Origin of the sequence: Rubritalea tangerina, from assembly GCF_042683245.1 — a bacterium.
Lineage (GTDB): Bacteria > Verrucomicrobiota > Verrucomicrobiia > Verrucomicrobiales > Akkermansiaceae > Rubritalea > Rubritalea tangerina.
Genome location: NZ_JBHUJB010000028.1, coordinates 115,344 through 171,486 on the forward strand (window position 1 = coordinate 115,344; position 56,143 = coordinate 171,486).

The following is a 56,143-nucleotide window of genomic DNA, read 5'->3' on the forward strand; positions in this document are numbered from 1 at the left end:
ACTCCCCCAACTTGTTCCTGAGCTATTGCTCGCCGAGACGCTGAAATAATAATCAGTCCCCTCATCTAGCCCATCCACAGCCTCTGAATAACTACCAACAGACTTAGCCCCAAGCACCAGACTGTGGTCCCAGTTGGCTACTACCTGGCCACCATCTTGTTCCCCATAATACAAGGTCACTACCGGCACCTCACCACCATCGTCACTCACACTATAATGAAGGTCAGCTCCAGTCATACTCACCATGCTCGCACTCTGAGTCGACACCACTGGGTTCGCAATTTCTAACACATCTATAATTGTCACTTGAACAACCGCCGTGTCACTGAGTTCACCATCACTAACCTGTACAGTTAGTGTGTAACTTGCCAGTGATTCATAATCCAAACCTGAGGCAGTAGTGACTACCCCATTTTGATCAATGCTAAAGGCTCCTCCTGCATTGCCTGAGACAATGCTGAAACTCAAAACCGATCCAGCATCGACATCACTAGCAACCACAGTGGCAACCACCGTTCCCAGAGCGACATCTTCAGCCACACTTCCACTGACATCGCTCACTACAGGAGACTCATTCACATCCCCTACGTCCACGCTTACAATGGCGCTGTCACTCAGAGACCCATCACTAACCTCCACTGTAAGCTGATAACTCGTAAGTGTTTCGTAATCCAAATCACTCGTAGTCACGATCACGCCGCTACTATCAATCGAAAAGGCACCACCTGTGTTTCCGGATACAAGCGCGAAGCTTAAGACACTGTCAGCATCAACATCACTTGCACTCACACTAGCCACGGTGCTGCCAATACTGATATTCTCAGCCACACTTACATCAACTCCCGTAACTTCAGGAGCTTCATTCACATTACTCACCGATACCGTAACCGTAGCGGTGTCCGTGAGACCACCTGCATCACTCACCTGAATCCCAAGAACATGCTCAGATTGAGTTTCATAATCGAGCTCAGAAGCAAGGGTGATAACACCACTCGTTGGATGCACAGCAAAGCTTCCACCACTCATCAAACTATAGGTCAAGACCTCAGAGGCATCCTCATCGTCCGCCTGAACTTGCATGACGACCGCTCCAACTAATGCATCCTCTGCCAATCCAGACGCTCCGTCTGCTAGGCTGGGAGCTTCGTTAACATCGCTGACGGTCACCACAACCAAGGCACTATCACTCAGCTCTCCATCGCTCACTTCTACGGTGAGGTTGTAGCTGTCAATCGCCTCATAATCTAATGCCTGAGACGTCGTGATTGAACCATTGGCATCCACTGCAAAAACGTTGCCGTCATTGCCTGCGGTAATGCTGAAGCTTAAACTCGCCCCCGCATCCACATCACTCGCCTGAACAGTTACAACAGTTGAACCAATACTGAAGTCCTCCGACACTGCCACACTCGTATTCTCAGCCACTGGTGACTCATTGAGATCACCAACCATAACGGTAATATCAGCGCTGTCATTCATCCCTGATGCGTCTCCTAATTCAACCCTCAGAACATGCTCACTTGCTGACTCATAATCTAGGGCCACCGCTGTGCGAAGCTGACCATTTGCATCTAGGGTGAAGGCCCCTCCTGCATCATCAACTAACTCCCATTCTAACCCACCTGTGCTCTGCGCGGGAGTGAGCGCAGCTACCACTTCTCCCGCAGCCACATTCTCATTCATCACATAACTAGCATCCTCTAAGACGGGTGCTAATAGCGGCTCATCTCTAAGTGCCAAAGTCGATCCTACAACAGTGAATAGCGCTGGGAAACTTCCAGCATTGCTGCCGTCCACACGCAAACGACCCGCTGACCACAACCCTTCGTAATAACCACTATCAGATCCAGTTACAGTCAATTGAGACATGCCTCCTGACTCAAAGTCAATGTAGGGCCCCGCAACGTTGATCGCAATCGCGTTAGTCTGCACACTTCCAGATTGCCCCATGACTAAGAACGCATAATCCTGTGGATCAGAACTCACACTAAAGCTCCCAATCTCTACATCCCCACCGTCCACTACGATCTGCGCACGGCCGTCACCATCATTCTGGTACTCAATGTGGTCGTTGCTTGAATCAGTTTCTAACAAACTACCTTCTCCCACTCTAATCACAGTCGTTCCAGAAATTCTAAGCACGCGATTTCCCGTGCCGTCATTGCTCAAGCTGCCCCCCTGAAGATCGATATCACAATCCGTAAACTCCGGAATAAAATTCTGATTTCGAAGTAAGGTCCCACCAGTTACTAACAGCTGGTATCCATTGAGAATATTACCACCAGCTGATGTGCTTCCTGTCCCAGGATTGGCGAAATCTTCACCTTTCCACCAAGTCGCATCACCAGTGATCAACCCCACTCCCGATGTCGGAAGCCCACCACTCCAGTTGGCCGGGTCAGCAATATTCCCAAGAGTAGCTCCCGCATCCGTGAACACGTTGGGATCCGATCCATCTGAAGGGTCAAAACCATAGGTTTGCTCCAACGCATTACTCACACCATCACCATCTGCATCGCCACCCGCATTCTGACTGCTCGTACCTCCAAAGTACGCAAGCTCCCATGCGTCATCAAGGCCATCGCCATCGGAGTCATCCATCGGCACATCAGTCACATTGACCCTCACCGTTGCTTCTGAACTCTTCGCTGAATCCGCGTCATCGCTCACTCGTACCACAAAACTATACTCAGAACTCTCCTCGAAATCCAAGCTACCACTCACAACAACATCTCCAGCTGCGTCCACTGCAAATACTGCAGCTCCACCTAAAATGGCATAGCTTAAGCCATCCCCATCTGGATCAGTCGCCCCAAGATTGCCAACCACACTGCCAATCTCTGCATCCTCAGCCACAGCAAATGTCGCATCCGTTACCACCGGTGCCTCATTAACTTCTAACACTTCTATTGATAAAGTCGCTTGGCTCACACCTCCATTTCCGTCGTCAATTCTAACGACCCAGTTAGACACACCAACATCACTGGATGCTGGCACTCCTGACACCTCTCCTGAACTTGAAACCACAAGCCAGTCAGGGCCACTCACCTTGCTAAACGCTAATGCCTGCCCTTCCGCATCCGTCACCATCGAACCAATACTTCCAGAATAGGCTAGCCCCTCACTCGCCGCCTCTAAAGTAATGGGATCTACCAACCATGTTGGAGCCGTGTTCGCAATGCTCCCAGGTTGATAAACTAATGAAATTTCTGTGCTGCTAGTCTGCTCAACACTCCACGTCCCCGCAACCCCTCCTAACGTAGAGTTAGTATCAAACTCTACCCGAAAATTTGCAGAACTAAACCCAACAATACTATCAGCCTCAATGATCACAAAGCTCTGCGCTAGCGTTGCATCAAATCCCAAGCTGTAGAGATCAGCCCCTGAATCTGACACCAAAAGCGCAATGTCTACTACTTCGTCAGCGGGCTCACTCACGGGATTGCCATTCTTTAGCCACTTGTCGCTCGGAACCACACCAGCAAGGTCTAAACCACCACTGACCTTAATCACATCCCACCCAAGTGGTAGACCGTCACCATCCACACCTGCGCGACCATTGCCAAACTGCCATGCATAGTGAGCTAGGTTGTCCACAAACATCCCTCCTGTATAATCCTGCCTTCCCACTTCACCATACGCCCCAGGTGACACACTCGACTCAGAGCGCAACACAACTTGAGTCGCAATCTCTCCCGTACCACATAAGTGCCCATAAAACCCATTGAAATCAAATGACTCACTCATTCCCGTACGCGTCATGTGCGGGGGCCTAATATCTACCTGAAGAGGGCTCGTCCCATTGTATTCAAAGGTCGAATAGGGTCCAACATCTATCGTGTCTGCCTGTAAACTTCCTCCCTCGTGCACCGTCACATGCGTCCCGTACATCGATGAAAAAATACCATTCACATAGTCGGGGTCATCACTCTCTCCCTGCAGGTCGATCGACCCAAAAATATTCACAGCTCCTCCATGCTTACAAATGATACTCCCCCTACCTGCAATATCTCCGCGTAATTCATACGAACCTCCACGTCCTAAATCCATAAACCAATGCTCCCGATGCATATTCACATCGTCTTCATCATTCATGTCATAATGGGTAGATGGCTGATCCCCTGTGAGTATCATCACACTGTCTGACAATGACGTGTCTCCATTGATCGCAAACATGCCAGTCCCTAACTTGAAATAGCCATGGAATTGGTAACCAATACTACTATCTCCCATCCGATGTAAGGTCAGGTTCTCAATGCTCGCCTCTCCCGCGCCACTATCCGCCCAAAGGGCACTACACCCTTCCATCACAACATCTCCCATCGCAATCGCTGCATGCAACTTCAGCTCTGCCCCCCTCCGCACCATCGCAGAGGCATCCTCTCCAAATGCAGCACTCGAAGTCCCTACTAAGGTTCCCTGCTCGACTTCAACATGGCTCCCACCTATCGTGTTCGCCCCGCCCAAGGCAACCTCACCGTGCCCCGTCTTATTCAAACTACCCGCTGTCGTGAGAGCACTAGCAATCACACTCTCACTGTGCGGCAACGCATGCAACTGCCCCGCAGCCAAATCAATCCCTCCTCCAGTAATGTGGTAGTCGCCCTCAAATCGTGCGCCCTCCATTCCTAGACTACCTGTTAGTGTGAGCTGCGCCAGTGACTCGTTCGCTGAAAACACTCCCATCTTGCCGCCCAACCCAGAGGTGAAATTACCACTGCCTACTGCAGCGTCACCATCCACACTCAATGCCGCCATAGTACTGTAATCATTACTTCCTGAACCACTCGTGATAGACACTGTCCAACCCACTACCTGACTCAAATCCTCAAAACGATGACGCACCAAATCTAAATTTGCATCCCCTGTGAAAGCATAATCAATCGCACTGTCATACGCCTCAACTGTCACACGGTACTCGCCACTCGCTATGTTGAGCTGGCTCACATCAAGTTGCTCTTGGCCACGCTGGTCAACGATCTCACTTCCATTGATAAACCATCTAATCAATATCGTGTCAGTACTCGCTACTAACACTTCAACCGTAGCTGGGTCCACCAAGGTCTGGTCGTTTGGAGTATGGCTGTCAATAGGGTCAAAAGCCTTATAATAATCGTGAATGATGTTATCATTCCGGTTCTCCGTATGGTTCCCGTTGTCCTTATTGAGGTCCATATACGCCATCCGGTAATCTTTATCAATCGCCCCAGAGCGAGCTAAACCAATCACTCCTGCATAGGTTTCAGGCATCTCTCTCCCCTTCCCTGCATAACCATGCCATTCCCCCCACAAACCACCCGTCGGTCCAAAGGTGGCATTCCGAGTTAATCCCACTCCCTCCCCATCAATGTGTTTGGTCCCATTCAGCAACCTCGCCTTGTTGCCGTGACCAAGTTTGTGGTGCGCGTGCGTCCCCTCATGAACCCAGGCCCATGCTGTCCCGCTCGCAGCTACATATGGCGTACTGGTTATTTTAGAATTTGCCCACAAACCTCCAGCTCCAGCTCCCGCAACACCCCAATTGTGATCGCCAATACCCCAAACATCCGGCGTCCTCGCTTTCACTACAGAGTGCAAAGACTTGTGCTTACTGTGGTAATACACCGGCCAATCCACACGAATACTGTCGAGCTTCCACAACTTCATGAACGGCGCATAACGTGCATAAGTATGCTCAATCAACGGATTGTTCACCACCTGACCCTCAGCCTCCGATGAGCGGTCCACCCCACGCAGCATCATGTCTGCCGCCGCCTGAATCCGGTAATTGTAGTCCGCAACAAAATCCTCCATGTTCGTCGTCACCGTCGCCCCATTGCCTTCCTTGTAGTGTGAAATATAGAAGTGATCGAGTCTGTTAGTCGACGGCCCACTGCCTTCAACCAAAACGTAGTTCACTTCGGATGATCGACTGTCGTATAACGCCTGAGCATCACTGTCTTCTAAATAATCCCACACAATGGGAGTTTGAGCATAAGTCACGCTTCCGAGTGCCATACTCGTGACGATGGATAGGTTTGTTTTTTTCATTGGTATTTTTTCGGGTTGCAGATGCTCAGCACCTATTGCCTTCGGCGCACCCCATAGGTAACGCCTACTAGCACAAGCAATGATCCTGCAGCGAATAACCAGAGACCTGACTTGGGTTTTACGTCCTCTGGTGACACCGCTGCCACTCTCAATGCTGCGTTCACGCCAGCTTCGCTATCTAGCTCGCTAGCCATCTCTTCAGTGCCTCTATCAGCACTCCAAGAAAATACACTCGACTCAAGACTCAGCCTAAACCTCTCCCGCTCATCACCCGCCTCAAAAAATACATCAACCTGCCCTGATTGCCTCGGGATCAATCCCCACTTCACTTCAACATCTTTAACCTCACCATCGCAAGAATACAACATCACCACCTTGGCCACTCGTCTCTCCTCTTCATCTAGCGGGTGATCTAAATACCCCTGCCCCCACTCAGAACCAATCTCCATATACTCCGTGATCTTCGGTCTCTCCTCTTCACCATTAAGCTTCACAGGACAATTCATCTCAAATGAACGCTCAATCGCTGCGTAATCCTCTACTCCTACCTCACCACCAAACTTCCTCTTTAAGGCATACACCTGTGAAAAATGCACCTCAGCCTCACACAACAGCCCAGCGTCAATCACCGTGAATTGCACCTTCATCAAATCATCTGGAGGATGCCCACCAGCTGATTCCGTGAACCACGACAGCGCGCAAACTAACACCACAATCAACTGACGCCAGCGTGCCTTCTGTCCCCGCTCCTTATGGACTCTTGTCTTCATTGTGTACTACCGATCGCAAGCCGGTCCCCCGACTCGCTATGCACCACTCAAATAAGTTGTGCATGTTAACATATGTCATTCGCTTCAAGATCGTTAACAACTTCCTAAAAGAAAAAGTGAAACAATCGTTCGCTTCTCACGTCTCCCCCTACCACACCTCCCTAACTACAAAAAGGCACTTGGCAGTATTCTCAGCCAAGTGCCTTTTCTTTCTTTATAACGTGCCTTTCGCCCCCCTACTCAAACACGATATAAGAAACATTCTCCGCATACTTCCGACGCTCAGAATCTTTCATTTGATCCTCATCAGCAAGCATCGTGATTGTGTTAGCAGTCACTGCCGGGTCTCCTAACAACACGGCCCATGAACCATCATTGGCGCTCTGACCAGTTTGACACACCACTGCAGCGGAGGGATTACTCAGTCCACTGAAGGTGTAGCTGTAGCCATTACTACTATTGTCCGGACCCCGCACCGTGCGTGCACCCACGCCAGCCACGTAGTTAACCCCATTGAGTGAGCCCCCCCCTGACTCGATCACGATGTAACCAATTTGCTCATCCGCGCGCGTCTGAGAACTATCATCCCCTACACACTTGGTGATATGTAAACTACTCGCATCTGCAATAGCGGTAGCACTCGCTCCATAGCTCAAGAAAACACTCCAGCCACTATCGTTGTAGCTCATGACCTGCCCCAAGACCACCGGCGTGGTGTAGCTATTCTGATAAGCCCGACTTTCAGCCAACCAGTTAGAGGAAGCCGCAGTCACCGTCGACGTAAACTTCACAGCTTCCATCTGAATGCCATCACCTGCAAGTGTGTAGACTCCTTCTTCCACCGCGATGATAGATACATCGCAGGTCGTTTCAGTCGTCAAGTTGTCTGCTCTATCAAGCTTCAACTCAAAGCTATTACCACTCACATTGCGAATACGTGTCACTACCGGGCTCTGAGTAGAGTCCGCATAAATTGGCGTCGCTACTATCACTGCCGAGTTGTAGTTCTTTCCAAGATCTACTGTCGTCCATGTCGCGCTTGAAACATCACTCACTGTAGTGCGAACCATCTTGGGTGAGGTGTCAGCTTCAGTAGAGAAACTTCCTGTACTTCCCCAGGTCTTGCCGGCCGAGTTCGTCGCTGCTACAGTGAAGTAATAAGAGGTCCCCTCTTCGAGTCCACTGATGCTCTCTGTGTAGCTACCTACCGAGCGAATTCCTAACACAAGACTATGTTCCCAATTCGCCAAAGTCTGTCCCCCATCAGTTTCACCATAATAGAGTGTCACACTTGGAGCTTCATCACCTTCATCACTCACTGTGTAGGCTAAATCTGCTTCAGTCATCGTGAGGTTCGTTGCTGAACCTGTTGCGATCACCGGCTCAGTAACCTCAAGCACGTCTGTCACATTCACGAACACCTGCGCAGTGTCACTCAATGCACCGTCACTGACCTCAACCGTCAGGCCGTAACTTGCCGTAGTTTCGTAATCGAGCCCGCTCGCGGTCGTGATCTCGCCATTGCTCGCGATGCTAAATGCTCCACCCACATTTCCTGACACAATGCTATAACTGAGGCTTGTCCCGTCATCAACATCGGTGCCAACCACACTCGCCACTAGCGTGCCAACAGTCGCATCCTCTGCCACGCTGCCACTCGTATCATTCGCCACTGGTGCTTCATTCACATTGCTCACATTCACGAACACCTGCGCAGTGTCACTCAATACACCGTCGCTGACCTCAACCGTCAGATTGTAGCTTGCCGTGGTTTCGTAATCGAGCCCGCTCGCAGTCGTGATCTCGCCATTGCTTGCGATGCTAAAGGCTCCACCCACATTTCCTGACACAATGCTGTAACTGAGGCTTGTACCGGCATCAACATCGGTGCCAACCACACTCGCCACTAGCGTGCCAGTAGTCGCATCCTCTGCCACGCTGTCACTCGTATCGCTAGCCACTGGTGCTTCATTCACATTCGTAATAAACACAGTCACTGTTGCGCTACCACTCAAACTCGACGCATCAGAAACCTGAGCTACAAGGCTGTAGACAGACTGACTCTCATAATCAAATTCAGATGCACTCGTCACCCGACCATTCGCGTCAATGCTGAACTGACCACCTGCATCATCAAGCAACTCCCATACCAGGTCTCCAGTACTGTTGCTTGGTGATAAAATTCCTACCTCAGTGCCTGCTTCTGAATTTTCTAACATGTAAAATTCAGCCACATCTAACACAGGAGCGCTCAGTGGTGTTCCCCTCAGAGTCAAGGTCTCACCATTGACCTCGAAGTATGCTGCAAAAGCCACTTCATTGGTGCCATCTAACTTGAGCACTCCGCTGTCCCAGAGCGATTGATAGTACACAGCGTCAGCCCCCGCTACAGTGAGCGACCCTCCTGTCCCAGTCTCAAAATCGATGTAACCCTCATCAAGCTGAATGCCACTACCCAACAGGCTAACACTACCGTCTCCCTGACCAAAGGTGACTGCAGCACCTCCTGCATAGCCAGATGCATCTGTAATGTTACCTCCAACTAAACTACCCCCCTCCATGACAATTTGACCATTATCAAACATCTCAAAAGCTCTGTCATTCCAGAGCACCAAGCTCCCAGACTGTAGCGTTAACGACGAACTCCCCTTGAGGCGCAGCACTCGGTGCGTGTTCCCCGCTGCACTGCTGGCAGTGTAGTCAAGCACCCCACCCGCGATCACAATGTCTGTGTCACCAAGCCATTGATAGATCGCATTTTCATTACGCGTAATCGTTCCGCTCTCAATGAGAAGATCAAAATCTGTGAGGCTCGAGTTTAGCGTCCCGTCATTGCCAACTAACCCCGCCTCCTCAGCACTCGGCAGCACACCATTCGTCCAGTTCGCGGGGTCATTCAAACTCCCTGCGATAAACTCGTTGACTTCCAATACGTCCGTCACATTGACTGTAACTACCGCCGTATCACTCAGTCCACCCGCGTCCGTCACACTCACACCCAATACATGCTGGGTGCTAGTTTCATAGTCGAGTGCAGTCGTCGTCGTGATTTCACCTGTTGCCCCATCAATACTAAATCCACTGCCACTCACGATCGAATAAGTCATGCTATCGCCTGCATCGATGTCGCTACCTGAGAGCGTCACCACACTTGTCCCGACCAATGCGTCTTCTGCTAAGCTAACTGAGGCGTCAGCTAACACAGGGGCCTCATTCACATTAAGTATGTCAATCGTTACTGTCGCAGTAGCACTAAGTCCACCTTCGTCACTGACACGTACAGTAAGAACCTGCTGCGTTGTTGACTCGTAGTCAAACATCACACTTGAGCGTACCTCCCCACTGCCGCTGTCCACAATAAACCCGCTGCCACTCTCTAAAGTGTAGCTAAATGCGCTATCCACATCAGGATCATTCGCAACCAGCGTCAGCACCACAGCTCCTGCTCCTACATTTTCCTGAATCGAACCACTAACGTTAGCTAAAGTCGGTGCTTCGTTAACATTGCTGACATCCACTAACACTGTTGCTGAGTCACTAAGACCACCACTATCAGTCGCCACCACTGTGAGTGTGTACTGGCTCGCTCCCTCATAATCGAGTGCTTTAGTTGTCTGAACCGAACCATTAGAATCTACGCTAAATGCTCCCTCTTCATTGCCTGCCGTAATACTGAAACTATGCGAATCATTAGCGTCAGGGTCACTGACCAAGACTGTTGCCACTGCCTGATTCACGGCTCCATTCTCAGCAATCACACCACTCGCATCGCTCGCAACTGGTGCCTCGTTAACATCGGTGACATTGATAATCACTGCCGCAGTGTCACTCAGTGTCGAATCATCTGTTAGCGCCACGATAATCGTATGGCTCTCAGCGGTTTCATAATCCAATGCTCCTGTGTGCCTCACCTCTCCACTCGCAGAATCTATACTGAATAATCCACCAGCATCATCATTCAGCGCCCACTGCAAGCTACCTGTGCTGCTACTTGCAGCCATTGTTCCCAGAACTCCTCCCACTGCTGTATTCTCTGACACCACCAATGTCCTGTCATCTAACACAGGTGCAGGAATCACCTCTTTCAATGATAAACTCGATCCAATCACATCAAATTGATCACTGAAATTTCCTGAGTTCACACCATCAACTCGCAACTGCCCAGCATCCCATAATGCTTGGAATGTCGCACTACTCGCCCCATTCATCGTTAGCGTTCCCTCCGTGCCACTCACAAAGTTCACGTATGGCCCAACCACATTGATAGTAATAGTATCAATCAACGCACTCCCGCCTCCCTCTGCAAATTCCAAAAACGCATACGCTTCTGCTGCAGAACTCACCGACAATGTACCCACATCCAAGGTCCCCCCATCCAATACGATACGAGCCTTGCCCACACCATCATTCTGAAATTCGATCTTGTCTTGAGTCGAGTCCACCTCAAACAAACTACCCTCACCCACAGTGATGATAGTATCACCAGACATCCTGAACACGCGGTTACCTTCCCCGTCAGAACTCAAATTACCTCCGCGTAACTCAATGATACAATCCGTCCACTCAGGAATAAAATTAGCTTCACGTATCAATGTGCCATCCGTGATCACCAAATGATAATCATTCAGAATATTCCCTCCAGAAGATGTACTTCCTGTCCCCGGATTTGCCACATCCTCGCCTCTCCACCACTTAGTATCTACACTAATATAACCAACCCCAGCCACAGGCACCACTCCCGCCGACCAATTGGCTGGGTCACATATGTTGCCATCAGTCGCCCCTGCATTCACAAATCGGTTCGGGTAACTCGCATCCACTGGATCAGTTCCTAATTCCCATTCTTCAGCATTCGTAAACCCATCATTATCCACATCTGCCGCACCATCATAGAGCGCAGTCCCACCAAAGTTGGCTAACTCCCAACCGTCATCTAATCCATCAGTGTCTGAGTCGTCATCAGCTACGTCTGTGATATTGACCACCAATGTCGTCTCGTATCTCACTCCATCACCATCAAGCGCTAACACATTAGCCTGAATCACTGGAGCACTCTGCTCATAGTCATACCTAACCAATGCCGTTAGCTCCCCCGTCGCCTCATTGATAGATACACTCCCCACTGGAGTCACATCGCTTATCTCCCACACCAAATCACCAGACACTAGATCCGTCGTCAGCTGACCAAAAACCTCTCCCACTTCCGTATTTTCCGCCAAACTTATCACATATTCAGGTAACTCAACCACATCACTCACCTGAACAATCAGCGCAGCACTCGCTGCTAAACCACTCTGGTCACGAACTTCAAATGTCAAACGATGCTCAGCGAGTACATCATAATCCAGCGGCTTATCTAAGCTCACCACACCTGTGGCCGCATCCACAGAGAAATAGCCACCTAGATTCCCAATCTTGATCTCATATTCAAGCACATCCCCCTCATTCATATCCACTGCCAATAGCTGACCAACTTCACTGCCAACTGCCAGATTTTCTGCCACCTCTAACACTGTCTCCATCGCCATCGGACGCATGTTGCTTGTGTCAATATTAGCGTACTCACTAGCATTCCTAAACCAACTTGATCCACGCCCATACTCAGCCCCCTCAGGACCATAGAAAGCAACTTCCCTGAAATCTCCACTCTGCTCAAATACTATCCGGAATTGGTCAGATACCGTGGATACAATAGCCATTAAGTTTGTACCATCATCCTCCCTGATAACCTTCCACTCCCCGTCTACCAACGCCTCAATCCTCCTCCTCTTGCGATCACCCGCAATGAATACCTCTGAAATCTCTCTTGCTTGATCAAATGTGAATGTAAAAATGTCACCGCTGGATACAGCCAAAGCTACATCCACCGCTTCATCACCTAACACACTTAAATCACCAGGACCAGATACTCCTGTAATAGTCGCCTTCCTCGCTGAACTCTCAATCTCTTCCCAACTTTGCAGATTCGCTGCCCATTCATTCCCCAACGCAACACGAGCTCTGTAACGCCCACCTCTGACCATACATTGGTTGTTCTGGTGCCTGTAAAACTCAGTCCCCAAAATATAACCATTATCAAGCACAAGTCGGTTCGCATACGCCCACCCCGAGTAATCATGCAAAGTCCCACACTCAATCTCAAATGAATTCAGGATGTTGTTAGGGTAACGGTCGTCATATATCGGATACGTCACATCAATCTCATAAGCCACTGGTGTCGAACCTATCGTGTAGCTCACCTTAATAGTAAATGTGTGCCCGTCAGTAAATTCATATGCCGACATATCAAAGACCATCCCATACGGACCGTCCACACTCATAACCAACGGATCAGCCATAGCCACCCCACCGTCACTTACCTCCACTTCCAAATTCCCCACATCGAAACCTCCAATCAAAAATCTTGGCTCAAGCTCCAATGCCGTACCCTCAAATTTTGACCCAATACCAAACCCAAATAAGAGTTCCACTATCTGCCCCCTACTACCTCCCTCTGGGTCTCCAGGCATGCCTAGAATCTCTGCAGCAACTGCCTCCACCTTCCCCTCATGCCAATCCCTAATAGAATCTAAAAACTCCTCTCCTGGCACAGGCGTGATACCGCGCAACTCAGCAATCGCCGCCTCAAATCCTGATGGTGCCATCTCACCTAATACCTCGTCAGCTAACGACCATGACCTAAACACATGGTTGTAATACTCTCGTTCCTCCATTGTTAGATCCGCAGTCTCCCGCGTAGGCGAATACGTCTCAGCCATGCCTGTCATCGCCAAGTTGTGTTTGTGCGCATTCAACATCAATAAATACGATGCCGTCGTCCAAAACGGATAACCCACAGCTCCATCTCCTCCGTGAAACTCAGTAGCGTAGTTGTTCTTACCTACCAAACCAAGATGATCTGGCATAATCGTGAAACGCCAACGATAGTAATTCATCATATCAATGAAATTCTGATCATCCGCAATCGCCACTCCCAAGGCCCCAAACATGAAATGCATGGTCTGTGTCGCATGCCCATCTTGCTCAGAGCCAAACTTCGGATAGGCAAACCTCGCATCACACGCATCCACATAGGCCTTATTCCCGCCTCGAACCTTCGCAGCAACGTAGTGCGGCACCGCCATACACCCATGGCCATGGTCCTTCGCGTCGTCAAAATACTTCGGCTTACTACGCCCATAGCCAGGCGTACCCGTCCGTGCTAACTCACGCACTCGTGCCATCATCTGGTCCAAGATATCCTGCCCCTCAGCACTCAAAACTCCCGCCTCATCCATAACTGCCATCCCCATCGAAATAACAGCTCCGCCTCCAACCCAGCCAGAACCACCATAACCAGGACGCTCTTTGTGACCAGCTGTGTAATCAGCCTGGATATACCTCCGGCAACGACGATATTGACGCTGCAATCCAGGTAACACTTCCGGATCCCTCGTCCTCAAATAATACTCAGCAAGAAAACTCAACTGGATCCCATTAGTATAACTCCAGTTCTCCCTACCCTGGCCAGTTGGTGCAGCCACATACATCGCAGCTTTCTTAATATGCTCAGCGTATTGAGGGTCATTCTCAGCCATCAATGCCAAACCACAAATCGAGGTGTGAAACGCAGGCAGCGAATAGCCAACTACCCAATGCCATGATCCATCGTCTTCCTGATGGCTGGCCAATCGGTGCGCCATCATCTTACGCATGTTCTCAGCCTTCTCACCATTCGGATCGTAATTCTCACCAAAAGATCCCACCGCGTCCAATGGCACATCGACCTCCTGATAATACGCCTGAAGTGACGCTGGTAGCTGCGCCTTACTTAAAAACTCCACGGCAAACTCCGCACTCCCCGAGGCCGTCACCCCACCACTTAACTTCCAATTGCCAGCATAGGGAACCTCCGCAATATAGCCAAAATAATCATACCACTTCCCAATCATCACCTCGTATTCCATCAAATCAACCACGTCCCCATTGTCCAAGTTCGTCAAAATCATCGGGGTCCCCGAGCTCTTCAAACTCGAACCACTTAACTTCTTGATCCGAAATCCACCAGCACCACTCACATCATAATCAATCAACACCTCTTCATTCGCTGCACTTATCGTGTGCCTCCCTTGCTCACTCAGTTGACGCACTCCACTCAATGGCTGCTCAACATAACCCTCAGGTAAACGCAACAAACCAACTTTCACCGTGCCATTCGATTGCGCATCATCAATCAAATTGCCCACATGCGGCTGAAATTGCCATGTCCCAGTCCGTTCATACTCACCATTCGCAAAACTTAATGGCCCCGCCTCAAAGAACTCCCCATCCAAGCTAACAATATAATCATTCGCCTCTATCAATCCTGCACTCGGGCTGTCCGTGTGAATGTTGCGCACCTCAATCACGTTGAACAATAAGCCAAATTCATCCCTTAAAAACTCCGGCTGATGAGCCTCAAACCCCGTCCACCCCTGATTGCCTGTTCTGTCGTGAAACCACGATGTGAACCCTAAAGGACCCACTGTCACAAACCATCCCTCGGCACACTCCAAGCTCTCTTCTTTATGATAAGAATTCCACGGCGCCGGGTTGTCACTCTTCCAACTCGATAAATCGCGCTCCTGACCACGTACCGACAACTTCCAAGATTCAAGATCAAAGCTCGATTGCGCGGACACTGAAATCCACGGGCTCATTGTTACTGCCACTGCAGCTAACAGACTCTTTGTTTGCATAGTTTTTAGGGTTTTGGTTTTTTGGGATTTTTGAAAAAATTAGCGTGGAATCTAGCATTTCAACACGCGCCAGGAGAAAGAGAATGAGAGCCCAATGACCTTAACCATTAGGCTCTCACCCTTTACCGTGATGCACACCCTCCCCCGATGATTGCGCATCACTGTGATTCTAAAAATCTGGCTAGTACTTACTAAAACTCGAAGCAGGTCTAAAGAAACTGCCACACCAAACCACCCACCATCCAATCTCAACCCTCTTAGAGAGCGCTCGCCCGCCATCACTGGATCAGTGTGACTCCACGCCAAGCCCAGAGCACCCACTTCGTGAATCCCTGAACCCAGCACCATATGGGTATTTGTCTGCATTGTGTACTACCGATTGTCGATGGATAATCCATCAACCACGTTGGCGTATATCGTAAATAAACCAACGCATGTTAATGTATGAAATAAGCTCCAAATTCATTAACAATATCCACAAATTTTATTACAAATTTGCCCAAAATCACGGAATGATAAATCACAAAAACAGCAACACCCACTAACAATAAACTAACAGAAGGCAACTCGAAACCCACAAAGAATAGAACCTGAGAAATATCACACTCGAAATAAAATTGCTGATTTTTGAATAAAATAAGCAAAATAAAAAATCAACCCCTCCATGAAATTTTTCTCAAACTAAATGGAAATCACACCACCCGACAGACACCCGCTCGCCTCATGTCAGCAAAATAGCGGACATAATACCATTGATCAAACGGAATGGACGAATGGTCGGAATGAGCTTGCAGAATATCAAGGCGGAGTGAAGGCGTCCCGTACGCGCGGGATAACTGAATGACAACGATGGCATGATGCAAGATAATCCGACTTACTCTAAAATTGCGAAGCGCAAACTTCACAAGACTAAACCAAACTCCATTCGTCTATTCCGAGTCGAGAGATGGTAGAATTGCGAAACGACATTTTCTTGACCAAGAAAGCTAAAAGCAGTCCTGAATAAACATTCCGGACTCCCTGTAAACAAAGTGGATCAATAAATAACCCGAGCCTCCTAAAAGAAGCCACTTCCTCAAGCTAATTCCAAACAACGATCTTCAGCTCTGAGCCCATTCCACACGGGGTAGTCATGTTCAAAACATAGAACGCCTTAGCATAACCTTGAAATAATCTGCCCCGCATAGCCATAAACTTTATTCAGTTTGCTTGAGGCAAGTATTTCGTAAATGGTTAGTTACTTTTTTTGTGGGTAATGTGCGAGAGCTCTCTGGCATACCTTTTACCAAATTCGATAAAGGATTCTCTATCGAAGTGCACATTATGTTTGTCTATTGATTTTAGGCCACTTGAGCTGACGAAGCCAGTATGAGGAACATTGCTGGGCAAATCTTCTAGGATTGATTTGATTTTCTTGATCCCATTGAGATGTGACTCATTTCGGCCAATTCCATAAAACTCTGCGAGGTTACCAACAATGAATGGAAGTTGAGGGGCATTTAAGTCTGAGCGTAAATCGCTAATTAATTGGTGAAGCTTTCCCTCGTAGCTGGAAGCGAGTGTGTCGTTGACTGAGTCGGATTCCCCCTGGTGCCAGAGAACCGCTTTGAGAGTGCCAAATTTTTTGGCGAAGGCAATTTTTTCCATGGCATCGTTATAGACGGCGGTTCCTTTATTGAGCTTTTGGATTTTTGCCCCTCCCCAAGCGAGAGGAATGAGTGCCACCTTTACGTCTGGATTGGTTTTCAGATACTCGATGGCAAAGGGGATTTGTAAACCGAAGCGGTGAGACTTCAGACGGTTATTGATCGGGTGTTTTGCAGGTAAAAATCGTAAATCACCTTTATATTTGGTCGGGAGATAAACAATGTTAGGGACAGGTTTTTTATCTTCTTCCTTAATGTGCCCAAAGCCAGTCATGTTCGATTGCCCCATGGTGATGATGATGTGAAGTTTTTCTTTGTTGCTAGGGATTTGCCAATGAGAACTTTGCTGGCTCTGCACTAGATTTTTATGCGTGTTCTCACTCATAGGCTGAATGGACTCAGCGACAGTTTGTGCGATGATTTTTGCGCCTTGGGCATTGGGGTGCAAACTATCTGGGAAGAGTTCTTTCTTTCCTCTGAGAGCGGAGAACACATCGATGAGTTGCAAGTCGTGTTTACTAGCAATTTCTTTGATAGTGGGGTTCACGTTGTCCGTAATGATTTCTTCACGATTACCAGGGTCATTAAAGCTGGGAGCTACAGTGCAGAGGTAAATTTTTGGTTTTGATTGCAGCTGAGAACAAGAATCGATGAATGTTTCATAATCTTTTTGAAAGGCATCTTGGCCTTGCCAATTATGATTGCTTTGGTTGGCGTCGTTTGTCCCTAGTTTGATGATTATGATATCAGGCGCCCATTCTTTTACTTGGGAAAACTGCTTTAGTTTGGGGTAAGATAACTTGGGTTTCAGTTGAATGGTGGAGCCACTGCGCCCAAAATTCCTTACAGAAAATCCATTACCTAAAATTTTTTGTAATTGTGCTGGGTAGGAATTATTTTTTCGTTCCTGAACTTTGGCGCCAAAGGTAATGCTATCGCCAATACAAGCGACTTTGACTTTTGTTAGATTTTGGTTTTCTTTGGCTCCAAGTGAGAGAGGAAGTATGAGAAGGAGGATAAGACTGAGTTTGTTCATGTGGATGGAGGTGTGCTTCAATTAGTTGTTTAGGTGTGTACCTCCCCTTGGATTTCGACCGGAGAAGGTCATGATTGTTGGCTAGCTTAGTTGCTCGCGGGATGCCTGACTGGAGTATTGCGTGCCTCGGCCACAGAGGAAGGTGATTTCCCTAGCGTCTAACACCCAGTCGCATAAGCCTTTCTCTGCACTTCTGATTACCATTTCAGCAGGCATTTCTGAGCCAGTTTGGTGCCAATGACAGCACCTACGATTTTGTTCAAACTACGACTAGATAAAGCCAACTTTCTTTGCTTCAGATCCAAGTATTACTAGAAACTAAAGCCCATTACATAGATCGGTGATTTCTCATCTCAATTTCTTTCTGTGCGCACTGTGAAGCAATCTTGCCCACATCACCTCCCGCTCTATGAACCACTCGCTCTATAGTCCACTAAAGCCCTTGTTCGCATCTTCGAGCGCTTCGCCTCATCAACCCCCGGATACAAAAACATCATCATCCTCTTGTTAGGGCGGTGCATGATCATGGACGAATACACGACCTTCGTCTCCGTCGCCTCCTTTCTCGCTACCCGACACGGGTATGCCTTCTTCTTATTTGCAAAAGAATCAATCACCTTAGCACTCTGCGCCCTGAGCATCACCGGCTTGCCTGTAAATTTCACCATCATGTCTTCCTTCGATAAATTCACAAATTGATAGGACCCAAAGGGAAACTTCCTCGATGAAGTATCAAAGACGCGATACTTCAATTTCCCCTCTCCACTGACGAAAAAAAAGATCAAGGGCTCATGCACCCCACTCGGCACCTTCACCTCCTCAATCATACGATAGGGTACCTTCACCCCGCGTTGGTAAAACCGAATCGGAACACCCGCTTTATAAGGGTAATAGCCAGAATATGCCATCTCCATCAAATCCACCGGCACCATCGACTCCTCACTTAACCTCTTAGCCTGAGAGAAAAATACGGCCTCACCCTTCCAGTCACTCCAGCACGCTACGCGAAACCTCTTCCCCCCCTTCGTCTCCTCCCCATACACACCCACACAACACGCCATCCACATCACAACCACTATACTTAATATCACTTTCATCACTTTATTCTCTATTTGTTACTACTCACACCTCATCAGCAGCCAACCACCGGAAACTTACCACCTTCAACTTCCTACCATACTTCCGATTCGTCGCTGTCACATTCGGGTTATCCACCCACTTCTGAACTATCGTATCAGAACTCAAATTAGGATAATCGGGGTCAATCACCTTAAACTTCTCTTCACTCGCCTCACACCACGCTGGCACTCGCTGAACAGTCGCCTCACACCAGGCCTTTGCCATCACCTTGCCGCGTGAGTCAAAAGCCTCACCATAGGCTCGCACCACAAACGTGTCCGAACGTGTTCTCATAATACTCCCCAAGGACGCTAATACATCAGACTGCATCAAATAGGCAGATGCCCCCACCCCAGCACTCAAGCGACGAGTACTCCCAGCAACCTGAATCTCCTTATTCTCGACAAAATCCACACTGACATCATCTCCAAAATCCTCATTCAAGTTAGCCGCCTCTATCGCCATCTGTATCGCCCCTAACTTCCCAACATCATTGCCGTCTTTCGTCTCATTACTAAGCCTCCTGTTCACAAAATCTGCCATCCCCATAAATGGCCCACGCGCCTTGATCTGATCCACCATAGCTTCCGCTAAATCGCTGATCTCATCATCACTCAAGTCACGAAATGCTGTCCAGCGCTCCTTCTCACTGTTCGCAGTCGCTATATCCCCCCCCGCTGGCAACTGAAAACGAGTCATCGCATTGTTGCTCTCAAGCTCGCGCAGATTGCCACCATCTACCCCGCTATGCGCATGCTCCTTCAAACTCCCTAACACAGCCTTCCAGGCCTCCACTGAAGTCGAGTTCACATTAAATCCACCCTCCACTGCTAAATGCCGCGCAATCTTTGCATGATCTTTCGCCTCCTCAATCACCTCCACTTCCAACATCCCACTCGGAAGGTACACCATCCGCGGATTCACGAGTGCCGGAATATCTGCACCATCGACCATCGCCCGCAATGCCTCCTCCTGACTGCCATAAGGCTGCACTGCGCCACTCTCATAGGCCAACTTCGCCTCCCCCCAGTTGATACTTGAAAAGAAATATTGATCCCATAGCGCCTCGTTAGATGCCCAACTAAAATCCGTCATCACTTGACTATCTGGTGCCTTGTAGTCACGCACCAAACTTCTCTTTCCACTGATCAAGCGCGTGTCCTTTATCCCCGGATGCGTAAAGGCATTACCAATCGGCGCCGCTCCATCCGCAGGCAATACTGTCGTGTCCGCATGCGAAAGCTGCGCCAAGGAAGTCAACGGCGCGCGCGGTAATTCGTTCAACACCACAAACTCAGATCCAGAACTCGCATCCTTCCCAGCACCCCAAAAACCTCGCTCATTCGCACTCACCAATTCTAACTCAGATGTGTCATTGATCCCTAACAAATCAACCTTCCAACTGGGCTCAGAGCGTGTCGAACCATCATAATTACGTAAATCGTGCAGCTGTGACCTCGGACTAAATTGGTGGTACACTGGTACACCTTCCCCAGCATGTGCCATCCTCACATCTAATGCAGCTATCGCACGCCCCTCCCCATTCACATCTGGCACATCAGTTCCATTAAATTCCTGCTCAACATACAAGTCGTGATCCTCAGCATCAGTCTTGGAAACATTCTGATAAGTGGAATACAGTACCGTGCTCATAAATGCATCATCCATGTAGTCCCTGTTAATCTCAGGACTCCCAGGTATATTGAGCTCATTGATGTCACGCGCCCCTCCATCATGATCCTTATTACTCAATAGATGGAACATATAGAAGTCCCCAACATTTTTCCCCACATTGTTATTTGTTCGCCCAAATAACTTGACTGATATCCTGCGTGTCCAATCAGGAATTATCGGACTATCTCCCCCCAACGGCGGATTCGGGTAAACATAAATACCTGAATCTTCTCCATATTCGAAATCCCCTAAAACCACATTGTTCTGATTAAAATAAAATTCGTTACTTCCATCCCCAGTCCCCTTCGGACTAATCACTCTTATCTCCCCAGCTGCCATCCGGTAATTCCCACCCGACTCCGGCAATAACCGGTAACTCAACGCCCCTCGATTGTTTGAATTCTGAGTGAACCCTCTGGGTCTACTCTCACTCATCGTATCCTGAAGCTCCCCATTCTCATCATAATACGTGAGAGCAATCCCCAATGGATTAAACTTGTTAGTAAACATCGATAAGGACTCAAACTCAATCTCCCTGTTATACGGGTTGTGCAAAGTCACATAAGGATCTATCGAAAATGCTAATCGATATTTTACTGGATCTGTCCCCTCCACAAGCTTCTTACGTATCCCAAACACCATCGTAACCCGAATCACTTGCGGCATCACCCGCTGTGCTGTTGCGCGCCTCGTTCCTACCGTAGGATCTATCACCCCCTCAACCACCCTCTCAGCATAATCCTTAAATAACAACTCGCCTCCATAGGACTTATTCTTAACATTTCTCCCGTAGATAGCCCCAGGACTCGTCCGCACACCATACTGTGCACCATTCACATCACCCTCATTTTGGTAGCTGCTCGCATAACTGAGCGGCAATGCCCCCCTCGCCACGATAGAATCCTCAGCCACACCTGATAACTGACGCGGCCATGAAACTTCCTCCCATTCCTTCTTATAAATACGGTAATAATTACGCAACAAATCCCAAGTTGGCCCCCTAACTGATCGATCACTCCCCACTGGAACCTCAAACACATACCCCAGTGGATGCTCGCTCGGATAAAATGCCTCATCCGAGTATCCCGCCCATAAGTTGCGGTAATTAGAAGTATCGTTGCGCTCCTTGGAATGGTGAAACTCTTCTAACGCTGCAAAGTCCTCCAATTCGAATGCTGTCGATAAATCCGACTTCATCCCTCCATCACGCGTGTTCGTCATTAAAGAAAGACTCTGATGCCCCATGTCATGAAAATACTGCCTCGAAACCTCCTGCCTCCCCACAGCATGAATCAAATCAATGCTCTTTTGACTCGCCACATTCTCACTCTGCTCAGCAGGGTAACTCTCAAAAGCCACCTGATCCATCACCTTCAAACCACTCTTCACTGCCACCCCTAATGAGGCCGCACGCTCCCAAGCTTCCGCTTCATCTCTCTGAGCCACGGCATAACTTGCCTTCGATGCCACATCATCCACCCACCATCCATAAGCTCCACTCAACGCACCATTAGCCGCTCGCACCGGCACCGTCGCTACCTTTACGTAATCTTCCTTTTCTAACACTGAACCATCACCTACCACAGTCACCAAACTCGACCCCTCAACCCCATACGCCCCTAACCCCGTACGCACATCCTCTTCACTCGGAGCCTCCTCATCTAGCATGGGAACCGACGCCATCCAGCCTATGAATTCCCGCTTGTTCGGATCCTTGGGATCCCAGTTCTCCGTCGACCATACCCCCGTTAAATACCTCTTCTCATCATTGACCCCATCAACAATCTCCCCCCTCGCCGTTACCCTCTGATCCTGCCCCACACTCTTCTGCAATTCCCCCAATGCCACAGATAACGCCATCCGTGCATTCGCCTGCGCCTCCATCTGATAACGCGCCACACCAGACCTCCTCTGCTCCATCGTCGATAAACTTAACATCCCCACCGCTACCATCACCAATAACGCCATTACCGATAAACTCGCTATCAACGCTAAACCTGTATTACAGGATTGAGGGCGCTCGGTCTTATGATATCTTCTCATAGTGTGCAGTAGGGTTATTTAGAGTGAAGGACAGCCACCATTCCATGCTGACGCAAATAAACAGAGTGGCATTAGAGTATGTGACACCCCACACAATAGTTACACCTATTTTCAAAAAAAATGCCCATCTTTCCTCTCATATACAAATTACAGAAAAAAACATGTTAATGATCCCCAACTTCGGCTCATTATCCAATGTGATGAACCCCACTCCCACAGACACCCATGAATTCGTCAAACTGCTGACTGGCCACCAGGCCTCACTCAGAGCCTTCATCGTCGCCCTCATGCCCGGCTCACCGGACGTCCAAGACGTCCTCCAAGACACCAATGTCATTCTCTGGGAGAAAATGGCGGACTACACCCCTGGCACCAGCTTCAAAAATTGGTCCTTTACCATCGCCAGATTCATGGTCAAAGCCCAATACCGCTCCAATAAGCGTTACCTCTCTCCTATGCTGAATGAAGATATCATCCACGCCATCTCCGAGCGTTGGTACAACCGCCAACCTGAAGCCACGCAGCTACGACAAGCAGCCCTAGAAAAATGCGTCAAAGGCCTCAAAACCAGTGAACAAGATATTATCGAAGCCTGTTACTCACACGGCAGTAATCTAGAAAAATACTCCACAATCATCGGCCGATCCGCAAACTCATTGCGCGTTAGCCTCTTCCGTATCCGCAATAAACTCAAAGACTGCGTGGAAATCCGCATCGCTCAGGAAGGAGGAAAAGCATGAACCTCCCAGACCAAACAATCCTCATCCAAAAACTCCTCGACGGTTCAATCGAAACTGACGAACTTCATCAACTTGAGCAAATCTTCCGCGCACACCCCGAAGCCATCGATGCCTACATCGATATGTCAGAAATCCATAGCTTCCTAGGCTCAAAAGAAGCTGAAAGCGCCCAGTACGGAACCGTCGTTCCCATGGAGCGCATCGTCCGCCGCCAAAAACGCCGCCAACTCAAAGTCGCGGCCCTAGCTGCGGCTGCCATTGTCCTTATAAGTCTCCTCAGTCTCCAACTCTTCTGGTTCCAATCAAAAAGCTCAGACCTCGCATTTTCAACCTCCCCTCAGAGCCGATTCACTATCTCCAATACAAATCAGAAACAGCGCAGCGACAAAACACTCTCACCAGGCTCCACACTCACCCTCTCACAAGGCTCACTCGAACTCACATTCGCCACTGGCGTCACATCCATCCTCGTCGCACCCGCTGAAATCACCCTCGTCTCAGAAAATACGCTCAAAATGCCAGAAGGTAGAGCCTGGTTCAATGTCCCTAAACAAGCCATCGGCTTTAAAGTGATTACCAGCGAACTCGAAATCACCGACCTCGGTACCCAATTCGGAGTGCTCGCTGACCCCAAAAATCATGACGAAATCCACGTCTTCAAAGGATCTGTCATCGCTAAAGCAACTCGCGGTAACCAATCAGAAAGCACCCTCTACCAACTCGACTCTCGCCGCGCCAGCGCCAGAGGCGACCTCAATATCATCTCCACCCAGCCTGATGCTTTCCTCACTGCCCTCCCGAACTCACTCCCAAACATTACCTGGACATTCGATGAGAAAAAACCCTTCCAAGCCAGTGGCTCACACCCAGCCGCCGCTACCATAAAAACCAAAGCTACCGGCAAACCCACACTCACAAGTGGCAGGTTCGGACAAGCCCTCCTACTCAACGGCAAAGGACAATCCCTCGAAACCAACTGGAAATCATTCCAAGGCCTCCGCCCACGTACCATCTCTGCATGGGTCTACATGGACTCCACCGATGACCACTCCGATAACAGCGCCATCGTCGCCTGGGGCGACCATAGCACACCCACTGGTAAATGGACACTCCAGGTCTCTCAAATGAGTCCCGAAAGCGATCGTAAACTCCGCGTCTCAATGGGCAATACTTGGGCAACCACCAAAGCAAACGTTCCCACCGACCGCTGGGTCCACCTCGCTGCTACAACTAACGGCTCAATCGATACCAATGGCGCCCTCCACCTCGAACTCTACATCGATGGCATAAACCAAGAATATTCTCGTAAAGGCTCCTTCGCACCCCAAAAAGGTACCACCGTCACCACCCTCAAAGCCGCCCCCGTTACCATTGGCTCCAGTATCCATTCAAGACGCGCTTTGCGCAAATTCCTCAAATCTAAACTCGATGAAGTCTCCATCTACGATGGCCATATGAGTCCAGAGGAAATTAAAGATCTCGCCCAACCCTAACCGAGTCCCATGCCACGCAACCTCCACACCCTCACCCTGCTCACCACATGCTGTGTGATAGGTCATGGCGCGGCCCAGTCCCTCACGGTCGAAGCCGCCGCCAATACGACCAACCAAAACAACCAAGGCACCAGCTCCCAGGGGACACTCACCTTAAAAAAAGCAATCTCCCCCTCAGACAACACCGTCGCAGCCTCTACCTCCTCTGCGGAAACCATCACATTCGAAATCACCGAACTGGACCTCGACGGTGATGGAAAAACAAACGACCACATCATCGTTGATTTTAAACTAACTGCCAGCGGCCCCATCTATACTTCAAAATCCACCGGCACCGGATGGCTCTCAGCTGACGACTCCAACTTCAGAAAAGACGGCCAATCACTCAACATCAGCCACATCAAAACGCGCTACTTCATGAACGGCCATCCCTCCCCCATTCGTATCAAATTTGGCGGCTTTTCTAGCCTCACCATGGGAAGTTGGGACATCGCAGGCGCTCCTCATAACAAAGACCTCGACCGCGCCACCATCAACAACAAACAATATACCGCCAAAGCCACTAACGAAACACTTCAACTACGCACCCACCCCACAAAGTTAAACGTCGCATTCAATCAGACCAACGGTGACTCCGGAATCTGGCGCATCAAAGGCTTTGGCTTCAAAATAAACCTCCCCCCACACACACATACCATTGCGCATCACTCACGGAAATCCACCACAACTTCCGCACAAAAATCACCCGCTGAGCGTGGATCATTACTCAGCATCGGTAACCTCAGCATCATGATAGGCGATCGAAAATAATCTCGCCCATCAACCTAACATTCTAAATGTTCACACTGACCGCGATGAGTCGTCGCTCGCAAAAAAAGATCACACCCTGTACCTGAGAGACGGTCACCCTATCCCTACTGTGGGTCAAGGCCTCAAACCTAAGATCTCTATGATTTCAGCAACTAATAGCATGAAGATCTTCTACACTCTCTTAGATCATCACGCTGCACCTCGGTGCATTCATGCTGATGACTAATACCCCCTTCGTGATTCAAAAGAATCAAATAACGATGGAATGTATTATGTAATCAAGGCAGGATAGAAAAATCACGCTCATACTCAGACTATTGATAGAGAAGCGCTGATTTATAAACAAAAAACCCGACCCTACACTTCCTTCGCCCGGCGCACTGCCCCACCATAAGCATCATTTGTCTATTATGAAGTGCGATCTGGTATCAATACAACCCTCTTTCCCCCCAACACACACACCTATTATGATTAAAATTATACTATCCAGCTTCTTTTTAGCCAACATCAGTTTGCTGTTAGCACAAACGCATTCGCTTGAAAATGATGCAATCAAACGCACATTCTCAACCAAAAACGGCACTCTAAAAACAATCTCAATCGAAAATAAAAAGGCAAATATCCTCGTCACTCCAGAGAATGCACCAGAATTCAGCCTAAGAATATCAGAAGGAACGCACACCTCTGGTACCGACAAAATTCTTACAGCGAAGGATTTCACCGTTATCGGCCACTCCTCATACCCAATAAACAACGGCCAAGGCTACAAGTTCGCCCTCAAAAATGAGGAACATAAGTTAAACCTCTCCCTCTGTTTCGAAATCGGAAACAATGACGACTTCATGCGCAAGTACTTGATCATCGATGCTGCTAAAAAGCTTTGCATCGAACGTATTGACATTGATCAACTATCCCTCAAAGACGTCTACCAACCCTACCAAACCAGACAAATCAACAGCCGTGGCGGCTGGCGACCAGGATTAGGTCAACCTCTCTTCACCAAAGATAGCGCCATCTACTTAGGGACTGAATTTCCAGCCGCTGACAACTATGTCTCTAACTCAACATTCTCCTGCGGCTATCAATTCGGTCACACACTAGAAGCTGGTCAAAAAATCACCACATACTCTGCCGTGCTCGGCGTGGCCGATGATGCCCGTTTCACTTCAGATGCCTTCTACGACTATATCAATAAAATACGTGTCCGCCCTCTGAGACTTCAGACACAATATAATTCATGGTTCGACTATGGATACACGATCAATGAAGAACAATTCCTCGCTAGCGTTAAAAAAGTGAACCAAGAACTCTGCCTCGAACGGGGTACCCCACCACTCAAAGCCTATGTCATTGACGATGGCTGGCAGGACTCAGTCAAACGCCCAGAACGCTACACCCCACAAATTCCAAAAACTGATTGGTCCAAATCCGTCTGGAATCTAAATAAAAAATTCTCTCCCAACTTTTCAGATTCTTTCCAAACAGTCAAAGAAGCGAAATCTTCACTAGGCCTGTGGCTCAGCCCAGGCTGTAACTTCGGCGGCCGCTGTGCCGTGCCTCATATGCGAGAAAAAGGATGGGGCGGACTCAACAATTACATGTCCCTCGCATACAGCCCATACATGGACTTGCTAGAAAAACGTATGGTCGAACTTACCGTCGAAGGTGTCACCTATTTCAAACTCGATGGCCTCTTCGGCCACCTTAATACCCGTGATTACGACCTCCAAAAAGATGCCCTCAAGCGCAAAGTCCCCATAATGCCCCAGCTCATCCCCAGTGACCTGCTCTCTGACGACAAAAAACTCAACGACAGTAAATATGATGAAGCCAAAATTTACTACCTCACTGTCGGGACAGAACGCCTCATCAGCATCTTTGACAAAATGTCACAAGCCAACCCAGACGTCTACATTGTCATCTCCAATGGCGCTTGGCTAAGCCCATGGTGGCTCATGCACATCGATGCAGTCTGGATGATTAACGCCGGCGATGCCGCCGGCGGCGCAAATCGTACAGGTGAACTCGTATACAGAGATAGCAAATACTTCGACATCTACAAAAAGGAAAATACACACTTCCCCATGTGCGCTCTCTTCAACCACGAACCAAAGAAAAAGAGCAACAATGAAACCAAAGATTCCTTCCGCAAATACCTCTACATGAACATGTCTCGCGGCACAGGATTCATCGAACTCTACCTCAAAACTTTTAACCTAAAAGAATATGACTGGGACGTCCTCGCCGAAGGCCTACTCTGGGCCGAAGATGTGTTCCCCACATTCTACAGGTCCAGAATGCACGGCGGCAGCCCCAAAAAAAATGAGGTCTACGGCTACACCGCTTGGAACAAAAACCGCGGATACGTCAGCATCCACAACCCATCCCAAAAAGAACAAACATATCGCTTCCAGCTCGACCGACCCTTCGGCCTCATCCCCAGCAATAAAACATACCAACTCAGCTCCCCCCTCAGCGATAGCCTCAATAATCTGAATAAAGCATACAACTACGGGGATACCCTTACCATCACCATGCAACCCGCCGAAATCCGAATCCTCAATTTCGACCTAAATGCAAAGGATTGGTCGAAACTCAAGGAACTACAAACCAGAACCCTCGATGATTACTCACCTCCTCCCAAAAAATCAAAGAAGCTGAAAAAGAAATAACCCACCTCCCCAAAATCGCAGACAAGGGACTAATCACTCCCTTCTAGTTACCATCACCACTGCCCAGTGACACTCAACTGGGCAGTTTTTGTTCCCCCCCACAGACACTCAAAAAACTCAACATTGTTGTTAATGATCCCACTCCCAGGCGCATGCACTAATGTATCTGCACTGAGGATACCACAAACCATAAACCAACCATTCACATGAAACATACCCCTTACGCAGTTTTAGGCGCTATCACACTCATCACTTCCGCTAATGCTGCAACTATCAACATAGGAGTCAACACTGCTGGAGGCACAGACGTCCTCGGATCAACAGGAGTCTACGATAATGGAAATGCTGGTAATTTCGCTGACCGAGCCCCTCAGTGGGGAGATGTGACAGGTGCCGCCCTCAGAACCGGATTCACGTATCAAAGTTTTGCAAACTTAGACACTGGTCATGAATTACCAAGCTCCACTGTCCAAGCTGGTACATACTCTGTAACAATGGATGTCAGAACTTCCGATGCAAATCGTACATTTGTCGGGTACTTAGACTTATCCTCTACAGAAAACACAACAGATGAAGGCTTCACTTTCGGCCTCTTCACTACTTCTGCTCCCACCAGCGCCGCTGACGGCAGTAAGGCTCTCTCATCCTTTAACACAAGCGATGGAGTCAATTTTTCGGTAATCAGTAATGCTACCCCACCACAGGAAACTCCAGCGCCACTCGTCACATGGGAATTCCAGTGGACTGTGGATGATGCAAGCTCTTCTATTGGCCAAGAACTCTATTTAGGTGCCCTGATTCAAAGAATGAATAATAACGCTGCCTACATAGACAAAGCCACTATCACCTATACTGCCATCCCTGAGCCTTCCACCACAGCCCTCCTCGGTCTGGGTGGCCTTGCTCTTATCTTACGCCGCCGTAAGTAAGCACTCATCCCCCAAAATCACTTACTTTGCCGCCCAGTAGAACTCCGCTTCTGCTGGGCGTTTCTTCCTTCCTCCCACACCACTTTCCACCCTGCATTCCCCAACAACATGCACCATAAACTCTTCACCACCCTCCTCTGTATCCTTCCTCTCTACACCGCCAACGCTCTCGAGCTGCAAATCAACGCTGCAGCCAATACTACAAACGCTGGCAACCAAGGCACATCCTCACTCGGCACCCTCACCTGCTCAACACCCGTCGCCGACAACTCCGCCGCTACAGCACCAGGTCAAATCCAACAATTTACGATCTCTAACATCGATGTAAACAATAACGGCGGCAATAACGACAACGTCATCATTACTTTCCGCATCACAGGCTCTGGAAATGTCCAAACAAATACCTCCGGATCTGGTTGGCTCTCCCCAGGCTCCAATGCCCTCTCCAACAACGGCCAGTCACTCACCATCAGCTTCGAGTCAATCCAAGTCAATCTAGACGGTGGCACCAATAACGGATCCGCCTCATTCCAAGGCTTCTCCGCTGTCACTATGGGCAATTGGGATAATGCCTCAGACACCGCAACTATCAATGGCCAACAATTCACCTACAATAATATCGTTAACGAAACCCTCACCCTCAGTAACCAAAACCAAAACTCCCTCACCTTCTCATACCAAACCGCATCAGGTGATTCTGGATCATGGCGCCCACTCGGAACCCATTTCTCAATCAATATAGAATCAAACGACCAGCCTCCTCATGTCACCAAGTTCTCTAGCAATGACCTCGCCATCAACCCCGGCCAAACGATCACCCTCTCATGGCAGGTAGAAAACGCAGATTCTGTCACCATCTCCCCAGATATTGGTGATGTCACCTGGCTCACTCAAAATGGCGTCGGATCCACAACGGTCACCCTAACAGAAGCTACCACCTTCACTCTCACCGCCACAAACTCTGACGGTGAAACCACCCACGATGCCCCCATCCACCTCCGACCAAGCAAACCTAACATCATCGTGTTTCTTATCGATGATTGGGGCACCGAAGATTGTTCCGTCAACTTCAACCTAGATGCAAATCATTCTCCCATCCCTCAGATCGACCCCACCACCGTCGGCCTTCCAGCATTTACACAAACAAACAACCACTTCCATACCCCAACCCTCGAAAAGCTCGCTGCAAGTGGTACCATCTTCACCCGCGCCTATGTCTCCCCAATGTGCTCGCCAACCAGAGTCACCTTCATGACGGGACAAAATACCGCTCGCCATAAAACAACCAACTACCTCGGTGGTGGCGGCAAAAGCTTCAATATCAAATCCCGACCAAATCTCGAACTCACCGCCCCCAATCGCACCATCGCCGAAGTCCTCCGTGATGCCGGATACCGCACAATGATCGTCGGTAAAGGCCACATCGGTGACGAAAACCTCGACTCTAACCATTATAAAGAACCTGCTGCAAACCCAGCCGACGACTTCTACGGGTTCCAAATCAATGTCGCAGCCACAGGAAAAGGCCAACACCGCAATTGCTACTCGAATGCTTCACCAGCCTTCAACATCAACGGCAGCTCAGCCAGTGAAGACGCATTCGTCGCCGAATACCAAAATAAAACCTACGCCGACATCGATCCCCAAAAATACGCCAACGAACCTTGGAAAGACGAACCACTCTACGTTACCGAAGCCCTCACTCTAGAAATCAATGAACGCATCGAGGACGCCGTTAAACTCGGTAAACCCTTCTTCGCCTACTTCTCACACTACGCAACCCACCAACCACACCAAATCGACCCCCGCTTCCAAAATAACCCCAAATACGCGGGCCTCTCTGGCAATATCCTCGACCTCGCTACCATGGTCGAGGGCGTCGACCAATCCACCGCCGACGTCATTGCTAAACTCGAATCTCTCGGAGTCGCCGATGACACCCTCATCGTCTTCTTCGGGGATAATGGATCAGAAGCAGACCCTCGCCCCGGGGATAATCCCACCACTCTGGGCATGAGTAACCCACTGCGTGGACAAAAAGGACACCGCCACGAAGGTGGCACTCGCGTCCCATTCATCGTCTCTTGGGCCCAGCTCAATGCCACCAACACCCACCAAGTCGCCTTCCCCATCCAGGCCGGAAACAAACAACACGATATCATCGCCGCCCAGGACATCTTCCCCACCCTATGTGCTGCCGCAAATGTCCCACTCCCTAACACCGATGACGCAGGCCAGCCACTCACCATCGACGGCCATAACCTCGCGGGCTATCTCGCCGGAACACCCGGTTCCCACCGCCCGCAACAACTCCTCATTCATTCCCCCACTCCACACGCCCACGACTTCTTTACAATCCTCCATCAAGGGCCATGGAAACTCATCTATAATTACAACAGCTCAGTCGAAAGTAACAAAGTCGAACAAGCACTCGGTAGCTACGAACTCTTCCACCTCACAGATGACCCCTACGAGGCCGATAACCGAGCCTCAGCCTCCAGCCCCAACTATAACCCCACCCGCCTCATGCAAATGGCGCGCGAACTCATCGCCGAAATTGACCGCCATGGCGGTGAGCACCCCTTCCTCATCAACCAAGACCCAGCTCTCGCAGCCCTCGGACTCCCAGCCCAAGCCAATGACCCTCACCCCATCATCCTCCCCCTCCTCCCTGGAATCGACTCAGATGCAGATGATCTCGATGACAACCAGGAAGACCCCAACCGCAATGGAAAAGTCGATAACGGTGAAACCGACCCAAATAACCAAAACACCGACGGCGATAGCACACCTGATGGAGCTGAATCCAAACTCGGCACTGACCCTCTCGACCCCTCCAGCGCCTTCCATTCTTCCACCACACTCACCCCTCAAGGAGCCCTCTCTCTCACTTGGCCCTCCCTCCCATCCACAAGCTTTACTATCCGAAGCAGCCCAGACCTCATCGACTGGAGTAACATCATCACCACCGGTATCTCAGCTGAAGATGCCGCCACCTCCACGAGCTTCCCCCTTCCCGCTCCCAATGCAGCCCAATGCTTCTACAGGGTCGAACTAGAATAACCCTTCCATGTAATACTTCTCCCCCCAGAGGCCATTCACTCTCTACCTAGACAATTATTTTCAAAAAAATAAAAAAACACGCTAACGCGCCCCTCCCCCCAAACATGTCTAGGTGGAAGCTATGTCCACCAAGCCCGAACACCAACGCGAGTTCATCTCATTGATCACCGAGCACCAAGCCGTGCTTCGGGCCTATATCATTTCCCTCATGCCTGGCTCCCCGTACACCGGTGATGTCCTGCAGGAAACCAACCTCGTCCTCTGGGAAAAAATGGACCAGTTCCAACCCGGTAGCAACTTCCGCGCCTGGGCCTTCACCATCGCCCGATTCCAGTCACTCAACTACCGCAGGAAACTTGAAAAACAAGGCGCCCGCTTCCTCAGCGAAGACCTCGCCGACATCCTCGCCGAACAAACAATCGAAGAGGCCCCTAAAACCGAGCGACGCATCAAAGCCCTCGAACTCTGCCTCGGCAAACTCAAAGCCCCCGACAGAGAACTCATCGAACGCCGATACCACTCGGATAAAGATCTCAATACCTACGCCGAAGAAGTCGGACGTACCGCCGGCGCCCTCAGAGTCAACCTTCACCGACTCCGTAACAATCTCAGAAAGTGCATCACCGCACGCCTCAGAACTTCCCCTCTCACTCCATGAAGCGCTCAGAAATAGATGATTCCATCCAAGACCTCCTCGATGGCTCTATCGAGGAAGCCACCCTCGTGGCCCTAGAGCAAGAACTACGACATAACCCTAAAGCGCAAAGCCGTTACGTCGAACTCGTGCACATGCACAGCGCCCTCGAACTGCGCGCCAGTGCCTCACAACAACTTCCCAATAATGTCGTCCCTATGGATCAAGTGATCCAAAAACAACAACGCCGATCGCTAAAACTCGCAGCCCTTGCCGCAGCCGCCGTCCTTCTCATCTCCTTCCTCGGCCTTCAACTCATCCCCCTCACTCAACAAACACCTCTCGCCTTCACCACCTCACCTGGCACCCAATTCACCCTCACCCATACCGACCCGGAAACGCCTACCCAAGAACTCACACTCGAACCTGGGTCCCGTCTCGAACTCAAACAAGGCTCCATCGAACTCACCTTCGCCTCCGGAGTCCAATCCATCATCTTCGCACCCGCTGACCTCACCCTCCATGATGAGGATACCCTCGCCATGACCACCGGCCGCGGGTGGTTCAACGTCCCCCCAGCTGCCGTGGGTTTCCAAGTCCTCACCAAAGACCTCGATATCGTCGACCTCGGTACCGAATTTGGCGTACTCGCCGGCCCCCATCTCGACGATGAAATCCACGTCTTCACCGGTGCCGTCAATGCCACCTCCCGCCATAGCAATAAACTGAGCTACACCATGAAAGCGGGTGAAGCCCGCCAAGTCACCCGCAATGGCGCTCTTACCTCCATCCCCGTCGACCCATCATTCTTCCCCACACAGCTTCCAAACTCACTGCCACATCTGCGCTGGAACTTTGATCAAGAAAATCCCTTCCAAGTCACTGGCTCCCACCCAGAAGTCCCCTCCATCCATACCAGCCCACACGGCAACCCAACCCTCGTCGCCGGACGCAAGGGAGGCACAGCTCTCCAACTCAATGGCATCGACCAATTCCTCGAAACCAATTGGAAAGGACTCTCCGGACTCCGCCCACGCACCATCACCGCTTGGATCAAACTCGACCCTCAAACCAGCTACGATAATGACGCAGCCATCGTCGGCTGGGGCAAACGCTCCCAATACTTCGGTAAGTGCACCATGAATGTCTCTGGCCCTAAAAAACCGCGCCAACTCAGACTCTCCCTCGGTAACCGACACGCCAATACCCAATTCCAAGTCCCCACCGACCAATGGGTCCACCTCGCCATCGCCTCCAATGGAACCCTCGATGACCAACAACGACTTCACATCGACCTCTACATCAACGGCTTCAAAGAATCCCACACCACCCAAAGAGCCGATCGCGAATTCGAAGGTACCACCATCGACCAAAAAGGTGCTGTCCCTCTCCTCATCGGATCTAGCGTCCACCGCATCCAAAAAAATCGCGCCCTCCTAAAAGCACAAATCGACCAAATCACGATCTACGACGGCTACCTCGACCCCTACCAAATCGAACAACTCGCCCGTCAATAATCCCCCACCGCCTCCCCCCCTCAAGCCGCGGCTCACCATTCCCCCCTACCCTACCTATGCCCAGAACCAAGGTAAACACCCCAAATTCTGGCCCTAACACATCCAAATAACAAAATACAAATGATGAAAAAAATAACCTCATGCACCATACTTGGCGTAGTATTGAGCGTCAGTTCTGCACACGCTGTCACAGTCCTCGTTACAGGAGCAGCTAACTCAACAGCCCAAGGTTCTACCGATATTGGCTCTTGGTCCGTAGACCAGTTGATTGCAGATGACACCTCTAATGCCGCTGCTGCAGCTCAACGCACCATTACTTACACTGTTAGTAACCTCTCCATTGATAGCGACGGCACTGCCAATGATTCAGTAACTATCAATCTGTTGGTCACTGCTAGCGACAATATCCAAACATCGGGAACAACTGCCGCAGGTTGGCTAGCTGCCGGTGCAACCACAATGAATAGCAATGGTGATCAACTCACTATCGCGTTCGACTCCATCTCCGCGACTCTCAGTGGAGGGGGATCTGCAGACACCCTCACATTTGATGGGTTCTCTGCCGTATCATGGGGCTCATGGGCTTCAGGTCACACAGCTGTCGTTAATGGAGTTTCTAACTCTTACGTAGACGGTGTAATCAACAAGAAACAAACCGTATCGGGTAACTCTCTTGTGACAGTCTTCGATACCGCTGCGAACACCGGCGCTGCTCAAGACGCAGCAGGATCATGGCGCGCAGAGGGCTGGGACTTTTCCTTCACTGCTGAAACTGCTGTCGCCGTCCCCGAACCCTCCAGCTCCGCTCTGCTCGGTCTCGCTGGACTCGGCCTCATCCTTCGCCGCCGCAAATAAACGCCGCTTTCCTTCCCCCAAGCCGAGGGCCTAGCCCCTCGGCTTTCTTCCCCCACATACACTGGCAACTCCCATTTTCTCCTTCCAAGCGAACACAGAAAATGCCACCTTCCATACTCCCCCTTTCTTGGCGGTGTGGACAAAATGGTTTGCCGCCCGCTGAGAGTAGATTTTGCATCTGGCAAGGCGGATTTCATGGCGTGGATAAACATCCTCGCATTGGAAGACAACGAAGCCAGATACAAAAGATGCCTCAGCCTCCCAAATCCCTTTGCCGCATGGCAACTGACTCCATATCACCCTATCTAAAAACGGGTGGTGAAGCAATTTGTCTACACCACCTAAAAACCACTCAATACTCCCGACCATGGCTCCTAAAATTACCCTACTTGCTCTCCTCCTCACTCTCAGCCAATCCCAAGCTGCCGTCATCACCTACACCTTCATCAGCAATACTGGCGCAGACTTCTCCAGCTACATCGGCGCCCCTAACACGAGCCTCCCCATTGTCATCCAAGACATTGCCGCCACTACAGACGGAGTCAACTTCACTTTCGACCTTACTCTCGACGGCACTCTCAACGACGGCTCACAAGGTGCCGTCTTCTCGTCCCAACGCGTCAGACTCAGTGGAGACACCTCAGGAACCGATGATTCAAAAACTGTCGTCTTCACTATCTCTGACATCACCGTCCAGGGCCGCGGATCTGTCGATTCCTACGGGTTTGTTACTGTCGATAAATTCGACAATGGCGGTGGCGACGCCTGGCTCGTCAATGGTGTCGACACCCTCAACAGTGGATCTAACAATACTGAGGCTATTACCAAAAATACCGTCCTCAGTATCGAAGCCCTAGACGATGGTAGCAATGGAAACACCCGCCTCGAAGGCTTCCAAGTCGAATTTACCACCACGATACCCGAACCATCTTCCACCGCTCTCCTCGGACTCGGCGCACTCGCACTCCTCATGCACCGCAAGAAATAGGCACCTAGTGCCAGCTCTCCGGATCCACCCCGTAATACTTTACTAACTGAGCATAGAGCGCAGGATAGCGCTTGCGCAATTGCTTCGGCTTCTCATAAAAGGTCTCAGTCACTACAGCAAAAAACTCTGCCGGGTTCTCCGCCCCATAATCATCGATGACCGTCCGTTCACCAGCGTCCACACGTTGCTGAAATACATCAAATGCCGGCTTAAATACTGCCGCCCACTCTCGGTACGCCCCGCGGCTCTCTAACTCGGGTACTCCATCACCCGCCCCATCCGCTTGATCTAACTGGTGCGCAAATTCGTGCAAGACGACATCGTGACCATCGTGGGAATTTCTCCCACCTCCAACCACGCTCCCCCAAGACAACACCACGGAGCCCGTCCCCCAACTCTCCCCCAAACGTACATCCTCAGCCCCATGCTGGCCAGGAGCCCGATACGCCTCCGGATACACTAATATACTCCGCAGCTTCTCGTAATCGTGATGCGGTGCCCGCACTATCAATAAACACGCCTGACACGCTATCACCCGCTGCATGTGCCCCGTCACCTCCTCAAGACCACCACAGGGCTCAAAAAATTTCTCCTCTATGAAAACATGCGCCAAGCCATCTAACTCGTCACGAACATCATCTGGCAAGCGCTTGTATAAATCAAAATCGCGTCCGATCTCCTCCCTTTCTTCAGCACTAAATCTCCGCTTCAGCAATGCCGCCCTCCGACCCTCACGTCGCTTCTCTAAATTGCGGATGATGGCAAATGCTATCCCTAACACTACCACTATAAATAATACCGTGTAAACTTTTGCCATATCACTACTGACTACACCTACTCCGCCACTTTGCCAAGCACTCAGCCACACGCTCACTCGCGCCGATTCCAATTCACCAATGCCTCATACTCAACACCACTCCCACCAAAAATATCCAATGCTGAACCAACAGTTAAATCGAGCTTACCTCCACTGTGTCTGTCCACTGCTAACACATCATCCATCACTCCCACTCCTCCTGCATAGGTCATAGGAATCTTCCCCCAGCTTCCTAACAGCTCTACTAATTCCAAGTCGACCCCCCCACAAAGACCCTCCACATCAGCCGCGTGAACCAAATACTCAGCACAGTACTCAGCCATACGATCCAATGACGCCTCATTCACCTCCACATCAGTCAATGTCTGCCAGCGGTTCATCGCCACAGTCCAACCTCTTTCCGTACGTCGACAGCTCAAATCAACCACCAAACGCTCACGCCCAATCGCCTCTGACAGCTCCTTAAGACGATCCATCCGAAACACGCCATCTCCATCAAATAACCATGAAGTCACTATCACCTGACTCGCCCCAGCTTCAAGCCAGCTCTCAGCATTCTCTATTGTCACCCCTCCACCCAACTGCATACCTCCCGGCCACGCCCCCAATGCCCCCAATGCCGCTTCGCGGTTCCCTGGCCCCAACTGAATCACATGCCCCCCACCTAAACCATCCTCACGGTAACGCTGCGCAAATTCCTCAGCCGAAGCCTCAGCCACAAAGTTTTCCTTCAAGCCGGCGCCATCATCAGATAGGGTGCCGCCAACAATTTGCTTCACTTGGCCATTGTGAAGATCAATACATGGTCTAAATTTGGTCATCGCTCTGACACGCAGCAGAATCCAGACCCGAGTAAAGCGCAAGCACCAAGCTATGAATCCCATCAAAATCACCTTTCTCGCCGGCCTCAGTTTGGCCGCCCTCAGCTCATGTAATAAAGATTCCTCCACCAAAAATGAGGACTCCAGCGCGACACAACCCACCCTACCCCAAGGCCCAATCGCAGCCCCAGAAGGCATGGTCTGGATTCCCGGTGGCACTTATTGGCGCGGTAACGAAGAAGACCCCGGTAACCTCTCCGTCTTCCTCGAAGGCATTACCAACCCACTCCAACGTAAACAAATTGCCGAAAAACATTTCCTCGAGGAACGCCCCGTCCACCAAGTTGCCGTCGATGGATTCTTCATGGATGAAACCGAAGTCACCAACCGCCAGTTCAAAGCCTTTGTCGACGCCACTGGCTACGTCACCATGGCTGAAACCGGCCTCAAACAGGAAGACTTCCCAAACGCGCCCGCAGATGCCCTCGAACCCGGCGCAAACGTCTACACTAAACCTGCAGAACCACTCAACCCACGCCGCACCGATAACGCTTGGCGCTGGTGGGCCTACACAAAAGGGGCCAACTGGAAACACCCAGAAGGCCCAGGTTCAACCATCGAAGATAAAATGGATCACCCCGTCGTCTGCGTCAATTACGACGACGCCGCCGCCTATGCCAAATGGGCTGGTAAACGCCTCCCAACCGAAGCCGAATGGGAGCGCGCCTCACGTGGAGGCCACGAAAAACGCATGTTCATCTGGGGGCCTAACGTCAAACACGAAGGTAAATGGATGGCGAATTGCTTCCAAGGGGATTTCCCCAATTCCTCAGTCGCTGAAGATGGCTTCCACCTTTCAGCCCCAGTAAAATCCTATCCACCTAACGACTACGGCCTCTACGATATGGCCGGCAATGTCTGGGAAATCTGCAGTGACTATTATAACCCACGTTACTACGAAGACTACATTCTCAACCCAGTGAAAAACCCCACTGGCCCCATCCAACCAATTACAGAAGCTGAGTCGACCCAACTCCTGCGCACCGGCACATGCCCGCCACCGCAACCCGGTATGCACCCACTCAGCCACCTCCGCGTCGCGCGCGGCGGCTCATTCCTCTGCCACTTCTCATACTGCCTGCGCTTCCGACCTGCAGCACGCCACTACCACGAGCCACTCACTCCCACCCACCACACAGGTTTCCGCTGTGTCAAAGATGCACCCAAAACCACCCCTACCAAGTGAAGCCAGCTGACCTCATCGCCCGCGGTAAACGTGTTGTCGAAATTGAAATCGAAGCGCTCAATGCCCTTATTGAAAACCTCGACCAGGACTTCGCTCACGCCATCGACCTCCTCACGGCCACTCTCAACCGTAGTGGTAAGATTGTCGTCGTCGGTATCGGTAAGTCAGGAAATATCGGCCATAAAATTGCCGCTACTCTAAACTCCACCGGCTCCACCGCAGTCGTCCTCAACTCACAAAACGCCCTCCATGGCGATCTCGGCCTGCTCTCAGACGGAGATGCCGTCATTGCTCTCTCCTATTCCGGTGAAACCTCTGAGTTGCTCGACCTCCTCCCCCATATCAAGCGATTCGATGTCAGCCTCATCTCTATCACAAAAAGCAAGGAATCTACCCTCGCCAGCCATTCAGATGTAGCCCTGCTCACTCCCGTCAGCAGAGAAGCTTGCCCACTCAATCTCGCGCCAACCTCATCCTCCACCGCGGCGCTCGTCATGGGCGACGCTCTCGCAATGACATTGTTAGAAGCACGCGGGTTTACCGAAAAAGATTTCGCAAAATTCCACCCCGGCGGCTCTCTAGGCAGAGCCCTGCTCACCTCAGTAAAAGACATCATGCGCACCGGAGACGAAGTCGCCACCGTCGCCGAGTCAGCCACGATCACCGACACTGTCGCAGCCATGAGCAACGCCAGAACCGGATCAGCCGTCATCCTCAACACACAAAATGAAATCGCTGGCGTCTTCACCCATGGCGACTTTGCCCGCGCCTTCCAAAAAAATAATCACATCGGTGCCCAACCAATCCGCGACTTCATGCACCCATCACCCATCACTATTCACCAAGACGCCCTCGCCGCCGAAGCGGTCAAAGTCTTCCAACAACAACGTATCGATGACCTCATCGTTGTTGACTCACACCGTAAACTCGCAGGACTCGTCGACTCACAAGATCTTGCACGACTAAAAATTGTCTAGCCAAGAGCGAACCAATTTCCTACCAACCCCACATCATAAGTGGCCAACACGCCCCTTTAAGTATCAAACTTCACAACCTTTAAAACCATGGCAGCTGTAGTAGCAACCAACCTCAAAAAAGGCCAGTGCATCAAGTATCAAGGTGAAACTGGACTCGTTCTCGGACTCGAACACCGCACCCCCGGTAAAGGCAACGCGCTCGTCGCTGCCACTATCCGTTCCTTCCAATCTGGAAAAACTAAGTCCATCCGCTTCGCCTCCTCCGATAAAGTCGAAATCGTCGAAACCGATCGCCAAAAGCTCGAGTTCTCCTACGCGGACCCAGCTGGCTACAACTTCATGGACCTCACCACCTACGAGACAATTACCCTCGATAAAGCTCTCGTCGAAGACTCCGTCGATTACCTCAAAGAAGGCCTCGAAGTCGAAGTCCTCTTCATCGAAGGCAATGCCGTCACCGTCACCCTCCCAGCCACTGTAGAACTCCTCGTTACCGAGTCCTCAGAAGGAATCAAAGGTGATACCGCTAACAACCCAACCAAACCAGCCACTCTCGAAACTGGTAAAATCGTTCAAGTCCCACTCTTCATCAAAGAAGGCGACGTCCTCAAAATTAATACTGAGGACGGCTCCTACCTCGGACGCGCATAACCCCCACAAGCTTTTCTTTCTCCAAGCCGTGTGGACCTAGGAATTTGTCCACACCACACCAGCAGAGTGCCTCACAGCATTCTGCTTTTTTTTTGTCCCACCACTCCCTATCATCACTTCTCTCAATGATGTCTGCGAGAGAATCAATGACTCTGCTAAGCGTATGTTTGATACCATGCGCCAATGGACCATGAGGCTAAACTAGACGTCGCAGAACTTCTCAAACGACAATCTGAAATCCTCGTTCGCCTCAACGAACTCAAAGATGCGAGTTGCCAGTTAGATGCTCAGATCGAAAGCATCACAAATAAACTAGAATCCTCCCACCCTGAGACGCCCTCCGTACCCAGCTCTCCCCAATCCATTGTTGAACCAACTCCACCATCCCCAAAAGCCCCCAATGCTTGCACACCTCCACCACTCCCCACTCCTCCTACCCCAAGCAAACCCTCCCCAACAACGCGTCCGACCAAACCCAAGAGCCCAGACTCCCCCACCACTGCAAACTGGGAGATCTCCTTCGGTCAAACTTGGCTCGTGCGCCTCGGTGTCTTCTCCCTGCTCACCGGCCTCGTTTTTCTAAGCACCTACGTCTATAAAAATTGGTTCTTCCAAGCCCCTGCTCCCCTCAAGGTCGGCTTCTTCATGACTCTATCACTCGCACTCTCGGCAGCCGGAACCTACTTCGAAAAAAGTAAAAAAAACCTCAAACATTACGGCCAAGTCCTCACCACAGGCGGCCTCGTTGGTGCCTACTACACCCTCTATGCCGCCCACTTCACGGAGTCTCTCTACTGTATCAGCAGCCCAGTCCTTGCCGGCGCCCTCCTCACCGTCTGGGCTGCGCTCATACTCGCCTACGCTGATTGGAAAAAATCCCAACCCGTCAGTATCATCGCCATCGTGCTAGCTTTCTACGGCGTTGTTCTAAACCCCTCCGGCTGGATCAGCCTCTTTTCCGCCACACTTCTCTCCGCTGGAGCGATGTGCCTCGCCATTCGTCATAGCTGGAAACCACTCGCTCTCACCACTCCAATAACAGCATTCCTCTCCCACCTTATTTGGCTCTGCACCACCCCAGCCCCCCCAAGCTCAACGATACAAGTCGGCTTCTTGCTTGCCTACTGGGCGATTTTCTCGCTGTCCGTCAGCAAGCCATTTACATCAAAGTTCGATCCAAAACTGAGTGCGAGCATCCTCTTTCTCAACAATACTGCCACCTGGGCCTTTAGCGTCTTTCTTTTCCCCTCATGGACACCCCGAGAAAACCTCGGTGAACTCTCCCTCTACCTCGGCGCGTTTTACCTCACCTGCGCCGCTCTAACCTACAAAAACAAGCTTTGGCACAAAGCTCACTTCAAAATATTTCTCACCCAAGGGCTCTTCATCCTTACCCTAGGCATCATCACAGAAACCCATGGATACTATCGCTTTTTGTTGCTCGGCCTTGAGTCAATCGTGCTTCTGAGTGCCGGCATACGCTCAAAGAACCTAAGCCTCAAGGTCTGCTCCCTCCTGCTCTACCTGATCACCCTCATGGCAGCGTTCTCAGACCTCCCACTCAGCACCACTAGCTATTCCCTCCTCGCCTTTATCTCGCTGCTCTTCAGCGGACTAACTCAATATGCATGGAAGCCGATAACACGCGCCCCCATTGCCTCCTTCCCAGCCCTAGTCACTTGGCTCTGTATACTCTTCGCCTTCAACACACAAACCACACTGTCTAACGCCCTACTTTTCTGCTCTATCACAGCCACCTCTCTCTGGACTCTTTTCCTGATCACAAACAAGCCCGAATCCCTCAAACATGTTGCCTTCGTCGCCAGCCTGCTCCCCTTAGCTACCCTCTGGATCTACCTCCAGATTGACTCCTATGATCATCTGAGTTGGCTCGTAATCCCCATCGGCCTCACCCACTGGTATACAGCCCCGAATATCAGATCCAATACCGAGTCCTCACTCGCTCTCCCCCCACTCCAGCCATGGTTAGATCATCGCTCTCTCACCAGCTACTCCTTCTCCATTTTCACCTTCCTTCTCGTCTATCAAGTCCTATCGAACACCCTTGAGGCTCCTCAAACATCATGGCTGTACCTCGCAGGTGCTGTCGCCATCTTTGCTCATTTGATAGGCAGCCTAACACACCGTCTAAGCATCAGCATCCCAGCCATTCCTTTCCACATCCTAGCTCTCACATATGTAAACTCCGCCCCCCCCGCAAACCAATACCTCCCCTTCACCCTTCTCTGTGCACACCTTGCTCTCAACGAATACAAATCCCCGATAAAAAGTGCCACACGTAATGCTCTCGCGCCTATCAGTACGCTAGCTCTCTACCTTGCCAGTCCAACACCAGCCATCCCGCTCACCCTCTTAGCAATCAGCTTCTTTGTACTCGCTCATAACCGTAGGGACCCACACCTCTATTACACTGGTACTCTCTTCTCCCTTCTCTTGGCGAGCACTGCAGCTCGGATAGACTTTGCCCCATCATGGTTCGCCTACCTCCCTATGCTCACCCTCCTCACCCTCTCAACAAAAATACCCTCCACACAAAACTATAAAGCCCACAATCCCCTTAGAATCTGTGCAGAAATTCTTACGATGCTCCTGCTAGTCTCCTACGCCACCAAACACACCCTCTACCTGTTTGATGGAAATGGCCTCGCTATCTGCCTCGCAATACTCGCTACTCTTCTTTTCACGCTAGGTCTCTCTACCCAATACCGCCTCTATCGACTCTCAGGTCTCCTTCTCCTCGCCGCCAGCTTCGGCCATGTCATCACCATCGATGTCATGCAACTTAATACCCTCGCACGCATACTCAGCTTCCTCTCCATCGGCTTAATCCTCATCGGCCTAGGCTACCTCTACCATCGCTTTCAAGAACGCATCCAGCGCTTCCTCTAACATCACGACTGCAGAGATACGCTGATGGATGAAAACCTAGCCCACTCTGGACCAGACTTCGCAAAGTGGTATAAGCCTCCCATTCTTTTTCTTGTCGCTGCTTCCTCTGGCTTCTAAGTTCTAGCCCGAAGAACTAGCTCTATGAAACCACTTATCAAAACTGCCATTGGCCTGATCTGCGGCTTCCTGCTAATCTTCCTCCTTCTCAATACCACTGGGCTTCTCACCCAAGAAGATCTCGCTAACATCCTCCGTGATGCTGAACAATGGCCTAAAATATGGATCGGCCTCCTCGTCATTGGCCTTCTCATCTCCGATATCCTCATCCCTGTTCCTGGTATCGTCGTCGTCAGCCTCGCAGGCTACTTCCTCGGACCATTCTGGGGTGCCGTTTGTGGCTCACTCGGCCTCACTCTAGCAGGTGTTACCGGCTACACACTCTGTCGACTCTACGGCTATCAAATGCTCCGACGTATCTACCGTGACGAGGAATTGCTCCTCGACATGAAAGCCACATTCCACAGGCACAGCGTACTCGTGCTGCTCCTCTCACGCGCAGCCCCCATGTTCCCCGAAGCCGCTAGCTGTCTCGCAGGCGCCACTCATATGCCCTTTCTGCGCTTCCTTCTAGCATTTGGCTCTAGCTGCACCCTCTACTCCATTGCTGTCGCCTACGCAGGTTCGCTCTCCTCCTCCGAGGATATCACTCCAGCAATCATCGCCTACCTCTGTATCATGACCGTCCTCTGGTCATCTTGGGCTCTCTTCTCCCGAAAAATGAAAAAGGAAAAAAATCAAAGCCAGTCCTGACCTCTCATTTGCCTTGCAGCACTTCGACAATCTCTAAAGCTTCTCCGTTTCCTAACAGAGAGTGACAAAGGTTCACCGCCCCAAATTCTCCAGCCTCTCGCTCAAGCACACGCCACAGACGACTCCCCCCACTGAGACGTTCACGTACAAGATCGGGGCTCAGCATCGCAACCGAGTCAATTAGGGGAAAACCTAGCAGACTATGCTGCATCTTGAGAAACTTCGGCCCCAATAACTGTGGCGCTAATTTCTCCCCCGCGTGCTGCGCAATAATCCTCTCACATGCGTGTGCGTAATAATTTAGAAAGGGGTTGCCTGGTTCAAACACACAAACTGCGTTGTGCACCCCCCTGTGAACCTTCCCGCCCTCTTCCACCCATACCTCGCGACCAAAAGCAAATCCACCATCTAACTTTGCAGGCAAGCTCATCCTGCTTGGCTCCACTACAAGCACATCTGCATCTAACCACACTACCCTCTCGTGTCCATCCGCCAGCAAGGACTGCGCCAATTTCAACCGACCTAAATCCGCCAACATCGGCCACCTCCCAGAAAGCTTTCCCTTAAAACTATCAGATATGCCAGCTAGTAACTCAGCATCTCCGTAGCTGCGGTAAAGCGCCCCACATTCCTCCGCCCACCTCCGCACCGATCCCATACTCCGAGTAATCCACTCGGGCACCTCCTCGCTACGGTATGATTGAATGACGATCATCCCACTGTGTTTGCACCATTCACTGATAGCTTCTGCCCACTGATAAAACTCGCCTCATTGGATGCGAAAAAAGCAACAGCATGCGCCACATCTTCAGGGCTGCCCATCCTTTTCATTGGAACGCCTTGTCGGTATCCCTCCATGGCTTCCTCGGCTTCTTCCTCGTGCCGTTCTACGGGTATCCAACCCGGGGCCACATTATTCACTGTGACCCCATACTCACCTAACTCACGAGCCATCGTGTGTGTCCAACTATTCTGCCCTCCCTTCGCTGCGACATAAGCACTATAGTCAGTCACACCATTATCTATCACCTCACTCGTGATGTTGATGATCCTTCCAAACTTCCTCTCTTTCATCCCCGCAAGTGCCGCCTTGGACAAATAAAAGGGACTCATAACAAAAGCATCTAGCATACTCCTATAGTGCTCAGCATCATAAGACTCCATTGGCAGCATCGTCTGAGTCGGAGTCGCATTGAGTACCATGATGTCCACCTTCCCATAAAGATCACACGCACATCCCACTAACTTCTTACATGCGGACTCATCAAGGATGTTCGCCTGTACAGCCTCTGCTTCCCCTCCCTTAGCCCGAATCGACCGAACCACCTCATCAGCCATCTCAGCGCTCTGATAATAATTCACAACCACTTTAGCCCCTAAACTTGCGAGTACCCTTGCTATCGTTGCCCCCAATCCCCGGCTCGCCCCCGTCACCAATGCCACCTTTCCCTCTAAACTAAATGTTGCCATGCCAAAAAGCTAAGCGAAGCCCAGAATGCACACAAGTACCATTGACCTCCCGCCCATTCTCAACCACAAAACCAAGCGATGAACGATTCAATATGGATGCACTGGAGCGGTGGTAAAGACTCAGCATACGCACTCACCCGGCTACTCAACGAGCCATCACCCGTCACCGGTCTCGTCACCTCCCTCAGCCAAGAATTTAATCGTGTCTCAATGCATGGAGTCAGAGAAGAACTCCTCCAAGCACAAGCCCGCGCTCTCAACCTTCCCCTCCATAAAATCTACCTCCCTCGCGACTGCAATATGGAGGACTATAACACTCTCTTGCTCCATGAAATGAATACCCTCAAACAACAAGGCGCTACCACCTGCGCCTTCGGAGACATCTTCCTCGAAGACCTCAAAGCCTTCCGAGAAAAACAAATGCAGCAAGCCCAACTCCAGTCCTCATTTCCAATCTGGAAACAGGCTGACACCACCACTCTCGCAAAAACGATCATCGATGCCGGTATCAAAGCCGTCCTCGTCTGTATCAATGGTAAGTTCTTCGACTCCACATTCCTCGGCCGAGAATATGACCTCGACCTGCTCAATGACCTCCCACCCGGTGTCGACCCCTGTGGGGAAAACGGTGAATTCCATACCTTCGTCTACGACGCCCCACACTTCTCTAGCCCAATACCAATTACCCTTGGTGCAAAAGTCGACAAACTCTATACTCCAAACAGTGAGGAAAGCGATGAACCCGAATGCGGCGCCACTCCTGCTTGGGACACCACATTCCACTTCCAAGATTTATTGTTAGAAAACTAAGGCGCTACCATGACCACTCAAGAAGCACTCGAAATCGTTAGCTACAAAATGGCACTCAAAGATCCCGTGGCCGCGAAAGCAGACCCCGTACTCATCCCTTCTATCATCGAGAAGGCACTAGCAGACCAAGCTGCTGGATCTCCCAAAAAAATCGACCTAAAGGCCTACATGGCTGCTACGAAGCTCGTCAAACAACACCGTCTCGACCTCGCTAAACAAGCCGGTGAAGCCTTCCTAATGGAGAACGCTAAGGCTGACGGTATGCAAGCAACCGCTTCTGGCCTCCAGTACAAAGTGCTCACGCCAGCAGAGGGTGCAACACCGAGCCTCACGGACACAGTCACTGTCCACTACCACGGCACCCTCATTGACGGCACTGTCTTCGATAGCTCAATAGAAAGAGATAAACCCGCAACATTCGCTCTAAATAAAGTGATCGAGGGCTGGAAAGAAGGACTCCAGCTCATGCCTCTCGGTTCTACCTTCCAATTCTTTATCCCCCAGGACCTAGCCTACGGAGAACGAGGATCGGGCTCACAAGTCCCCCCCTTCGCCACTCTCATTTTCGAGGTCAAACTAATCTCCATAGATCCTATCACCACTCCGTGATTGAAAAGAATCGAATGTCGGTGCGGTTTTCTAAAAATGAACCGTGGCCTCACTTGAAAGCCTGTGCGGTATGGCTAGCGATCAACTCTCAGTCGACTCCTGACTCTCAAGCACATCCTTGTACACCACCCCATAAATCTCCCACACAGTCACAAAGAGTGCACAAATAATCGGCCCAATAATAAACCCTACCGCTCCAAACATAAAGATCCCCCCCAAAGTTCCGATCAAGATATACAAATCTGGCAAATTCGCATCCTTGCCCACCAACACAGGCCGCAGCACATTGTCAATAGACGCCACAATTCCAGCGCTCCAAGCTAACAATAGGATCCCTGCCATGTAGTCGCCGCGAATCAGCAGCCACACCACTGCCGGTCCCCACACCAATGGTGTTCCAATCCCCGGAATCACCGACAAGACCATCATAATGGCCGACCAAAAAACAGCCCCCTCAATCCCCGCAAAATACAATCCAATCCCCCCCAGTGCCCCCTGAATAAAACCAATCACCACCGATCCCTTCAAGGTCGCACGTGTCACTTGCAAAAACCTCCCTAACATTGCCTCGCGGTGCTCAGGCTTCAGCGGTAAATAATACACAATCTTCCCCACTAACTTCGGTCCGTCGATTAAGAAGAAAAACATCGCATACAGCATCACAAAACTATTGAGAAAAAAGGATGCCGCCCCAGTTGTCATCGTCGTCAAACTCTTCATAAATACAGTCGCAACCTTGCTCGCCGCCTGCCCAAACATCTCTACCAACTTCTCCTGCTCAGGTAAAAAATCTGCCACCATCGGAAATTGTTCACTCACCCACTTCCCGCTCTCCTCTAAACTCGTGTGCTCCACTTGATACTGAAGCCAGGTAAAAGCACTCTCACTCACCTTATACGCCTGCCCCACCACCACACTCGCCAACGCAAGCAAAGGTAATCCAACCAACATCAAGGCCAATAAAATCGTCACTACCGATGCCGCTGCATCTCTCCCTTTTAAAGCAACTCTAACACGCCGGTAGACAGGCCTCAATAATCCAGCAAATATCCCAGCTAACAAGAGCGGCATCAAAAAATCCTTAACAACAAATAGAAAAAGGACCGAAATGCCTAATGCTAACAACAACACTACAAATCGCCTGAAACGATTAGGGTCCGATATCATTGAGTCTATCATAGGTTAAGCAATAAGTTCTCACACCCCGTCGATCAAGAATAAGCGCACCAATCCATCACAGACACCTCCAATTCATCGTATCCACTAACTGATCTTCCCTATTGAAGCCTGCTCAGCCAATAGAGTACCCCGAAAAGCCTAACTCTAGTTGCCCCCAAAAGACACACTTCCTGAAACCAACCTAACACCAATCAGCCCACTCACTAATATGTCAATAGGGTCTAATCATTAGCCTTGCCTTGCCAAACACACATTGCCTACACTGCTTTCATGGGTATAGTAGTCAAAATTAAGGAAAGCCGTACGAACTACATCGTCTTAGAACTATTCGGCAAACTCGACGGCCAAGCCTCTGAGCAATTCGAAAAAGTGATAGACGAAATCCTCAACGAAAAACCCAAAGGGATCACTCTCACTTTTGATATGGCCTCTGTTGACTACATCAGCAGCATGGGCATACGCCTCATCCTTCTGACCCGCAAGAAAATTGAACAACACAATGGCAAGCTCCTCCTTGCCCATGTTCAAAAACCCGTCCTCCATGTCATCGAGCTCGCTAAGGTCCTTCCAAGCTGGAGCATATTCTCCGGCGTCAAGGAGGCCGACGCCTACTTCGATAGCATCCAAAATCAGGTCAAAGAGTCTGACTAAGCCCCCCTCTCGCCTGATTAGACCTCTTTCCAGCCGAACAACATGATTATAGGAAATATCCTCGTTGTAGACGATGACTTCGGCACCAGAGAAATTATCAAACATAATGTCATCGAACAAGGCCACCAAGCAACCGCTGTCGAGGATGGTGAAAAAGCCATCGAACTCCTTAAATCCAGAGCTTTTGACCTAGTCCTCCTCGATGTCCTGATGCCCGGACTCGACGGCCACGAGGTGCTGCGTAGGCTAAAAGCCGATCACCTCCTGAGACATATCCCTGTCGTAATGATCTCCGGACTCGACGATATCAAAAGCGTCGTCACATGCATTGAAATCGGAGCTGAGGACTTCCTCACCAAACCCTTCGACCCAACCCTGCTCCGTGCACGCATCAATTCTTGCCTCGAGAAAAAAACTCTCAGAGATAAAGAACAAGAACACCTCGCCGCCATCGAAGCAGTCAAAAAACGCCTCGAAAAAGAACTCTCCGAGGCCAGCCACTACGTACGCTCCATCCTCCCACAACCACTCAATACAGCAGACCTCAAAGTCGACTGGCGCTACATCCCATCCAATGAACTTGGCGGCGATACCTTCGGCTACCAACAAATTGACCCAGACCATTTTGCACTATACTTGTTAGATGTCTGCGGACATGGTGTCGGACCTTCTCTCCTCTCTGTATCTGTGCTCAATGCTATTGCCTCTGAGGAACTCTCTAACACAGATTTTACGAAACCCTCCCAAGTCTTAAGCAAACTCAATAATGCATTCCCCATGGAGAAACAAAACGATATGTTCTTCAGCATTTGGTACGGAGTGCTGCACCTTCCATCAATGACTCTTGAATATGCAGGAGGCGGCCATCCACCAGCCTTACTACATACCCCTGAACACCCACTAACGGAGCTACAATCTTCCGGTCCTATCATCGGCATCGATGCCGATTCAGAATACCACACCCAAAAACAGCAATTGCTCCCAGGTAGTAAAATCTACCTGTACTCCGACGGAGTCTACGAACACCAACAACATGACGGCACAACCGTCGATTTCGATTCCTTTAAGTCAATTCTAGGAAACGCCGCTCTCAATCCCACCACACTCGAAATACTCGAGTCATGGGCTAGAGAAACACATGCAGCACCCACACTAGAAGATGACTTTTCTATCATCGAACTCAGCCTCCCTTGAGCTAAACCCGGCTATCTTCCCAGCACTGTGAAGCAATTTGCCCAGACTAGGCGCTGCGTTTCCAAGCCAAGCTCACCACGTTTTGTCTTCTACTGTATTCGTAGTGGATCGCTTCTGCTGTATTCAGAAGTAAATAAATCCCAAGACCTCCAACTTCTCGATCTGCTATTTCTGCCTCCAAATCTGGTTGCTCTAATTCCAACGGATTGAATGGTGGACCTAGATCCTTGATCGTTAGCTTGATCAATTCCTTGCTGACCACCACTTCTATGTATGCCAAATCCTGATCCGAAAGCGGAGTGTGGTCTATCAGGTTCAATAAGAGCTCCTCAATTGCGAGACGAACATAGTAACTCACCTCACTCTCAACTTGGTGCATCGTCAGAAAATCTTGAGCCTTATCAATTGCCTCAAAGACAGACTCTTTATTGATACCTACGCTGATGTTTACGTGCTTCACTTAGAATACAAAATACTAGTTCACTCTAAAAATCGATGACATAATTCACTGAATCTCTACCACCTCGTTCCATCCACACTTTTTTCACACGGATATGCTGTACGCCTACCCATCATTCCTCTTCAATAGCTTCTAATCCTCATCCATTTTACACCCTATGCATGAAGCTTCAAAAACTTGCATCCTCATTGTCGATGATAGGGTCGAAAATATCGACATCCTAACAGCTCTCCTCGGCGATTCTTTTAAAATTAAAGTAGCCACCAATGGCAACAAAGCCATCCAACTCGCCAGCTCCCACCCACAACCTGACCTCATTCTCCTCGATGTCGAAATGCCCGAGATGGACGGCTACCAAGTTTGTGAATCACTCAAATCAAACCCTCAAACCTCAGATATCTCCGTCATCTTTCTCACCGCTAGAGCCGAAAAAAATGACCAGAAACATGGATTCATGATTGGTGCCGACGATTATATCACGAAACCCTTCGACCCAGATATCACACGCTCACGCATCGAATCCCGACTCCAGCTCATCACTCATAAAAAACAACTCACCTCAGAGATCGAAAACCTCAAAAACCAAAGCCCACGCTTTGATAGAGACCTGAGTGAACCGGAAATCAGCGAAATCCTATCACAAGGTGAAACCGAATTTGCAGAGTTTAAGTCCACATTGAGATACCACCTACACGCCAAACGAAACGATGCTAAAATCGAAAATCAATGCCTAAAAAGTGTGGCTGCTTTCCTCAACGGAAACGGCGGTTACCTCTTTGTCGGTGTCGACGACGACGGAATCCCACTCGGATTGAATGCAGATAATTTCAAGAACGACGATAAGCTCCTCCTCCACTGGCACAACCTCTTACGCACGTGCATGGGCGCCGAAACTTCAGAGTTCATCCGTTCTAATATAGTCTCTATCAAAGGGACTCCGATCCTGCTAATCCAATGCTCCCCCTCATCCAAGCCCGTCTTTCTCTCCAGAGACGGAGAAGAACACTTCTATGTGAGAATGGGAAATTCTACCCTCTCACTCAAACCCAGCGAAATGCTCGCCTACGTCGATTCCCATTTCGGTTCAGCTAGATAATCCCATGACTCAAAACACATTTCCTAACATTGAAGGAATCGATTCCTCTGCCGCCATTGCACGCTGTGCCGGTAACGTCGACCTCTATAAAAAAATTCTCCTAAGCTTCTGCCAATCCCAAGCGGACTCCCCAACCACGCTGATAACACACTTCACGAACTCCGAATACTCCACGCTCCAGTCTCTCGCCCACGCCATCAAGGGGGCTGCTGCAAACTTAGGAGTCACCCCAGTTGCTGAGACTGCAAAAACTGTCGAGCAATCCATCAGAAACTCTGGCCATTGCGAGGAAGCTCAAGTCCAACAACTTTGCGACGCCCTGAGACATTCTATCGACCTCCTAAACCAGCACTTGATCCCCACCTCACCAGACTTAGAGCCCGTCATCAATTTACTCAAACAATCTGACCCACAAGCCACTAAGTCCATCGAGGCTCTAATTAAAGAATCTACGGACAACAACCTCAGCGCAAAACTGCGACAAGCCCTCATTCTTTGCCAACTCTACCAGTTCGATGAAGCTCTCGACGCTCTTCAGTAACCCCGCTATTAACTATTCGATGTGATGTGACAAATCGATTGGAAAGTCACATTCAATTGCTTCTCAAGGCCTCCCATCATCGCTGAATGATCACCTATAGAATTTTCAAGTAACGCTGCGTGAAGATCTGATGCCACATGATGCAAAAGATTGAGACAAAGATTACCACTCACTCCTTTCAAGTTGTGTACCCTCTCAATAGCCTCTTCCATCGCACCCTTTTCTAACGCCTCTTTAACTTCATGGACAACATTCTCATTTTGCTGAACGAATTTACTCAGTAAATTATAGTACAAAGTCCGGTTTCCTCCTAACAGTTCTAGAGCAGACTCAACATCTATAATGTCACTACTCACAGACGGCATTTCTACCTCCTGCTCTACAGCCTTCTTCTCGCTTCGATACCCTCCACCGGGTCTAAACCACTCCATCATCGCCTGATATAAGGTGTCTGGGTCTATAGGCTTTGCGACATGATCCTGCATCCCTGCAGCTTTTGCCTTCTCGCTATCTCCAGCCATAGCATTAGCGGTCATGGCCACTATCGGAAGCTCCGCCGTGCTCTTGTCTCCTCTGAGCACTTTAGTCGCAGTGTAACCATCCATCACAGGCATCTGAATATCCATCAGCACTCCAGAATACTCCTTGCTGCGGGCTAACTCCACTGCGACCTTGCCGTTCTCCGCCACTTCCACTTCCACATCCACAGCCTTGAGTAATTCAGTCGCGACAATTTGATTGATCTCGTTGTCCTCCACTAAAAGAACCCGCATGCCCTTCAATGCCGAATATTGCGAACTATAATCACCATGTTCATCAGGTAACTCATGCTCCTCCTCACTGAAGACCTTGATGATGTTATCAAACAATAACGAGCTACTCACCGGCTTCAGCAATACACCTAATATTCCAGCTTGCTCAGCATTTTCGGACAAGCCTTCTGCCCCATACGCTGTTACCATAACGATCTTTGGCTGGTGCTTTATCTTGGGAGTTTCTCGTATCAACCTAGCTGCCCTTATTCCATCCATCTCCGGCATCTTCCAATCCATCAACACCAAATCTACAGGTACTTCCTCTTGTGCTGATAGAATTTCATCCAACCCTTCCCTAGCTGATGCTGCTAACACCACATCAAATGACATCGAACTCAGCATCTCAGCAAAAATCTCGCGCGAACTCGCATTGTCATCCACAACTAACACCTTAGTCCCCTCAAGCTTTTTACTCGGAATCATATGCTGCGGCTTCTTAGCAGCTTTATCCGACTTCTTGCACACGATGTTGAATGTAAAACAGCTCCCTTCACCTTCAACACTCTCAAGCCGAATCTCCCCCCCCATCATCTCTACCAATCTACGGCTAATAGATAACCCTAAACCAGTCCCCCCAAATCGCCGAGTCGTAGAGCTGTCAGCCTGAGTAAACGGCCTAAAAAGACTCGCCTGCACCTCCGCTGACATACCAATCCCCGTATCCCTTACCGAGAACTCTAACTCAATCTCAGTCTCATCCTCCCGTAACGGTCTCACCGAGGCTATAACCTCGCCATCCTCCGTAAACTTCACAGCATTCGTACACAAATTTAATAACACCTGCTGTAACCTTAAGGGGTCACCAACCAAAGTCGTAGGCGTCGTTGGATCAATCCTAAACAAAACCTCCAAATTCTTTTCGTGAGCCTTAATCCCTATCATCGTGCTCAAATTCATGAACACTTCCTCTAACTCAAATGGAATGTCTTCTACTGATAACTTGCCTGCCTCAATCTTAGAAAAGTCTAGAATGTCATTGATAATACCTAACAATGAGTGAGCTGACTTATTGATCTTCTGAAGGTAGTCTCTTTGCTTCGTATTTAATTCAGTCCGCAAACATAAATGAGACATCCCTATGACCGCATTCATAGGAGTGCGGATCTCATGACTCATGTTCGCTAAAAAGTCAGACTTTGCCCGCGTTGCTTCCTCCGCCGCATCCCTTGCTAATTCCAGAGCTTTCTCTAACTCTCTACGCTCTGTGATATCGATGATAAACCCATCAAGATACTCTGCGCTCCCATCCTCATTATACACAGCCTGGCCACATTCATACACATCACGTACATTCCCATCTTCACGTATAATACGATACTCCAATACGTAAGACTTAGCATGCTCAATAGCCTGCTTCACTTCCCCACGTACGAAATCCACGTCATCTGGGTGAATAATGTCTACGAACCTTACCTTCCTCTTCTCCCCTAGAAAATGCTCCGCTTTGTACCCAGCTAAACTCTCAATCTGAGGGTTTAAATATAACATACTCCAAGAAGCATCAGGTAAACATCGGTAGATCACCCCTTGCACGTTATTGTTCAAGGATCGCAAACGTTCCTCATTCTCCTGAATTTCCCGCTCCGCCTTCTTCCGAGACGCCGCCATGTGCATCAATGCATTCCCCAGCTCGTCCTTCTCACTCCGTAACTTAAGATCATAACCAAAATCACCTTGCGCCACAGCCTGCGCAAAGTGCACCACATCCCCATACGACTGACAGAACTTTACATAACTCTCACTTATCCGATCCACCTCCAAAAGATTGCTGTCCACTTCAAGATCACCCTCCGGAAGCTTACCACTTGATAACTCAGCTAAAGAATCCGCAATTTCTGATATCGGCCGACCAATCCGTCTGCTCGCGTACAATGCTGCAACAACTGCGCCTATCGCCGTGATACACAAAAACACTAGCAAATAATACCTCTGCTTCCGAAGTAGGGCAAAGGCCTCATCTGCATCCTGCTTCACTACAAGCCCCCACTCTAATGATGGGATATACCCCCATACCGCCAAACTCTGCTCATTCCTATAATCTAACTCTAGGTCAGAACCTCGCATTGCCTTTACAGCACGCTGAATCGGCTTGGCTCTGTCCTTCCCCATTTCAACATACCTTCTCGGGTCTGAAGAATGTTCCTCAACAATCAGACCACCACCATCACTCTTGCTATTCCTCAAGGGCGACACAATATGCACATGCTTCGAATCCGTGTCCAACCTCCCAGCTACAATTTCTCCCGTCTCTCCAAGACCTGCGTAATCACTTAATGTGTCAGAGAGGAATGGCACGGACTTAAGCGGTTTTTCGGTGTTTTAAAGTAGTCAGGAAAAGTCGGATAGGCTT

34 protein-coding genes (1 of these 34 running past the window's edge) are annotated in these 56,143 nt (G+C 50.0%); 21 read left to right on the plus strand and 13 right to left on the minus strand.

The window, feature by feature from the left end; genetic code table 11:
- The 6 genes from ACFSW8_RS06710 to ACFSW8_RS06735 all read right to left on the minus strand — a co-directional run.
- Window positions 1–6,030: the 5' portion of a cadherin domain-containing protein gene (locus ACFSW8_RS06710; protein WP_377086724.1), read on the minus strand. Its footprint begins 873 nt before the window's first position; only the first 6,030 of its 6,903 coding nucleotides appear in the window; the start codon lies at window positions 6,028–6,030; the stop codon falls past the left edge of the window.
- 32 nt (window positions 6,031–6,062) lie between these two features.
- Entirely contained in the window at window positions 6,063–6,800 is a 738-nt protein-coding gene (locus ACFSW8_RS06715; protein ID WP_377086726.1) for a hypothetical protein, read from the minus strand.
- Window positions 6,801–7,036: 236 nt separating this feature from the next.
- Window positions 7,037–15,517: a cadherin domain-containing protein gene (locus ACFSW8_RS06720; RefSeq protein WP_377086728.1), complete on the minus strand. Its 8,481-nt coding sequence runs from the start codon at window positions 15,515–15,517 to the stop codon at window positions 7,037–7,039.
- A 1,233-nt stretch (window positions 15,518–16,750) separates the two neighbouring features.
- Window positions 16,751–18,199 (minus strand): sialate O-acetylesterase, encoded by a 1,449-nt coding sequence (locus tag ACFSW8_RS06725; protein WP_377177790.1) that lies wholly within the window; start codon window positions 18,197–18,199, stop codon window positions 16,751–16,753.
- A 407-nt stretch (window positions 18,200–18,606) separates the two neighbouring features.
- The gene (locus ACFSW8_RS06730; RefSeq protein ID WP_377177792.1) at window positions 18,607–19,296 is read right to left on the minus strand and encodes a hypothetical protein; all 690 of its coding nucleotides are present in this window, start codon (window positions 19,294–19,296) and stop codon (window positions 18,607–18,609) included.
- 25 nt (window positions 19,297–19,321) lie between these two features.
- On the minus strand, window positions 19,322–23,035 hold the full coding sequence (locus tag ACFSW8_RS06735) for a pilus assembly PilX family protein (protein ID WP_377086740.1): 3,714 nt from the start codon (window positions 23,033–23,035) through the stop codon (window positions 19,322–19,324).
- Between the two features lie 161 nt (window positions 23,036–23,196).
- On the opposite strand from ACFSW8_RS06735, the gene ACFSW8_RS06740 reads away from it, so the two are divergent.
- From ACFSW8_RS06740 to ACFSW8_RS06785, 10 genes are all read left to right on the plus strand, one after another.
- Window positions 23,197–23,775 carry a sigma-70 family RNA polymerase sigma factor gene (locus ACFSW8_RS06740; RefSeq protein ID WP_377086741.1) on the plus strand — a complete coding sequence of 193 codons (579 nt, stop codon included), beginning with the start codon at window positions 23,197–23,199 and terminating at the stop codon, window positions 23,773–23,775.
- The gene (locus tag ACFSW8_RS06745) at window positions 23,772–25,268 is read left to right on the plus strand and encodes a LamG-like jellyroll fold domain-containing protein (protein ID WP_377086743.1); all 1,497 of its coding nucleotides are present in this window, start codon (window positions 23,772–23,774) and stop codon (window positions 25,266–25,268) included. The genes ACFSW8_RS06740 and ACFSW8_RS06745 overlap by 4 nt, the downstream gene beginning before the upstream one ends.
- A gap of 9 nt (window positions 25,269–25,277) precedes the next feature.
- Entirely contained in the window at window positions 25,278–26,078 is an 801-nt protein-coding gene (locus ACFSW8_RS06750) for a hypothetical protein (protein WP_377086745.1), read from the plus strand.
- A gap of 467 nt (window positions 26,079–26,545) precedes the next feature.
- Window positions 26,546–28,750: an alpha-galactosidase gene (locus tag ACFSW8_RS06755; RefSeq protein WP_377086746.1), complete on the plus strand. Its 2,205-nt coding sequence runs from the start codon at window positions 26,546–26,548 to the stop codon at window positions 28,748–28,750.
- Window positions 28,751–28,956: 206 nt separating this feature from the next.
- Window positions 28,957–29,679: a PEP-CTERM sorting domain-containing protein gene (locus ACFSW8_RS06760; protein WP_377086748.1), complete on the plus strand. Its 723-nt coding sequence runs from the start codon at window positions 28,957–28,959 to the stop codon at window positions 29,677–29,679.
- 108 nt (window positions 29,680–29,787) lie between these two features.
- Entirely contained in the window at window positions 29,788–32,742 is a 2,955-nt protein-coding gene (locus ACFSW8_RS06765) for a sulfatase-like hydrolase/transferase (RefSeq protein WP_377086749.1), read from the plus strand.
- Between the two features lie 121 nt (window positions 32,743–32,863).
- Window positions 32,864–33,400, plus strand: a complete 537-nt coding sequence (locus tag ACFSW8_RS06770; RefSeq protein WP_377086750.1) for a sigma-70 family RNA polymerase sigma factor — start codon at window positions 32,864–32,866, stop codon at window positions 33,398–33,400.
- Entirely contained in the window at window positions 33,397–34,893 is a 1,497-nt protein-coding gene (locus tag ACFSW8_RS06775) for a LamG-like jellyroll fold domain-containing protein (protein WP_377086751.1), read from the plus strand. The genes ACFSW8_RS06770 and ACFSW8_RS06775 overlap by 4 nt, the downstream gene beginning before the upstream one ends.
- Before the next feature lie 120 nt (window positions 34,894–35,013).
- Window positions 35,014–35,748, plus strand: a complete 735-nt coding sequence (locus ACFSW8_RS06780; RefSeq protein ID WP_377086752.1) for a PEP-CTERM sorting domain-containing protein — start codon at window positions 35,014–35,016, stop codon at window positions 35,746–35,748.
- Between the two features lie 367 nt (window positions 35,749–36,115).
- Window positions 36,116–36,736: a PEP-CTERM sorting domain-containing protein gene (locus ACFSW8_RS06785; protein WP_377086755.1), complete on the plus strand. Its 621-nt coding sequence runs from the start codon at window positions 36,116–36,118 to the stop codon at window positions 36,734–36,736.
- A 4-nt stretch (window positions 36,737–36,740) separates the two neighbouring features.
- On the opposite strand, the gene ACFSW8_RS06790 is transcribed toward ACFSW8_RS06785, so the two are convergent.
- Both ACFSW8_RS06790 and hisA read right to left on the minus strand, forming a co-directional pair.
- On the minus strand, window positions 36,741–37,553 hold the full coding sequence (locus tag ACFSW8_RS06790; protein WP_377177794.1) for a M90 family metallopeptidase: 813 nt from the start codon (window positions 37,551–37,553) through the stop codon (window positions 36,741–36,743).
- Window positions 37,554–37,606: 53 nt separating this feature from the next.
- Window positions 37,607–38,374, minus strand: coding sequence for a phosphoribosylformimino-5-aminoimidazole carboxamide ribotide isomerase (hisA, locus tag ACFSW8_RS06795; protein WP_377091377.1), 768 nt, complete (start codon window positions 38,372–38,374; stop codon window positions 37,607–37,609).
- A 52-nt stretch (window positions 38,375–38,426) separates the two neighbouring features.
- Between hisA and ACFSW8_RS06800 the strand changes: the two genes are divergently transcribed.
- The 5 genes from ACFSW8_RS06800 (at window position 38,427) to ACFSW8_RS06820 (ending at window position 44,968) form a co-directional block, all read left to right on the plus strand.
- Window positions 38,427–39,620, plus strand: a complete 1,194-nt coding sequence (locus ACFSW8_RS06800; protein WP_377086757.1) for a formylglycine-generating enzyme family protein — start codon at window positions 38,427–38,429, stop codon at window positions 39,618–39,620.
- Window positions 39,617–40,597 (plus strand): KpsF/GutQ family sugar-phosphate isomerase, encoded by a 981-nt coding sequence (locus ACFSW8_RS06805; protein ID WP_377086760.1) that lies wholly within the window; start codon window positions 39,617–39,619, stop codon window positions 40,595–40,597. Before ACFSW8_RS06800 ends, ACFSW8_RS06805 begins: the two co-directional genes overlap by 4 nt.
- Window positions 40,598–40,684: 87 nt before the next feature.
- Window positions 40,685–41,248: an elongation factor P gene (gene efp, locus ACFSW8_RS06810; RefSeq protein WP_377086761.1), complete on the plus strand. Its 564-nt coding sequence runs from the start codon at window positions 40,685–40,687 to the stop codon at window positions 41,246–41,248.
- Window positions 41,249–41,431: 183 nt separating this feature from the next.
- Window positions 41,432–44,158 carry a DUF2339 domain-containing protein gene (locus ACFSW8_RS06815; protein ID WP_377086763.1) on the plus strand — a complete coding sequence of 909 codons (2,727 nt, stop codon included), beginning with the start codon at window positions 41,432–41,434 and terminating at the stop codon, window positions 44,156–44,158.
- A 141-nt stretch (window positions 44,159–44,299) separates the two neighbouring features.
- Window positions 44,300–44,968, plus strand: coding sequence for a TVP38/TMEM64 family protein (locus ACFSW8_RS06820; RefSeq protein WP_377086765.1), 669 nt, complete (start codon window positions 44,300–44,302; stop codon window positions 44,966–44,968).
- 4 nt (window positions 44,969–44,972) lie between these two features.
- On the opposite strand, the gene ACFSW8_RS06825 is transcribed toward ACFSW8_RS06820, so the two are convergent.
- The gene (locus ACFSW8_RS06825) at window positions 44,973–45,683 is read right to left on the minus strand and encodes a hypothetical protein (protein WP_377086766.1); all 711 of its coding nucleotides are present in this window, start codon (window positions 45,681–45,683) and stop codon (window positions 44,973–44,975) included.
- Window positions 45,680–46,438: an SDR family NAD(P)-dependent oxidoreductase gene (locus ACFSW8_RS06830; RefSeq protein ID WP_377086768.1), complete on the minus strand. Its 759-nt coding sequence runs from the start codon at window positions 46,436–46,438 to the stop codon at window positions 45,680–45,682. Before ACFSW8_RS06830 ends, ACFSW8_RS06825 begins: the two co-directional genes overlap by 4 nt.
- 78 nt (window positions 46,439–46,516) lie before the next feature.
- Here ACFSW8_RS06830 and ACFSW8_RS06835 point away from each other — a divergent pair, with 78 nt between their 5' ends.
- A complete protein-coding gene (locus ACFSW8_RS06835) occupies window positions 46,517–47,248 on the plus strand; it encodes a Dph6-related ATP pyrophosphatase (protein ID WP_377086772.1) in 732 nt (243 codons plus the stop codon).
- A gap of 9 nt (window positions 47,249–47,257) precedes the next feature.
- Complete coding sequence (locus ACFSW8_RS06840; RefSeq protein ID WP_377086774.1) at window positions 47,258–47,857, plus strand: FKBP-type peptidyl-prolyl cis-trans isomerase; 600 nt, start codon at window positions 47,258–47,260, stop codon at window positions 47,855–47,857.
- An 81-nt stretch (window positions 47,858–47,938) separates the two neighbouring features.
- On the opposite strand, the gene ACFSW8_RS06845 is transcribed toward ACFSW8_RS06840, so the two are convergent.
- Window positions 47,939–49,036: an AI-2E family transporter gene (locus ACFSW8_RS06845; RefSeq protein WP_377086776.1), complete on the minus strand. Its 1,098-nt coding sequence runs from the start codon at window positions 49,034–49,036 to the stop codon at window positions 47,939–47,941.
- A 270-nt stretch (window positions 49,037–49,306) separates the two neighbouring features.
- Between ACFSW8_RS06845 and ACFSW8_RS06850 the strand changes: the two genes are divergently transcribed.
- Both ACFSW8_RS06850 and ACFSW8_RS06855 read left to right on the plus strand, forming a co-directional pair.
- Window positions 49,307–49,687 carry an STAS domain-containing protein gene (locus tag ACFSW8_RS06850; RefSeq protein ID WP_377177796.1) on the plus strand — a complete coding sequence of 127 codons (381 nt, stop codon included), beginning with the start codon at window positions 49,307–49,309 and terminating at the stop codon, window positions 49,685–49,687.
- A 42-nt stretch (window positions 49,688–49,729) separates the two neighbouring features.
- On the plus strand, window positions 49,730–50,881 hold the full coding sequence (locus tag ACFSW8_RS06855) for a PP2C family protein-serine/threonine phosphatase (RefSeq protein WP_377086780.1): 1,152 nt from the start codon (window positions 49,730–49,732) through the stop codon (window positions 50,879–50,881).
- Between the two features lie 46 nt (window positions 50,882–50,927).
- Here the strand turns inward: ACFSW8_RS06855 and ACFSW8_RS06860 are convergent, their stop codons facing one another.
- Window positions 50,928–51,341: an ATP-binding protein gene (locus ACFSW8_RS06860; RefSeq protein ID WP_377086781.1), complete on the minus strand. Its 414-nt coding sequence runs from the start codon at window positions 51,339–51,341 to the stop codon at window positions 50,928–50,930.
- A 157-nt stretch (window positions 51,342–51,498) separates the two neighbouring features.
- Here ACFSW8_RS06860 and ACFSW8_RS06865 point away from each other — a divergent pair, with 157 nt between their 5' ends.
- Window positions 51,499–52,437, plus strand: coding sequence for a response regulator (locus ACFSW8_RS06865; RefSeq protein ID WP_377086783.1), 939 nt, complete (start codon window positions 51,499–51,501; stop codon window positions 52,435–52,437).
- 4 nt (window positions 52,438–52,441) lie between these two features.
- Window positions 52,442–52,978: an Hpt domain-containing protein gene (locus ACFSW8_RS06870; RefSeq protein ID WP_377086784.1), complete on the plus strand. Its 537-nt coding sequence runs from the start codon at window positions 52,442–52,444 to the stop codon at window positions 52,976–52,978.
- Window positions 52,979–52,986: 8 nt separating this feature from the next.
- On the opposite strand, the gene ACFSW8_RS06875 is transcribed toward ACFSW8_RS06870, so the two are convergent.
- Entirely contained in the window at window positions 52,987–56,088 is a 3,102-nt protein-coding gene (locus ACFSW8_RS06875) for a hybrid sensor histidine kinase/response regulator (protein ID WP_377086786.1), read from the minus strand.
- Between the last annotated feature and the right edge of the window lie 55 nt (window positions 56,089–56,143).

Excerpts from the sequence above, each read along its gene's own strand:
- ACFSW8_RS06775 (WP_377086751.1), top strand. The coding sequence starts at position 33,397 with ATGAAGCGCTCAGAAATAGATGATTCCATCCAAGACCTCCTCGATGGC.
- ACFSW8_RS06755 (WP_377086746.1), top strand. The coding sequence starts at position 26,546 with ATGATTAAAATTATACTATCCAGCTTCTTTTTAGCCAACATCAGTTTG.
- ACFSW8_RS06855 (WP_377086780.1), top strand. The coding sequence starts at position 49,730 with ATGATTATAGGAAATATCCTCGTTGTAGACGATGACTTCGGCACCAGA.
- ACFSW8_RS06720 (WP_377086728.1), bottom strand. The coding sequence starts at position 15,517 with ATGCAAACAAAGAGTCTGTTAGCTGCAGTGGCAGTAACAATGAGCCCG.
- ACFSW8_RS06815 (WP_377086763.1), top strand. The coding sequence starts at position 41,432 with ATGGACCATGAGGCTAAACTAGACGTCGCAGAACTTCTCAAACGACAA.
- ACFSW8_RS06870 (WP_377086784.1), top strand. The coding sequence starts at position 52,442 with ATGACTCAAAACACATTTCCTAACATTGAAGGAATCGATTCCTCTGCC.
- ACFSW8_RS06750 (WP_377086745.1), top strand. The coding sequence starts at position 25,278 with ATGCCACGCAACCTCCACACCCTCACCCTGCTCACCACATGCTGTGTG.
- ACFSW8_RS06865 (WP_377086783.1), top strand. The coding sequence starts at position 51,499 with ATGCATGAAGCTTCAAAAACTTGCATCCTCATTGTCGATGATAGGGTC.
- ACFSW8_RS06830 (WP_377086768.1), bottom strand. The coding sequence starts at position 46,438 with ATGGCAACATTTAGTTTAGAGGGAAAGGTGGCATTGGTGACGGGGGCG.
- ACFSW8_RS06725 (WP_377177790.1), bottom strand. The coding sequence starts at position 18,199 with ATGAACAAACTCAGTCTTATCCTCCTTCTCATACTTCCTCTCTCACTT.
- ACFSW8_RS06820 (WP_377086765.1), top strand. The coding sequence starts at position 44,300 with ATGAAACCACTTATCAAAACTGCCATTGGCCTGATCTGCGGCTTCCTG.
- ACFSW8_RS06780 (WP_377086752.1), top strand. The coding sequence starts at position 35,014 with ATGATGAAAAAAATAACCTCATGCACCATACTTGGCGTAGTATTGAGC.
- ACFSW8_RS06800 (WP_377086757.1), top strand. The coding sequence starts at position 38,427 with ATGAATCCCATCAAAATCACCTTTCTCGCCGGCCTCAGTTTGGCCGCC.
- ACFSW8_RS06850 (WP_377177796.1), top strand. The coding sequence starts at position 49,307 with ATGGGTATAGTAGTCAAAATTAAGGAAAGCCGTACGAACTACATCGTC.
- ACFSW8_RS06790 (WP_377177794.1), bottom strand. The coding sequence starts at position 37,553 with ATGGCAAAAGTTTACACGGTATTATTTATAGTGGTAGTGTTAGGGATA.
- hisA (WP_377091377.1), bottom strand. The coding sequence starts at position 38,374 with ATGACCAAATTTAGACCATGTATTGATCTTCACAATGGCCAAGTGAAG.
- ACFSW8_RS06745 (WP_377086743.1), top strand. The coding sequence starts at position 23,772 with ATGAACCTCCCAGACCAAACAATCCTCATCCAAAAACTCCTCGACGGT.
- ACFSW8_RS06840 (WP_377086774.1), top strand. The coding sequence starts at position 47,258 with ATGACCACTCAAGAAGCACTCGAAATCGTTAGCTACAAAATGGCACTC.
- ACFSW8_RS06740 (WP_377086741.1), top strand. The coding sequence starts at position 23,197 with ATGTTAATGATCCCCAACTTCGGCTCATTATCCAATGTGATGAACCCC.
- ACFSW8_RS06730 (WP_377177792.1), bottom strand. The coding sequence starts at position 19,296 with ATGAAAGTGATATTAAGTATAGTGGTTGTGATGTGGATGGCGTGTTGT.
- ACFSW8_RS06845 (WP_377086776.1), bottom strand. The coding sequence starts at position 49,036 with ATGATAGACTCAATGATATCGGACCCTAATCGTTTCAGGCGATTTGTA.
- ACFSW8_RS06835 (WP_377086772.1), top strand. The coding sequence starts at position 46,517 with ATGAACGATTCAATATGGATGCACTGGAGCGGTGGTAAAGACTCAGCA.
- ACFSW8_RS06825 (WP_377086766.1), bottom strand. The coding sequence starts at position 45,683 with ATGATCGTCATTCAATCATACCGTAGCGAGGAGGTGCCCGAGTGGATT.
- ACFSW8_RS06765 (WP_377086749.1), top strand. The coding sequence starts at position 29,788 with ATGCACCATAAACTCTTCACCACCCTCCTCTGTATCCTTCCTCTCTAC.
- ACFSW8_RS06715 (WP_377086726.1), bottom strand. The coding sequence starts at position 6,800 with ATGAAGACAAGAGTCCATAAGGAGCGGGGACAGAAGGCACGCTGGCGT.
- ACFSW8_RS06760 (WP_377086748.1), top strand. The coding sequence starts at position 28,957 with ATGAAACATACCCCTTACGCAGTTTTAGGCGCTATCACACTCATCACT.
- efp (WP_377086761.1), top strand. The coding sequence starts at position 40,685 with ATGGCAGCTGTAGTAGCAACCAACCTCAAAAAAGGCCAGTGCATCAAG.
- ACFSW8_RS06785 (WP_377086755.1), top strand. The coding sequence starts at position 36,116 with ATGGCTCCTAAAATTACCCTACTTGCTCTCCTCCTCACTCTCAGCCAA.
- ACFSW8_RS06770 (WP_377086750.1), top strand. The coding sequence starts at position 32,864 with ATGTCCACCAAGCCCGAACACCAACGCGAGTTCATCTCATTGATCACC.
- ACFSW8_RS06735 (WP_377086740.1), bottom strand. The coding sequence starts at position 23,035 with ATGAGAAGATATCATAAGACCGAGCGCCCTCAATCCTGTAATACAGGT.